General features: G+C 42.8%; 52 protein-coding genes and 1 riboswitch (1 of these 53 running past the window's edge). Of the genes, 25 read left to right on the forward strand and 27 right to left on the reverse strand.

Annotation, left to right across the window (positions count from 1 at the left end):
• Positions 1–582: 582 nt before the first annotated feature.
• Together BVE84_RS06260 and BVE84_RS06265 are read left to right on the forward strand one after the other, a co-directional pair.
• A complete protein-coding gene (locus tag BVE84_RS06260) occupies positions 583–1,278 on the forward strand; it encodes an AzlC family ABC transporter permease (RefSeq protein WP_076996209.1) in 696 nt (231 codons plus the stop codon).
• Complete coding sequence (locus BVE84_RS06265; protein WP_076996210.1) at positions 1,271–1,594, forward strand: AzlD domain-containing protein; 324 nt, start codon at positions 1,271–1,273, stop codon at positions 1,592–1,594. Before BVE84_RS06260 ends, BVE84_RS06265 begins: the two co-directional genes overlap by 8 nt.
• A gap of 899 nt (positions 1,595–2,493) precedes the next feature.
• On the opposite strand, the gene BVE84_RS06270 is transcribed toward BVE84_RS06265, so the two are convergent.
• The 3 genes from BVE84_RS06270 to aao all read right to left on the reverse strand — a co-directional run bounded on the left by BVE84_RS06270 (position 2,494) and on the right by aao (position 6,240).
• Positions 2,494–4,116: a hypothetical protein gene (locus tag BVE84_RS06270; protein ID WP_076996211.1), complete on the reverse strand. Its 1,623-nt coding sequence runs from the start codon at positions 4,114–4,116 to the stop codon at positions 2,494–2,496.
• Complete coding sequence (locus BVE84_RS06275) at positions 4,113–4,823, reverse strand: ABC transporter ATP-binding protein (RefSeq protein WP_076996212.1); 711 nt, start codon at positions 4,821–4,823, stop codon at positions 4,113–4,115. Before BVE84_RS06275 ends, BVE84_RS06270 begins: the two co-directional genes overlap by 4 nt.
• Positions 4,824–5,058: 235 nt before the next feature.
• On the reverse strand, positions 5,059–6,240 hold the full coding sequence (aao, locus tag BVE84_RS06280) for an aminoacetone oxidase (RefSeq protein WP_076996213.1): 1,182 nt from the start codon (positions 6,238–6,240) through the stop codon (positions 5,059–5,061).
• Between the two features lie 167 nt (positions 6,241–6,407).
• Here aao and BVE84_RS06285 point away from each other — a divergent pair, with 167 nt between their 5' ends.
• The 6 genes from BVE84_RS06285 (at position 6,408) to BVE84_RS06310 (ending at position 13,022) form a co-directional block, all read left to right on the forward strand.
• Positions 6,408–6,899 (forward strand): DUF536 domain-containing protein, encoded by a 492-nt coding sequence (locus BVE84_RS06285; protein ID WP_076996275.1) that lies wholly within the window; start codon positions 6,408–6,410, stop codon positions 6,897–6,899.
• A 147-nt stretch (positions 6,900–7,046) separates the two neighbouring features.
• Positions 7,047–9,089: a BglG family transcription antiterminator gene (locus tag BVE84_RS06290; protein ID WP_076996214.1), complete on the forward strand. Its 2,043-nt coding sequence runs from the start codon at positions 7,047–7,049 to the stop codon at positions 9,087–9,089.
• Position 9,090: 1 nt separating this feature from the next.
• On the forward strand, positions 9,091–9,375 hold the full coding sequence (locus BVE84_RS06295; protein ID WP_076996215.1) for a PTS sugar transporter subunit IIB: 285 nt from the start codon (positions 9,091–9,093) through the stop codon (positions 9,373–9,375).
• Positions 9,376–9,903: 528 nt separating this feature from the next.
• The gene (locus BVE84_RS06300; RefSeq protein ID WP_076996216.1) at positions 9,904–11,250 is read left to right on the forward strand and encodes a PTS ascorbate transporter subunit IIC; all 1,347 of its coding nucleotides are present in this window, start codon (positions 9,904–9,906) and stop codon (positions 11,248–11,250) included.
• Positions 11,251–12,102 carry a transketolase gene (locus BVE84_RS06305; protein ID WP_370592832.1) on the forward strand — a complete coding sequence of 284 codons (852 nt, stop codon included), beginning with the start codon at positions 11,251–11,253 and terminating at the stop codon, positions 12,100–12,102. It abuts the gene before it with no gap.
• Positions 12,099–13,022 carry a transketolase family protein gene (locus tag BVE84_RS06310; protein ID WP_076996217.1) on the forward strand — a complete coding sequence of 308 codons (924 nt, stop codon included), beginning with the start codon at positions 12,099–12,101 and terminating at the stop codon, positions 13,020–13,022. Before BVE84_RS06305 ends, BVE84_RS06310 begins: the two co-directional genes overlap by 4 nt.
• Before the next feature lie 413 nt (positions 13,023–13,435).
• Here BVE84_RS06310 and BVE84_RS06315 read toward each other — a convergent pair whose 3' ends face one another.
• The 12 genes from BVE84_RS06315 to BVE84_RS06370 form a co-directional block, all read right to left on the reverse strand.
• Complete coding sequence (locus BVE84_RS06315) at positions 13,436–13,732, reverse strand: hypothetical protein (RefSeq protein ID WP_076996218.1); 297 nt, start codon at positions 13,730–13,732, stop codon at positions 13,436–13,438.
• Positions 13,716–14,117, reverse strand: a complete 402-nt coding sequence (locus BVE84_RS06320; protein WP_076996219.1) for a hypothetical protein — start codon at positions 14,115–14,117, stop codon at positions 13,716–13,718. Before BVE84_RS06320 ends, BVE84_RS06315 begins: the two co-directional genes overlap by 17 nt.
• On the reverse strand, positions 14,096–15,349 hold the full coding sequence (locus BVE84_RS06325; RefSeq protein WP_076996220.1) for a hypothetical protein: 1,254 nt from the start codon (positions 15,347–15,349) through the stop codon (positions 14,096–14,098). Before BVE84_RS06325 ends, BVE84_RS06320 begins: the two co-directional genes overlap by 22 nt.
• On the reverse strand, positions 15,346–15,753 hold the full coding sequence (locus BVE84_RS06330) for a hypothetical protein (protein ID WP_076996221.1): 408 nt from the start codon (positions 15,751–15,753) through the stop codon (positions 15,346–15,348). Before BVE84_RS06330 ends, BVE84_RS06325 begins: the two co-directional genes overlap by 4 nt.
• Positions 15,754–15,960: 207 nt before the next feature.
• A complete protein-coding gene (locus BVE84_RS06335) occupies positions 15,961–16,359 on the reverse strand; it encodes a hypothetical protein (RefSeq protein ID WP_076996222.1) in 399 nt (132 codons plus the stop codon).
• A 207-nt stretch (positions 16,360–16,566) separates the two neighbouring features.
• Positions 16,567–16,968 carry a hypothetical protein gene (locus BVE84_RS06340; RefSeq protein WP_076996223.1) on the reverse strand — a complete coding sequence of 134 codons (402 nt, stop codon included), beginning with the start codon at positions 16,966–16,968 and terminating at the stop codon, positions 16,567–16,569.
• A 207-nt stretch (positions 16,969–17,175) separates the two neighbouring features.
• Positions 17,176–17,574: a hypothetical protein gene (locus tag BVE84_RS06345; protein WP_076996224.1), complete on the reverse strand. Its 399-nt coding sequence runs from the start codon at positions 17,572–17,574 to the stop codon at positions 17,176–17,178.
• Positions 17,575–17,781: 207 nt separating this feature from the next.
• Positions 17,782–18,180: a hypothetical protein gene (locus BVE84_RS06350; protein WP_076996225.1), complete on the reverse strand. Its 399-nt coding sequence runs from the start codon at positions 18,178–18,180 to the stop codon at positions 17,782–17,784.
• A gap of 182 nt (positions 18,181–18,362) precedes the next feature.
• The gene (locus BVE84_RS06355) at positions 18,363–18,761 is read right to left on the reverse strand and encodes a hypothetical protein (RefSeq protein WP_076996226.1); all 399 of its coding nucleotides are present in this window, start codon (positions 18,759–18,761) and stop codon (positions 18,363–18,365) included.
• Positions 18,762–18,968: 207 nt separating this feature from the next.
• Positions 18,969–19,235, reverse strand: a complete 267-nt coding sequence (locus tag BVE84_RS06360; protein ID WP_076996227.1) for a hypothetical protein — start codon at positions 19,233–19,235, stop codon at positions 18,969–18,971.
• A gap of 114 nt (positions 19,236–19,349) precedes the next feature.
• Positions 19,350–19,907 (reverse strand): GNAT family N-acetyltransferase, encoded by a 558-nt coding sequence (locus BVE84_RS06365; RefSeq protein ID WP_076996228.1) that lies wholly within the window; start codon positions 19,905–19,907, stop codon positions 19,350–19,352.
• 1,017 nt (positions 19,908–20,924) lie between these two features.
• Positions 20,925–21,710 carry an L-threonylcarbamoyladenylate synthase gene (locus BVE84_RS06370; RefSeq protein WP_076996229.1) on the reverse strand — a complete coding sequence of 262 codons (786 nt, stop codon included), beginning with the start codon at positions 21,708–21,710 and terminating at the stop codon, positions 20,925–20,927.
• A gap of 764 nt (positions 21,711–22,474) precedes the next feature.
• A riboswitch (glycine riboswitch) is annotated at positions 22,475–22,571 on the forward strand.
• Between the two features lie 164 nt (positions 22,572–22,735).
• Here BVE84_RS06370 and BVE84_RS06375 point away from each other — a divergent pair.
• From BVE84_RS06375 to BVE84_RS06385, 3 genes are all read left to right on the forward strand, one after another.
• Entirely contained in the window at positions 22,736–24,067 is a 1,332-nt protein-coding gene (locus BVE84_RS06375) for an alanine/glycine:cation symporter family protein (RefSeq protein ID WP_076996230.1), read from the forward strand.
• Between the two features lie 903 nt (positions 24,068–24,970).
• Positions 24,971–25,747, forward strand: a complete 777-nt coding sequence (locus BVE84_RS06380) for a mechanosensitive ion channel family protein (protein WP_083708262.1) — start codon at positions 24,971–24,973, stop codon at positions 25,745–25,747.
• A gap of 13 nt (positions 25,748–25,760) precedes the next feature.
• A complete protein-coding gene (locus BVE84_RS06385) occupies positions 25,761–26,360 on the forward strand; it encodes a DUF4352 domain-containing protein (RefSeq protein ID WP_076996232.1) in 600 nt (199 codons plus the stop codon).
• Between the two features lie 1,048 nt (positions 26,361–27,408).
• Here the strand turns inward: BVE84_RS06385 and BVE84_RS06390 are convergent.
• Positions 27,409–28,611 (reverse strand): IS110 family RNA-guided transposase, encoded by a 1,203-nt coding sequence (locus BVE84_RS06390; protein ID WP_076996233.1) that lies wholly within the window; start codon positions 28,609–28,611, stop codon positions 27,409–27,411.
• 537 nt (positions 28,612–29,148) lie between these two features.
• Complete coding sequence (gdhA, locus tag BVE84_RS06395) at positions 29,149–30,495, reverse strand: NADP-specific glutamate dehydrogenase (protein ID WP_076996234.1); 1,347 nt, start codon at positions 30,493–30,495, stop codon at positions 29,149–29,151.
• Between the two features lie 333 nt (positions 30,496–30,828).
• Between gdhA and BVE84_RS06400 the strand changes: the two genes are divergently transcribed.
• The 4 genes from BVE84_RS06400 (at position 30,829) to BVE84_RS06415 (ending at position 34,809) form a co-directional block, all read left to right on the forward strand.
• Positions 30,829–31,761, forward strand: coding sequence for a dihydroorotate oxidase (locus tag BVE84_RS06400; RefSeq protein WP_076996277.1), 933 nt, complete (start codon positions 30,829–30,831; stop codon positions 31,759–31,761).
• A 108-nt stretch (positions 31,762–31,869) separates the two neighbouring features.
• On the forward strand, positions 31,870–33,138 hold the full coding sequence (locus BVE84_RS06405) for a CapA family protein (protein ID WP_076996235.1): 1,269 nt from the start codon (positions 31,870–31,872) through the stop codon (positions 33,136–33,138).
• A gap of 23 nt (positions 33,139–33,161) precedes the next feature.
• Positions 33,162–34,016 (forward strand): Cof-type HAD-IIB family hydrolase, encoded by an 855-nt coding sequence (locus BVE84_RS06410; protein WP_076996236.1) that lies wholly within the window; start codon positions 33,162–33,164, stop codon positions 34,014–34,016.
• Positions 33,997–34,809 carry a Cof-type HAD-IIB family hydrolase gene (locus tag BVE84_RS06415; protein ID WP_076996237.1) on the forward strand — a complete coding sequence of 271 codons (813 nt, stop codon included), beginning with the start codon at positions 33,997–33,999 and terminating at the stop codon, positions 34,807–34,809. The genes BVE84_RS06410 and BVE84_RS06415 overlap by 20 nt, the downstream gene beginning before the upstream one ends.
• 1,027 nt (positions 34,810–35,836) lie before the next feature.
• Here the strand turns inward: BVE84_RS06415 and BVE84_RS06420 are convergent.
• The 4 genes from BVE84_RS06420 to BVE84_RS06435 form a co-directional block, all read right to left on the reverse strand.
• A complete protein-coding gene (locus tag BVE84_RS06420; RefSeq protein WP_076996238.1) occupies positions 35,837–36,619 on the reverse strand; it encodes an ABC transporter permease in 783 nt (260 codons plus the stop codon).
• 6 nt (positions 36,620–36,625) lie between these two features.
• The gene (locus tag BVE84_RS06425; protein ID WP_076996239.1) at positions 36,626–37,405 is read right to left on the reverse strand and encodes an ABC transporter permease; all 780 of its coding nucleotides are present in this window, start codon (positions 37,403–37,405) and stop codon (positions 36,626–36,628) included.
• Positions 37,398–38,381, reverse strand: coding sequence for an ABC transporter ATP-binding protein (locus BVE84_RS06430; RefSeq protein WP_076996240.1), 984 nt, complete (start codon positions 38,379–38,381; stop codon positions 37,398–37,400). Before BVE84_RS06430 ends, BVE84_RS06425 begins: the two co-directional genes overlap by 8 nt.
• Positions 38,382–38,518: 137 nt before the next feature.
• Positions 38,519–39,052 carry a TetR/AcrR family transcriptional regulator gene (locus tag BVE84_RS06435; RefSeq protein ID WP_076996241.1) on the reverse strand — a complete coding sequence of 178 codons (534 nt, stop codon included), beginning with the start codon at positions 39,050–39,052 and terminating at the stop codon, positions 38,519–38,521.
• A 522-nt stretch (positions 39,053–39,574) separates the two neighbouring features.
• Here BVE84_RS06435 and BVE84_RS06440 point away from each other — a divergent pair.
• Complete coding sequence (locus BVE84_RS06440; protein ID WP_076996242.1) at positions 39,575–42,046, forward strand: YhgE/Pip domain-containing protein; 2,472 nt, start codon at positions 39,575–39,577, stop codon at positions 42,044–42,046.
• A 409-nt stretch (positions 42,047–42,455) separates the two neighbouring features.
• Here the strand turns inward: BVE84_RS06440 and BVE84_RS06445 are convergent, their stop codons facing one another.
• The 3 genes from BVE84_RS06445 to BVE84_RS06455 form a co-directional block, all read right to left on the reverse strand.
• Positions 42,456–42,905, reverse strand: a complete 450-nt coding sequence (locus BVE84_RS06445; RefSeq protein WP_228062214.1) for a hypothetical protein — start codon at positions 42,903–42,905, stop codon at positions 42,456–42,458.
• A 285-nt stretch (positions 42,906–43,190) separates the two neighbouring features.
• Complete coding sequence (locus BVE84_RS06450; protein WP_076996243.1) at positions 43,191–43,850, reverse strand: recombinase family protein; 660 nt, start codon at positions 43,848–43,850, stop codon at positions 43,191–43,193.
• Between the two features lie 233 nt (positions 43,851–44,083).
• Positions 44,084–45,046, reverse strand: coding sequence for a S66 family peptidase (locus tag BVE84_RS06455; RefSeq protein WP_076996244.1), 963 nt, complete (start codon positions 45,044–45,046; stop codon positions 44,084–44,086).
• Between the two features lie 180 nt (positions 45,047–45,226).
• Between BVE84_RS06455 and BVE84_RS06460 the strand changes: the two genes are divergently transcribed.
• From BVE84_RS06460 to dltD, 5 genes are read left to right on the forward strand one after another with little or no spacing between them, the layout of a single operon-like run.
• Positions 45,227–45,358, forward strand: coding sequence for a teichoic acid D-Ala incorporation-associated protein DltX (locus BVE84_RS06460; protein WP_076996245.1), 132 nt, complete (start codon positions 45,227–45,229; stop codon positions 45,356–45,358).
• Between the two features lie 12 nt (positions 45,359–45,370).
• Positions 45,371–46,915, forward strand: a complete 1,545-nt coding sequence (gene dltA / locus BVE84_RS06465; RefSeq protein ID WP_076996279.1) for a D-alanine--poly(phosphoribitol) ligase subunit DltA — start codon at positions 45,371–45,373, stop codon at positions 46,913–46,915.
• Positions 46,912–48,156, forward strand: coding sequence for a D-alanyl-lipoteichoic acid biosynthesis protein DltB (gene dltB / locus BVE84_RS06470; protein ID WP_076996246.1), 1,245 nt, complete (start codon positions 46,912–46,914; stop codon positions 48,154–48,156). The genes dltA and dltB overlap by 4 nt, the downstream gene beginning before the upstream one ends.
• Positions 48,157–48,169: 13 nt before the next feature.
• Positions 48,170–48,409 (forward strand): D-alanine--poly(phosphoribitol) ligase subunit DltC, encoded by a 240-nt coding sequence (gene dltC / locus BVE84_RS06475; protein ID WP_076996247.1) that lies wholly within the window; start codon positions 48,170–48,172, stop codon positions 48,407–48,409.
• Complete coding sequence (gene dltD / locus BVE84_RS06480) at positions 48,402–49,679, forward strand: D-alanyl-lipoteichoic acid biosynthesis protein DltD (protein ID WP_076996248.1); 1,278 nt, start codon at positions 48,402–48,404, stop codon at positions 49,677–49,679. The genes dltC and dltD overlap by 8 nt, the downstream gene beginning before the upstream one ends.
• 48 nt (positions 49,680–49,727) lie before the next feature.
• Here dltD and BVE84_RS06485 read toward each other — a convergent pair whose 3' ends face one another.
• The gene (locus BVE84_RS06485) at positions 49,728–50,534 is read right to left on the reverse strand and encodes a formate/nitrite transporter family protein (protein WP_076996249.1); all 807 of its coding nucleotides are present in this window, start codon (positions 50,532–50,534) and stop codon (positions 49,728–49,730) included.
• Between the two features lie 713 nt (positions 50,535–51,247).
• A complete protein-coding gene (locus tag BVE84_RS06490; RefSeq protein WP_076996250.1) occupies positions 51,248–51,820 on the reverse strand; it encodes an LOG family protein in 573 nt (190 codons plus the stop codon).
• Between the two features lie 336 nt (positions 51,821–52,156).
• Between BVE84_RS06490 and BVE84_RS06495 the strand changes: the two genes are divergently transcribed.
• The 3 genes from BVE84_RS06495 to gltX all read left to right on the forward strand — a co-directional run bounded on the left by BVE84_RS06495 (position 52,157) and on the right by gltX (position 54,840).
• Positions 52,157–52,603 carry a LytTR family DNA-binding domain-containing protein gene (locus BVE84_RS06495; RefSeq protein WP_076996251.1) on the forward strand — a complete coding sequence of 149 codons (447 nt, stop codon included), beginning with the start codon at positions 52,157–52,159 and terminating at the stop codon, positions 52,601–52,603.
• 4 nt (positions 52,604–52,607) lie between these two features.
• Entirely contained in the window at positions 52,608–53,294 is a 687-nt protein-coding gene (locus tag BVE84_RS06500) for a LiaF transmembrane domain-containing protein (protein WP_076996252.1), read from the forward strand.
• Positions 53,295–53,382: 88 nt separating this feature from the next.
• Complete coding sequence (gene gltX, locus BVE84_RS06505) at positions 53,383–54,840, forward strand: glutamate--tRNA ligase (RefSeq protein ID WP_076996253.1); 1,458 nt, start codon at positions 53,383–53,385, stop codon at positions 54,838–54,840.
• Positions 54,841–55,835: 995 nt separating this feature from the next.
• Here the strand turns inward: gltX and BVE84_RS06510 are convergent.
• Positions 55,836–57,008, reverse strand: coding sequence for a DUF4352 domain-containing protein (locus BVE84_RS06510; protein WP_076996254.1), 1,173 nt, complete (start codon positions 57,006–57,008; stop codon positions 55,836–55,838).
• A 446-nt stretch (positions 57,009–57,454) separates the two neighbouring features.
• Here BVE84_RS06510 and BVE84_RS06515 point away from each other — a divergent pair, with 446 nt between their 5' ends.
• Positions 57,455–57,671, forward strand: the 5' portion of a protein-coding gene (locus BVE84_RS06515; RefSeq protein ID WP_076996255.1) for a hypothetical protein. It continues 68 nt past the right edge of the window; the window shows 217 of its 285 coding nt (coding positions 1–217); its start codon is at positions 57,455–57,457; its stop codon lies off the right edge, out of view.

The raw sequence follows: 57,671 nt of genomic DNA on the forward strand, positions 1-57,671 counted from the left end.
GTAGGTAACCAATCCACGAATATCAGAGTGGCCAATGCCCGAAGCTAAGAACTAGGCTCTTTCTAGATACTTTTCATTTTTTATCAGTTCGATTGTTTTTACTTGACAAAGGGCTTTACATATCAGTCATTTAGTCTATCTTCTATTCCTTCGACGAGTGAAAAGCTCCAGTGGAGGTTTTCAGCCTACCACCTTTCATCAAAAAAGTGGTCGTTAGAAACTCCGTTTCCCTATTTCCAACCTTGTCCACTTCGCTCTCAAATTTCTAGGCTCAGGCTGAAACAGTTCACCGAACTGTTTCACTCTCCCAGATGATTGGAACTCGCTTTGCCGTACTCTACGATTGTTACTGACTATCGTCAGTATGATTTCCAACCTTCAACAGTCATTGGACTGTTGAAGCAACCTGCAGCTCGTTGCCTAGTACTAAAAGACTATATTGGGGTGGGATACATACTCATGTAGCATCAACGATAGCTATCTGTTCTTTGAATGGGAATATGAACGTGTTTTGAAAAGATGGACGATAGATTTTTTCTGGCTTATACTAGAGAGCGACTAAGAACTAGAAGAGGAGAATGTATGAGAAAAACGATGGTCAGAGAAGGGATGCTCGATGCTGTCCCAACGGTCTTAGGCTATGCAAGTATTGGCTTGGCTTGTGGGATTGTGTCGGTCAATTCAGGCATTTCAGCGCTGGAAATGGGACTGATGAGCTTACTGGTCTATGCTGGAAGTGCCCAGTTTGTCATGTGTGCGCTGATCTCAGCGGGGGCACCCCTGCTATCGATTGGGGTAACGGTATTTTTTGTTAATCTGCGACACCTTCTATTAAGCCTGCATACGGCAGCCCTATTTCAGGGAAATAGTTTAAGGTCGAACCTTTTTATAGGCTCTTTTTTGACAGATGAATCCTACGGTGTCCTGTTGCGCAAGCACATGGAAGCCCCGCAGGTGTCACCTTGTTGGATGTATGGTAATAATATGGTCAGCTATATCTCTTGGGTGGTATTCACTATCTTGGGTAATCTTATTGGGGGTCTTTTTCCAAATCCTGAACAGCTGGGGCTTGATTTTGCTTTAATCGCTATGTTTGTAGGAATCTTTGTCGGTCAGTTAGAAGCCATGTCTAGGCACATTTCTCTGAAGAAGATTGTTTTGATATTGTTGGGAGTCTTTGGGGCGTATATGGGGCTAGTCATGCTAGTCCCAGCCTATATCGGAGTTCTGATTGCGACCTTGATTGGTTGTCTTGTGGGGGTGATGATAGATGAATAATCGCTATATTTTATTGGCCATCCTAGTTGCCTTGGTGGTCACCTGGGTGCCGAGAGTCTTACCCTTTGCTTTAACCAAGGGCAAATCCCTACCACCACTTGCCTTGAAATTTTTGCGCTTTTTGCCACTTTCCATCATTTTTGCCTTGACCTTATCCAGTATTGTTGATGAGAGAGTGGGGAGTATTCCGGGGATACTACCGGTGGAGACTCTGGCTTTGGTTCCGACATTTGCTGTCGTCCTAAAGACGAAGAATATCTTTCTAGCCGTTATCGTCGGTGTCATCGTTACAGCGATTCTACGCCTTCTTTTCTGATTTATATTCTTTCAAAATCAAAAGGCTACTTGGTCAAGTTTCCTATTTTTCCATAGCCGTTGTGAACGATGTTCACTTATGGATATAGAAGAAACTATCCAGTGGATAGTTTCTTCTATATTAAGGTACATTTTGAGCTTTTCACGGGTTTTGTATCTTGTAATTGAGTTCGGACTAAGGTCTGTGTGAAAAAGATAATTCTTTCTAGAGTCTCTAAACTCTGCGTCAGAATTCCTATTTTCACTTAGACCTTTTAACGTCCTCACATCTTGTGTAATTGAGTTCAGCCTAAAACCTCGGAAAAAGATAGGCAGCTGTTTCGGCTTCAGCCGATTACAGATGAGAATCCCTTTAGTGGATAGGCAGCTGTTTCAGCTTTAGCTGATTACAGCTGAGATTGAAACAGTTCGGTGAACTGTTTCAACTGGTCACCTAGAAACACGAAAGTGACCACAGAAGTTTGAGCCAAGAAGCAGGAAAGCTAGGAAATAAGCTGAAAACCTCCACCGGAGGTTTTCACTCGTCAGATTTCCTATTTTCGCTTAGACCTTTTAACGTCCTCATATCTTAACTGAACACGGGCTAAAAGCTCGGAAAAAAGATAGACAGCTGTTTCAGCTTTAGCTGATTACAGCTGAGAATCCCTTTGGGATAAATCTCATTGGTTGCAAGACAACCTGCTTCGATTTCCTATTTTTCAGTCGCTTTTTACACGCCCTTTGTATCTTGTAATTGAACACGCCCTAAACTCTGTGCGAAAAAGACAAATCTTCCTAGCTTCAAAGGTATAGTATACCTTTGAAGGCGGGAAATAGGAGTTTGCTTCAGCAAACTCTCTCAACTTCTTCGTCAGATTTCCTATTTTCGCTTTGAGTTCTTAACGGGCTTTGTATCTTCGTTTACTTCAAACGGAAGGTTTTCGGGGCTTTTTTGAGTAGGATGAGATAGCCGATTCCGACATAGAGACAGATAGCGAACGACAGACCGAAGATATACAGAGGGTTTGCTACCCTGAGTTGGGTATTGAGATAGGCTAACCAATAGAGGGAGCCGCTGAGAATGCGATAGAGAGGACTGATGACTTCCATGTCCTGAGTGAAGGGCTGGAGGATATAATAGATAAAGAGGTCGTGAAAGGAGAAGAGAAAGGTGCTGCTAAGGATAAGGTAGGCTGTCAGTAAGATAAGTTGCCAAGAATACTGAAAGTGTCCCATGGCTAGAATGATGAAAAAGAGAGCAAGGGCGAAAATGCTATTTAATTTTAGTGTTTGAAAAAAGCGATAATTGAAGCCCGCTAGAATTGTTTTAGGTTCTCGATAAAATGGATAGTGGAGCATGGCAATATCACAGTTGACAAAGACCATCTGGGTGATTTGCTTGCCGAGGGAACCAGCATACATCACCATGAGTGTCATGGGGAGAAGCCGGATCAAGCCCTTTTCAGGGAGTTTGAACGGTTCGTGCAAAAATAATGCAATAGTTGTAAAAAGGATAGGAACCAGTAGCAAAAAGGCTAGGCGTTTTTTCAATCTCTTTATGAGGATATGCTGGTAACGCTGGAAAAGAAGGGCATTGAGGTAGGCCATACCCGTCAGGTGGGACAGGTCTTTTTGTTTCCTTAGACGCAATGTTTCCTGCATGAGGAGTCCCTGCCGGGTATATTCATTGCCCTGAGTCATCTGAAGGATCTTCTTGTCTAAGGCAAGCGATTCTTCCATACGGAAGGTGAGAAATTCCGTCACTTTGTCAAATGCTAGGACCGAGCGGAGGCTGATAAAAAGAATTGGGATTTGGATAAGTAGGAGTACAAGTAGAAAGTAGGTATTGAGAGTATTGCGCTGGAGAAAGGCGAGGAAGGCAAGGGTGAGACCAAGTAGGAGAAGAACCCAATTTTGCCAAGACCAGCGTCTCACCCAGATATGGTGTTTGCAGAACCAGAAATGACAAGCATATCCTGCTAGTTGTGCGGTTGGAATAATCAAAAGACCGACGGGTAAAATGAGCCACTGATGTGCCAGCATACTCAAGACAATCCAGGCAGGAATATAGGCTAGGCTGTGCAAGACAGGCTCTACCAGTAATTGACTCTGTAAGAACCGTCTTTGCGAGAGCATAAAATCCCTCAAAAATTCTCGATTTGCCTTTGAAATAACAGATTCAAATCCTTGCGACAAGCGATACATGAGCCCTGTTATACTGAACCATATAGCAAAACCTAGGAGGAAGCTCTCCTGCTGAAGAGGGAGGAGGGCTGGGCTAGTCGTCAGGGTAATAGTGAGAATGGTATTTGCTATCCCCACATAGATTGTCAGCCATATGAATTTAGCCAAAAAACGCGTGAGGATGGAAAGGATGGTGAACAGATAAAAGAGTCCTTTTTTGAACCTGTAGGAGCTATAGATTGTTTCAGGGATTAACGAACCTAGCAGTGGGATTTTTCGGAGGTAGTAGAAGAGGCCGTTAATCTGCTTGCTGAGCTGAAAGGCTGCTTGATACCAGGTATAACAGAGTATATCTTTCATAGCGCCCCCTCGTTATCGGTCAGTAAGGCAACGATTTCTTGTTCAAAGTGAGCGTCGTGCAGGCGTTCGGTTGGTACAGCTTTCAGACTCTGATGATGCAATAGTACAATCTCATCGCAGAGGTCTTGAGCTAGCTGGAGGATATGGGTAGAAAAGATAATGATAGAATCTTTTTTAGCCTCGCGGATGAGGTGTTTGAACTCATGAGCAGCGACAGGGTCAAATGAGGTCAGTGGCTCGTCTAACAACAGAACAGTGGGGCGCACCATCAGGGAAAGTAGTAGTTGTACCTTGTTTTTCATGCCGTGGGAGAAATCCTTGAGCAGGCGATGTTGGTCTGCTGCCTGGATACCAATGAGCTCTAGCCAGCCTTTGGGGCTGTGCTGGTGGCGGAGCCTATCCCTGTGAATATCCATGTAAAAGCGGATAAATTCAAAGGCTGTCATAAAGCCAGGTAGTTGTGGAGAAGTTTGAGTAAAACCAATTTCAACGGAATCGTAGTCTCGCAACTGCCCCTCTTCTTCTAATTGAATACTGCCCTGTTCTAGTACAAGATTATGAGCGATACAGTTAAAGAGGGTGGTTTTTCCGGCTCCATTTCTACCCAGTAGTCCATAAATTTTCCCCTGTTCAAAGACAAAGGAGGTGTCTTGGAGGATAACCGTTTGATCAAAACGTTTGGAAATAGAGTTGAGGGTTAATTTCATAATAAATGCTCCTTTTCTAGGGGAAGAGAGGGGGTGCTATTATATTCAACGAAAATCAATATCAGACTAGCTTTCCTGATGGAGAATGGGATAGAGCTTGCGAGAGCAAGTGGCCACCGTGAAGTAGAGCAAGAGGAGGCTTGAGCTGGTTTGAAGAGTAGTATCTGACAACTGTATCTTTGTCCTATATCTATCATACACTAACACACAAAAAAATTCAAGGAAATCTTGAATTTTATGAAAGCGGTATCGGTTGCGTTCCTGCAACCCAGCCAGTGCAGAGACAATAAGTGATATTAAAACCACCTGTATGGGCATTGATGTCGAGGACCTCTCCTGCAAAATGTAGTCCTGGGACCTTTTTACTTTCTAGGGTTTTGGGATTGATTTCCTTGAGGTCAACGCCACCCTTGGTCACAAATGATTTAGCGAGTGACATCTTTCCTGTAATCGGAATCGGTAACGCTTTAAGGGTTGATACAAGTTGGTTTCGTTCTTTTGGCGAGAGTTGCTTTATTTTGAGTGGATAGGAAGCTGTAAAAAATTCGGCTAAGCGCTCTGGCATCAAGGTTTTCAAGATATTTTTGAGGGATTTTTCTCTTTCTTCCTCTAAGAAGGCAAGTAGCTCTTCTTGGCTCCTCTCTGGTAGGACATCTAGGTAGGTCGTCTCTCCTCCCTTGACAAAGCTAGACAGGCGCAAGGCGGCAGGACCAGAGAGTCCAAAGTGGGTAAACAAGAGGTCGTGAGTGATGACGTGCTTACCACAGCGGAGCCTGACATCATCAAGGGAAATCCCTTGGAGGGCCTTGTGAGGGAAGTCGGTCAGTAGGGGACTTTCAGCCGCCTCAATCTCGGTGACGGCTAGTTTAAAATGGCGAGCAATGTCATGCCCAAATCCAGTGGAACCAGTTGAGGGATAGGCTTTTCCACCTGTTGTGACGATGACCTTGTGACATGTGAAGAGTTGCCCTGCGGTCTTAATATGAAAGAGTTGGTCCATTTTCTTGACAGAGAGGACCTCTGTATTTGTCCGAATGTCGACTCCTAGATGGAGCATTTTCGTCTCCAAGGCCTTGATAATGGTCTGCGAACGGTCTGTCGTTGGAAAGACGCGACCGTGGTCTTCTATTTTTAGTTTGACACCATTATCCTCAAAAAAATGAATAATATCGTGGTTATCAAATTGAGAAAAGACACTGTAAAGGAAGCGTCCATTTCCAGGAATACCCGCGAGTAAATCCTCGAGACTCCCACTGTTGGTTACATTGCAACGTCCACCACCAGTTCCTGCTAATTTTTTGCCGATCCGTCTATTTTTTTCAAGAAGTAGAGTAGATTGACCGTAGAAACTTGCTGCGATAGCAGCCATCATACCGGCGGGGCCTGCCCCGATAATAATCGTATCAAAATGCGTCATAAGCTATTCTTTCCCCAATCGTGATTCATCGTTCGTTTTTACTGTTCATTGTACCATAAAAAGGGCTGGAAACCCACCTGATATGGTAGGAAAATTTGACAGGACTAGGTGGTTGTGGTAATATTTTAATGATACAAACAAGAAAAAATCAAGTCATTGAGGATATTATGAGAATTGAAAAGACAGTCAGCGAATTAGCAGAGATTTTAGGGGTCAGCCGTCAGGCGATGAACAACCGCGTCAAATCTCTTCCAGAGGAGTTCGTTGAAAAAAATGAGAAGGGTGTGACAGTTGTCAATCGGGCAGGTCTTGTCAAGTTAGAAGAAATCTACAAAACCACCATTTTTGAGGACGAACCGATTAGCGAAGAGGTTAAGCAACGTGAGCTGATGGAAATCCTAGTGGATGAAAAAAACGATGAGATCAGCCGCTTGTATAAACAACTGGAAGTCAAAGACCAACAGCTTGCTGAAAAGGATGAACAACTGCGAGTGAAGGATATTCAGATTTCTGAAAAAGACAAGCAGTTGGATCAGCAACAACAACTAACCTTGAAAGCCATGGAAGACAAGGATGTGTTGAAGTTGGAATTGGAAGAAGCAAAGGCGCATGCGCAGGAGACAGCAAAAGGTTTTTGGGCACGGTTATTGGGACGATAAGGAGTTTGGGACGAGAACTGTCTCAGACTTTTTTCTTTTGCAAGAAGAACAGCCCAATGATGAGGGTGAGGGAGGAGCTTGAAATTGGGCTCAAAGAAGCTAGAATTTTAAAATGAAACGGGTTACAATAAAAGCAAGGAGGTTGATATGATTGATAACCGGACCATTGCAATCTTGATGGAATTGTTTGCCAATCAACAGATGAGTCTATATGAACTGAGTATTCAGACCGGGATTGAAAAGGAACAGTTATTGACGAGTTTACAGCAAGTCAATCAGGTGCTGGAAGCGCATGATTTTGCAGTGATTGAAGAGAAGGATGGAAACTATCGGATACCAGAGGCTCTACTGGAGGAAAGTTATCAGATTTTTGACTTGTTTCGGAACAAGCAGATTTACTTGTCACAAGAAGAGCGGCTGGTCCTTATCTATCTCTATACCTTTATTCGGAAAGATTTTATTTCCAATGTGCATTATCAAGACCTCTTGAGTGTCAGTCGCAATACGACGTTGTCGGACATCAAACAGGTAAAAGAGCTTTGCTTAAATTTTGGAGTCTCCTTTGATTATACACGATCGCGTGGCTATCATCTAAACGGTCGAGAAAAAGACAAGCACCGCCTAGCTCTTTATGCCATTAGTGATTGCTTGCAGAGTTCTATTGGACTTTGGGCGCTTGATTATGTACTGCAGTCTTGGCAGGAAAACAATGTTATTGATCTTTTGAAAAAAACGAGTCAGCAGGCCTGTCAATACTATCAAGTGTCAGCTTTGGAAGACCGTCTGGATGAGTATCTTTACTTCTTGCAATTTCTAGCGATTCGTAGGGAGCGAGTTCAGATTGAGATAAACTGGGAGACGGCAACAACCTTTGCCTTTATCCAAGAATTTGTCGAGCAGCTCTGGGGTATTTTAGAACTACAAAAAGGGTTGACCCAATCCTTGTCAGCTCCCTTCAAGGCTTACTTAGCCCAACTTTTACAAGGGTGCTTAGAAGGGAGTCTCGAGCAAAAAGATAGTCTTTTTTATCAGCTGACAGTAGAAATTGTCGAGGAGATGGAGCGCTTATCGCTGATTGAATTTGATAATCGTCCGGAAATGATCGAGGGCTTACAACGCCACCTGATACCAGCTTACTATCGTTTGACTTCGCAGTTGGTCAGTGTCAATTCTTATACGGGTGTGATTAAAGAGGAGCATAGGGACTTGTTCCAGTTGGTACAAAAAGCCTTGGCTCCTTTGGAAGCCCATCTTGGATTTGTCATTCCAGATAGTGAAGTATCCTATTTTGTGATTCATTTTGGTGGCTATATTGAGGCTCAAAAAGAGCGTCCCTTTCGCTACCGTGCCTTGGTCGTCTGTCCAAATGGTGTCAGCTCTTCCTTGATTGTGAAAGAAAGCCTCCGCCAACTGTTTCCAAATATTTCCTTTGCGGATACGCATTCACTGAAAGAATTTGAAGAAAGCCAGGACGAAGCCTACGATATGGTATTTGCGACGATTAAGTTGGATACTAGCTTGCCCTTCTTTTTGGTCCCTCAGTTGATGACCGCTAGTCAAAAGAAAGATTTGTTCCAGTTGGTCAGTGAGCATTTTCCCAATGCAGGTTATTTCCCGATTGAAATTGAACAGTTGTTGTCGGTGATTAGTAAGTATGCGACGATTCATCGAGAACAGTCCTTAAAATATGAGTTGGTTCAATTCATGAATCAAAAATCTTATGAACGAAGGAGACGAAGTCCTATGTTAGGCGAACTTATTACGAAAGAGACCTTCCAACGCTCTAGTGAGAGTCTGGATTGGAAAGAAGCGATTGCCCTAGCAGCGCAACCGCTGGTAGCAAATGGTTCGATAGAAGAGAGTTATATTGCTGCTATGATTGACAAGGTGACAGCCTTTGGTCCTTTTATTGATTTGGGTAAAGGTGTTGCCATTCCTCATGCGCGTCCGGAAGACGGGGTAAATCACATTGGGATGTCGATGTTAGCCTTGGAGAAGCCAGTCTATTTACTAGACGACAAAGCGCATGAAATTCGTCTGTTTATCTGCATTGCTGCCATTGATAACCAGACTCACTTAAAGGCACTTTCTGGTCTAACAGCCATTTTACGAAAGGAAGAAAATATTCAACAACTCATCGAAGCAAATGGCTTTGATGATATAGCAGACTTAATAAAGGAGGTTAACTAATATGTTACGAATTGGTACTGCATGTGGTTCAGGGTTGGGGTCAAGTTTCATGGTACAGATGAACATTGAATCAGTCTTGAGGGATTTAGGCGTTTCAGATGTGAACGTCGAGCATTATGACTTGGGCGGTGCACAACCAAGTGAGGCAGATGTATGGATTGTTGGTCGGGATCTGGCAGATTCTGCCACTCATCTGGGAGATGTTCGTGTCTTAAATAGCATCATTGATATGGAGGAACTAAAAGAACTCGTCACAGCAATTTGTCAGGAGAAAGGACTGGTCTAAGGTCTACGTTACTCACTGTGTGAGTTGGGGGTTCAGAAAAGGGATAGACGGCTAATTTGGTTTAGGTTTGATTGCCTATTTTGTCTAGGAGTTGCTTCAACAGTCTAGGAATAGACTGTTGAAGGTTGGAAATAGAGGAGTGCCACTCGTGTCAACCAGTCTAGGAATAGACTGTTGAAGGTTGGAAATAGAGGAGTGCCACTCGTGTCAACCAGTCTAGGAATAGACTGTTGAAGGTTGGAAATAGAGGAGTGCCACTCGTGTCAACCAGTCTGGGACTAGACTGTTGAAGGTTGGAAATAGAGGAGTGCCACTCGTGTCAACCAATCTGGGAATAGACTGTTGAAGGTTGGAAATAGAGGAGTGCCACTCGTGTCAACCAGTCTGGGACTAGACTGTTGAAGGTTGGAAATAGAGGAGTGCCACTCGTGTCAACCAGTCTGGGACTAGACTGTTGAAGGTTGGAAATAGAACGAGCCTTGCTCGTAACAAACGCCCTTTGTATCTTAGAATAGGAGGAAGAGGATTATGTTGTTAGATTTTTTAATTGATATTGCAAAGACGCCGGCTATTTTAGTCGCTTTGATTGCGATTTTGGGATTGCTTTTGCAAAAGAAGCCACTTTCGGATATTATGAAAGGTGGTATTAAGACCTTTGTTGGATTTCTAGTTGTGTCAGGTGGAGCCGGCATTATTCAAAATTCTTTACAGCCATTTGGACAAATGTTTGAGCATGCCTTTCATTTGACAGGTGTTGTGCCAAATAACGAGGCGGTCGTAGCGGTTGCTTTGACAGAGTATGGGACAGCAACCTCTTTGATTATGCTACTCGGCATGATTTTCAATATTTTGATTGCTCGTTTCACCCGCTTTAAGTATATCTTCTTGACCGGTCACCATACACTTTATATGGCCTGTATGATTGCGGTGATCATGTCTGTGGCAGGTTTTACCTCTGTCGGTCTAATTGTCATGGGTGGCTTGGCTCTTGCCTTGATTATGACCCTGTCACCAGCCTTTGTTCAAAAATACATGGTGCAGTTGACGGGCAACGATAAGGTGGCACTCGGTCACTTTAGTTCGCTGGGGTACTGGCTCAGCGGATTTATCGGTGGTCTTGTCGGAGACAAATCAACATCAACAGAAGATATTCAATTCCCTAAGGGCTTGGCATTCTTGCGTGACAGTACCGTAAGTATTGCGATTTCTATGTCTGTCATCTATATGATTGTTGCCTTCTTTGCAGGTGGCGATTATATTAAGGAGAATTTGAGTAATGGGACCAATAGTATGGTCTATGCCCTTACTCTTGGTGGGACTTTTGCAGCAGGTGTATTTGTCATCCTATCTGGTGTACGGCTGATTCTGGCAGAAATCGTCCCTGCCTTCAAGGGGATTTCTGAAAAGTTAGTGCCAAATTCAAAACCGGCCTTAGATTGTCCAATCGTTTACCCATACGCACCAAATGCTGTGTTGATTGGATTTATCTCTAGTTTTGTTGGTGGTATTGTCAGCATGTTCATCTTGATTGCAACAGGAGGCGTTGTGATTTTACCGGGTGTTGTTCCTCACTTCTTCTGTGGTGCAACGGCAGGTGTTATAGGCAATGCTTCTGGAGGGGTTCGTGGTGCAGTCATTGGCTCTTTCGTGCAGGGAATTTTAATTAGCTTCCTACCAGTTTTCCTACTTCCAGTTATGGGAAGTCTTGGATTTACAGGGTCGACATTCTCTGATGCGGACTTTGGTTTGTCGGGGATTTTCCTTGGTCTCCTAGCAGAAAATGGTGGAGTGATGACCGTTTCGATTGGTATCTTTGCCGTCTTGGCCTTGCTATTTGCTCTATCAGTATTTACGAAGGAAAAGAAAGAGGGATAAATGATGACAAAACGGCTAGAAGAACTAACACGCTTTGCGACAGAAATTCGCTATCATACCCTTAAAACCTTAAATCAACTTGGTTTTGGTCATTATGGTGGCAGTTTGTCAGCTGTGGAAGTGCTGGCCGCTCTATACGGTGAAATTCTGGATGTTACTATCCAGAATTTCGCTTCTAAGGAGCGCGACCACTTCGTCCTTTCAAAAGGCCATGCAGGTCCTGCCTTGTATAGCGCCCTGTACCTGAAAGGTTTCTTTGACCGAGATTTTCTTTGGTCTCTCAATCGTAATGGAACCCACCTGCCGTCTCACCCTGATCGGAATTTGACGCCGGGTATCGATATGACGACAGGTTCACTTGGACAAGGGATGAGTGTCGCCACGGGGATTGCCTACGGGAAGAAAATGGTAGCTTCTCCTTACTATACGTATGCCTTAGTGGGAGACGGAGAGTTGAATGAGGGGCAGTGTTGGGAAGCCGCTCAATTTGCGGCCCACCAGCAATTATCCCGCCTCTTTCTTTTTGTTGACGACAATAAGAAGCAATTAGATGGTCGAACTGCTAAAATCTGCCAAACCTTTGACTTTGTAGAGAAATTTACCTCTTTTGGTTGGGAGGCCGTTCGTGTGGATGGAGCCAGTATCAAAGCGATTCTTGCAGTCGTTCAGACGATGAAAGACAGTGCCTCGTCCCGTCCGAAGTGTATCGTGCTTGATACGGTGAAAGGACAAGGGGTGGAGTTTCTTGAGGAGATGGAAAGCAACCATCACTTGCGTCTGTCAGGGCAACTACTAGCCGACTTGGAAGAGGTGGCTCAGTCATTAGTCGAAGAAGTGGAGGTCATACAATGAGACAAACAAACGAAATGCGTTTGGTGTATAGCAACTTCCTTGCTGAAATGGGAAAAAACAAGCAAGAAATAGTTGCTTTAGAAGCTGATTTGTCTAGCTCCATGGCAACTAATAAGCTATCAGATGTCCTTGGGAAGCGCTATGTCAATGTAGGGATTATGGAGCAGGAGATGGTAGGCGTGGCGGCTGGTTTATCTATTTTAGGTTACAAGCCCTATCTGCATACCTTTGGACCGTTTGCCAGTCGCCGTGTCTTTGATCAGGTCTTTCTCTCTCTAGGCTATGCCCAGTTGAACGCGACGGTGATTGGTTCAGATGCCGGTGTGTCTGCTGAAATGAATGGCGGAACCCACATGCCTTTTGAAGATCTTGGTTTGATGCGCCTGATTCCGAAAGCGCGTGTATATGAAGTGAGCGATGATATTCAATTCCGAGCAGTTTTAGAGGAAACGTTAAGGGACACGGGACTGAACTATATCCGCACGATTCGTAAAGCCCCAGTGGCTATTTATCGGGGGGATGAAGATTTTAGCAAGGGGTATTGTATATTGCGAGAAGGCTCAGATGCGACCATTGTTGCAAGTGGCATCATGGTGGAGCAGGCCTTACTAGCAGCTGATAGCCTGGCAAAGGAAGGACTTGCTGTTCAGGTTATGGACCTCTTTAGGGTGAAGCCGATTCATGCAGATGTGCGCGATTTGCTGGTAGGAAGCCCAGTGATTACCGCGGAAAATCACAACCGTATAGGCGGTCTTGGTAGCGCCATTTGTGAACTGGTAAGTGCCAGTCCAAATACCCCAGTGTATCGTGTGGGAGTGGATGAATCCTTCGGACAAGTGGGACAACAAGCCTACCTCTTGGAAGTCTATGGCCTCACCGCGGAAAAGATTGCGGAGCAGGTTAGGATAGCGCTAGCCTAGAAGGGATGGGTTAGTAGTTCCCTTTATTTCAAGCGTAGATAGTATTAGATACCAAACAAGACCTAGTCATATTTACAGGCTAGGTCTTCTTTGATGGAAGATAGGGAAAAGATCAAACTAGGGCATGACATAATGCGTTTCCTAGTTTGCTTTTGATTTTTAATGAGTATAGAAGTGGTGAAAGTTAGTCTGATTTTGATTTTCGTTGAGAATGAAACGCAGACTTTGTTGATTTGAGTAGAGAAATCCTAAAAAATCACCTCAACAGAAGTGATTTTTTCATCGGATACTCAATGACAATCAAAAGCAGGCTAGGAAGCTAGCCTAAGGTAGTTGAAATAAGAAAGTTCTCGGCTTTTCCCCATCGTTGAAGGGATAAAAGACAAGCAGAATAGCCATAGTATCGGTGTTTTCTATCCAGGGAACACCTTATCATACTGAGGGAGTGTCCTCTCCAGGGTCTCTTTGAGAGCCTGGCCCGCCTTTCCCTTGATAGCTGTATCAATCTGCTCATAGATGTTTTTCATGGCAATTTGAGTCGTCAGAGTACTCTTCTTTCCGTCCGTATCAAACTCCTGCTGAATCTTCTGCTGGCTTTTCTGAAGAAGACCCGCCTGCACCTGAGCAGCTTGCTTTTGCAAGGAGCGGATGATTTCAGCAAGCTCTCCCTCGTAATTTTCTTGTGAATAATAATTAGTCATCAAGGTCATTGTATTTCCTCCGTAGATCCTGTAGTGCTTGCTCTATTTGATCACGCTCCCGATAAAATTGGCGCCTGGTTTCCTCCATTTCTTCCTCTAAGGTATGGTACATCTTCTTACGAACCCATTCGGCTTCATCTTGGATGTTTTGCACCTTCCGATAGAAGCTCTCGGCTTCGCCTTGATGAGCCTCATGGCGGACCAGCAAGTACTTCATCTTTTCCTGTTCTTGTTCTAACATACTAGAGAGACGACGGTAACGGTCATCCAAGTCCCAGCCCCTCTCTTCTAGTCTTTTCTTGCTGCGGTAGTAGGACTCTTCTTGCTCGAGAAGCTCCCGCTCTTTTTGACGAATGGAGGCTAGTAGGTGATCTAAAACTCTTTCTTGTACCATGTTTTAAATTCTCCTGCCAGTTGATTGTCTAGGGTGATCCGCTCTTCCACAGCACTATCCAGTTTGGTTTTCAGGCTATCAAAAGTAGTGGACAAGTCTTTCATCTGTTTCACTTTCTCCTCTGCATAAATCTGAAAATCGCCCACTATTTTCTCATAGGTCACACCACAAGAAGCAAAAATCTCCTCTACTTCCCAAGGAGAAAGATGGGAATAGATGGAAAAATCAAGATTAGCCCAGAGAGCCTCTACCTCTTGAACTGCCTTATCTTTCAAACTTGTCACATCCTCCAGACCGGCTTTAGCAGCTCCTGTCATGGCGGAACCGACAATGGCGCTTTGAGCTACATCCAGAAAGATTGTTTCCTCTGAACTCAAACCTCCGCCTGTTTTCTGCCATTTGGACTTCAAGGAGTTGAACTGTGACATCTGGCGGGCACTTTGAGCAAAAGCAGTTGCAGAGCCACTGATAATCGGTTTTCCAGTCTTTGCATCTACGACCTGCCCAGTCTTTTCGTCAAATTCCCAATCGCCTATGTCATGGCTCGCGCCATCTGCCCAATAAATGGTACCGAGGCTCTCATCATAACCACTCCAAGTCGGGTCATTGCCTGGACCGAATGCCACGACACGATCCTCCCTCTTTCGATAGTCAATAAAGAAGCCGGGATGCGTTCGGATAAAGTCCTTTTCCTCCTCGCTCAAGGAGCCGTAGTGAAACCAGGCATTGAAGGTAGTGGTTGGAATGCCGTGCTTTGCTCCTACTTTTAGCATATAGGCAGACTGGGAGTAGCCTGATAATTGGGTCACTTGTTTCACCCGTTTGTCGTCTAGCACCTCTTGGACAAAAGCATCTGCCGCTCGATACTGAGGGGATAGGTAATGCCCCTTGTTTCTCTTCCGATCTGTATCACCAAAGATAGCAGTTGCCAAATCAATCGTCTGAATATCTGTAGCTGCTGCGATGACTGCCACACTACTATAGTCAGGTTCCCCGTCCACGATTGGCGCGACTGCCATACCGTCAAATCCTGTCCAAGGATCGGAATGGGTTTTGATGACCTTGAATTGTTGATTATCAATTTCTATCGTATTCTTTTCCCAAACTTGAAGTTTTTCTGAGCTAGTAAGAAGGTCAAGATCTTTTCTTTTAGCATAATTTTCATTAACACTGTAAACATTTTCACTTTGATTCAGACTATTTAATTGTCTGTCCGTGTATTGAAAACTCATTGAAAACCTTCCTCTCCGTTTGAATAAATGATTTTTATTGCTGATACTGTCTCCCCTCTGTGAGATTGTAAATATTCCCAATCACCATTCTGTTTTCGCTTTATTCCAGCAGTTGAAAACTTGTTTGTTGATATATTGTAGCTTGTGCCAAATTGTATCTGCTTACCATCGAGAAATGATACTACTAATTGACAATGCCAATTAGTGGGTTTATCCTCAAATTCTACATCTTTAATTATTATTTCACTAATGTTATCATAGTTACTTTTTAATGCCTTGACTAAACTAACTTCATATTGTCGATTCCGTTCATCTTCAGCAGTTTTTTGTCTTTGATTATTGATGCTGAACACCATAAGTAATCCTCCTAAAATGATTAGTAAAATGACTGCTTTCTTTTTCATGCCCTAGCCTCCCTAAGTTGAACTATCGTCCCTCGCCTGTATACCAGCCACAGATGTATCTGCAACTATTAGTATACACTATTTTCTAAGTAAATGCTATAAAAAGATAAGCAAAATTGATTCGATTAACAAAATTTTGATGGACACTGTAAACATTTTTACCAAAATTAAGCTCATTAAGTTGTCTATCTGTATAGTTATACGTCATTAGTTCCTCCCTTCTTCTCCATTTGAATAAATCACCCTCACATCCGAAGTGGTTACACCATCATAATAATTTAATATATCAAGCACCTCTCGTTTTGCTGTAGCAGATTTATTAGTTTTGTCAGAAAGTGTGTGTCCTATTCGATATTCAACTATAGTATGATCTTGAAATGTTAACATAACCGTACAACTCCAATTCCCTGGAGGAACTGAGTAATCTGGACTACTAATTTGTATCTTCTCAATATCCCGATAACTATTCTTCAAAGCCTTAACTAGACTAACTTCGTATTTTCGATTCCGTTCTTCTTCAGCAGTTTTTTGTCTTTGATTATTGATGCTGAACACCATAAGTAATCCACCTAAAATGATTAGTAAAATGACTGCTTTCTTTTTCATGCTCTAGCCTCCCTAAGTTGAGCCATTGTCCCTCGATTGGATACCTACTACAAATTTATATGCAACTATTATTATACACTATTTTCTAAGCAAATGCTATAAAAAGATAAGGAAAATTGATTCGATTAACAAAATTTTGATGGACACTAGAAACACTCTGTCCTCGGTTTAAAATATTTGGTTGCTTATCTGCATACTGGAGTGTCATTACTCAATACTCTCCGTACCATCCGAATAGGTAACTCTAACCTTCCTTTCAGTCTTTCCTAAATATGTTCTTAATTGATTGGACACAGCTTGAGAAGCTATCGCTGACCCATTTGCTTTATAACTAATATTATGCCCAATACCATATTCTATATTTGTCCCATTATCAAAAATAACAAGTATTTGTGCATACCAGCCACCTGGTTTAGATTCTTCAAAACCCGAACGAATAATCGTGATTTCCTCTAAATCTTGATACGTATTTTTTAAGGCTTTGACCAAACTAACTTCGTATTTTCGGTTCCGTTCTGCTTCCTTATTTTTTTGTATGTTATCATTTAGACTAAATGCCATTATTAAACCTCCTAAGATAATAAGTACAATGAGTAATTTCTTTTTCATGCTCTAGCCTCCCTAAGTTGAGCCATTGTCCCTCGACTGTATACTTGCTACAAATTTATATGCAACTATTATTATACACCATTTTCTAAGTAAATGCTATAAAAAGATAAGCAAAATTGATTCGATTAACAAACTCTTGACGGACACTAGAAACATTCTGTCCTCGGTTTACAATACTTAGTTGCTTATCTGTATAGTTAAATGTCATTACTCAATACTCTCCCTCCCATCAGAAAATATCACTCTCACATTCCCCTCTGTACTTCCAAAATGTGAAGACAGTATTTCCGATTCTGCTGTAGTCACAACTCCTGAGCGGTTTATTGTATCAGATAAGCTATGCCCCATGCCATACTGTACAATTTCTCCATCGGAAAATGTTAATGTGACGGAACAACTCCAACTTCCTGGTGGCTTTGCATAATGTGGCTTACTAATCTGTATCTCTTTAATATCCCGATAACTATTCTTCAAAGCCTTGGCTAGGCTAATTTCATATTGTCGATTCCGTTCTTCTTCTGCAGTTTTTTGTCTTTGATTATTGATACTGAACACCATAAGTAATCCACCTAAAATGATTAGTAAAATGAGTGCTTTCTTTTTCATGCTCTAGCCTCCCTAAGTTGAACTATCGTCCCTCGCCTGTATACCAGCCACAGATGTATCTGCAACTATTAGTATACACTATTTTCTAAGTAAATGCTATAAAAAGATAAGCAAAATTGATTCGATTAACAAAATTTTGATGGACACTAGAAACACTCTGTCCTCGGTTTAAAATACTTAGCTGTCCATCAGTATAGTTAAATGTCATTATTGTGCTTCCTCCTCACCAGTTGAATAGATGACGGTTACTACATGTTCTGTAACACCATAATAGGATGAAGCAATGTCTGACTCATCTGTACTTATATCAGCTGATCGATTTATCTTGTCGGATAAACTATGATTTATTCGGTCTTGTATAACCAGTCCATCAGAAAAGGTTAATGTGACAGCACAACTCCAATCGCCTGGAGGAACTGAGTAATCTGGACTACTAATTTCTATCTTCTCAATATCCCGATAACTATTCTTCAAAGCCTTGACTAGGCTAACTTCATATTGTCGATTCCGTTCATCTTCAGCAGTTTTTTGTCTTTGATTATTGATGCTGAACACCGTAAGTAATCCTCCTAAAATAATTAGTAAAATGACTGCTTTCTTTTTCATACTCTAGCTTCCCTAAGTTGAACCATTATCCCTCGACTGTATACCTGCTCCAAATTTATATGCAATTATTATTATACAATGTTTTCTAAGTAAATACTATAAAAAGATAAGCAAAATTGATTTGATTAACAAAATTTTGATGGACGCTGTAAACATTTGTTTATCAGTATAGTTAAATGTCATTATTCAATGCTCTCCTTACCATCAGAATAAATGACCCTTACATTACTCTCTGTACTTCCGTAATGTGAAGACAATATTTCTGATTCTACCATGTTCACAACTGCTGATTGGTTTCTATTTAAGTACAAACTGTGTCCCATTCTATATTTTATAACACTTCTATCCAAAAAAGATAATTGGACTGTACAACTCCAATTTCCTGGTGGCTTTGCATAATGCGGACTACTAATTTGTATCTCCTCAAGTTCCCGATAACTATTCTTCAGAGCCTTGGCTAGGCTAATTTCATATTTTCGGTTCCGTTCTTCTTCTGCGGTTCTTTGTCTCAGATGGTTGATACTGAACACCATAAGTAATCCACCTAAAATGATTAGTAAAATGACTGCTTTCTTTTTCATGCTCTAGCCTCCATACATTGAGTTGCTGTCTCTTGTCTATATACTTGCCACAGATGTATCTACAACTATTATTGTACACTATTTTTTAAGTAAACTCTATAAAAAGATAAGCAAAATGGATTCGATTAACAAAATTTTGATGGACACGATAAACATTCTGTCCTCGGTTTACAATATTTAGCTGTTTATCTGTATACTGAAATACCATTACTCAATCCTCTCCGTACCATCTGAATAGGTAACTATAACCTTCCTTTCAGTCTTTCCTAAATATGTTCTTAATTGATTGGATACAGCTTGAGAAGCTATCGCTGACCCATTTGCTTTATAACTAATATTATGCCCAATACCATATTCTATATTTGTCCCATCATCAAAAATAACAAGTATTTGTGTATACCAGCCACTTGGTTTAGATTCTTCAAAACCCGAATGAGTAATTGCGATTTCCTCGCTCTGTCTCAATGATAGCATGATTTCTGGTTACTAATAAAAAAGGCAATACTCCTAATAAAAAAACTCTTAGAAATAGCAGAAGCTCGGCTTTTCTAAGAGTGTCGTCCACATGAGGGAGTGGTTTCTATTTTGTTAAGTATTAGTGCTTTCAGCTAGGGATGTCCATTCTTCTTTGAGGATTCCATATTTAACCGAATCATAGTAGACACCCTGCCAGTAGCGGACTTTGCGGATTTGAGCTTCCTTGGTCATACCAAGTTTTTCGGCGACCCTCATCATGCCGTGGTTGCCACTCCAAGTAGTGAGGCCGATATGCTCCAGCTCAGGGAATGCTCCAAAAATCTTCGTAATCCAAAGACTTAGTGCCTCGGTACCATGACCACCGCTCCAGTAAGCAGGATCAAAGATGATGATACCAATTTCTAACCATCTGGTAGCTTCGTTTTCCCAATAGTAGGACACCATGCCAATAGGTTTTTCTTCGAGAAAAATACCTTGTACTTGCGGTGATTGGAGGAAACGATAATCAGCAAAACCTTTAAAGGTATCAAAGTTGTCAAAGGATTGGTAATCGTCAAAATAGGGGGCAGAATAGTTCTTCCATTCAGGACATTCTTGCGTATAGCCGATTTTCCAAATCTGCTTGAGGTCATCTTCTGTAAAAGCATTTAAGTGGAGTGTGTTAGACATAATGTCCTCCGTATTATTTTCTAACCCTATTGTATCATAGTTGATAGCTGAAATATAGTATAGTCGTTTAGTTTATACCTAAAGGTAGCTACAGCTGTCATTGACTAAATCTGAAACAGCTGCGTCTCTTTTCTTACTTCGACGAGTGAAAAGCTCCAGTGGAAGTTTTCAGCCTACCACCTTTTATTAAAAAAGTGGTCGTTAGAAACTCCGTTTCCCTATTTCCAACCTTGCCCACTTCGCTCTCCAATTTCTAGGCTCAGGCTGAAACAGTTCACCGAACTGTTTCACTCTCCCAGATGATTGGAACTCGCTTTGCCGTACTCTACGATTGTTACTGACTATCGTCAGTATGATTTCCGACCTTCAACAGCCGAATGACTGTTGAAGCAGCCTGCAGCTCGTTGCCTAGTACTAAAAGCTATATTATCCCTTTTGAACATCACCATTATCCATTGTCAACCTGACTTGATGAGAATGTTTATTGAATACTCAATATTTCCAACTCCCTTTGTATCAAGGTTTCTAAAAATGGAAGGTTCGTGAAAATGGATAAAAGCCCCTAATGTGGATAACATTGACACCGATTAACACCATAGGATAGGCTACTTGTTTGTACCTCGTCATTTTCCAAAAATCAGCCAAGATAGGCTCTATAAAATCATGTATGTTGGGGGGATTTTACTATAATGGGGTATTTTCAATACTAGATGAACAAGAGTCCTACCCTCAAATGGAATCCCTTGTTTCCCTATTCATCTTTGGGTGGTGTATTGAACCAAGAGACGTGATACATTCTTATTGAGTACAAGTCTTTTTCTATTCGATGAGACAACCTATTTCGCCGTCTAGGCCACAACTTAATTTTAATAAAACAGCAATATTATAGCTCTTGACCGCTGTGTGTAAAAGCATCTGGGGCTTATGGAAGCTCGGCTATTTTTACTTTTCGTTGTGTAGGGGCATGTCAATCCCCAACTCAGCGCTAGAGTTGGGGATTCATTCTAATAGAAAAGGCTAGTAGTATTCCCCTTGGCGGTAGTCCCAGGAGTTGAAGTGTTCTGAAAGGTGCATCATGATTTTATCAATGTCAAGGCCTTTACGAATCACGACTGGACAAGGGGAGATGGAACGACTGTCCTTGCCTTGCTCTGGAATCAGTTTGCCCTCAGCGTCAACCATAGAAACCATGACTCCTTGCTCGTAGCGGGTTTCAAGTGTCTTATCAGGTTGGATAGATGCGACATAATCATCTGCTTCGATGATAAGATCTACTTTTGACGCGATGCGTTCACCGATTCCTGCAACCTGTCCTCGGTTTCCTTTTCCAGAAGGATTGGCAGAAGAAGCGTAGACCATACGACCTTCTTTTTCCCACATTTCTTTGGCAATTTGCTCACCTGCAGTACCAAACTTGATGACAAAGCAAGAGGTGCCACGACTGTCGGTCATCAGTTCCTCGCGCCCATCTCCGTAGGCCTTGAGCTTGGCGTAGGCTTCCTTACGCCAAGGGAGGATGCAACCAAGTAAGATATCTTCGTCCCAATGTTGTTGGTAGAAAGCATCAATTTCAGGAGTCATTTGAGCCAATTCACGGAGTTCTTCCAGACTACCACAAAGGACGACCCCGGGTTTCGTACGTTTGCGTTCCTTGGCATCAAACTTTCGCTCCAAGCCAGCTTTATCGGCGGTCATGATGATGTATCCAACCTTAGTAGGACAGACAATGACTCCGCCCTCTTGTTTGATAATATTTAGCCCCTCTTGTGATAGTTCTCCGTCCCAATGGATCTGTTTTGTCATACAGTTCATCTCCTTGTCTAAATTTTCAGATAATTCAATTATATCAGAAATTTCATGAAAATCAAGCCTGTCTTTCACGACCAACAAGTAAGAAAGCGAATGAAAAATAGGAAACATGACGAGTGAAAAGCTCCAGTGGGGGTTTTCAGCCTATTTCCTAGCTTTCCCGCTTCTTGGCTCAAACTTCTGTGGTCACTTTCGTGTTTCTAGGTGACCAGTTACAACAGTTCATCGAACTGTTGTAACTCATCTGTAATCGGCTAAAGCCGAAACAGCTGCCTATCTTTTTTCCGAGGTTTTAGCCCGTGTTCAATTCGTCAAGATACGAGAGCGTAAAACAACTCCTAGACAAAATAGGAAATACGACGAAGAAGTCTCTGCTTCTAGGAGTATTTATTCTCGCTTTCCGATTTCTTGGCTCGGGTAAAACTGATCCACTGGATTAGTTTTATTGTCAGCGAGTTGTAGCTCGAGTTCAATTCCCCGAGACTCTTGACCGAGTATCCTTTTGATTTTCAAAGAGTATAAAGCAGGACAGCAACCTGACTGCTTACACAGAGTGTGGTTTGCCGACCTTTTGCTCCATCAAGTATGAAGGAAGCCTGTGGACGGTGTTCATTTATGAAATTTTTCAAAAAATGTTCTTGCCTTTTTTCATTTTTTCGCTATACTAATAAGTAAGTCATATCAGTTTTTGACTGATGACGATGCAAAACGAATACCGGTTGACATTTCATAGGAGGACGGAAGTCCAACTGTGGGAAAGACGGAACTCTGGAGAGACCGTAATGGCGCCGAAGGGGCAAGGTGAAATGCAAGCAATTCACTCAAACTCTCAGGCAAAAGGACAGAGCATAGGAAATTGGAAAGGTATTTTCCCTAAAGTTGATGGGTAAAATGGCAGTTGCGCTACTATTACTCAGCATTCCTATTCTCATTTATGGTAAACACAGAGTTTGGCGGTCACCGTCAAGCTCTTTCGTTTTGATGGAGCATACACTATACATACGTGGAGGAGATTAGGAATGTTAGAAATCTTGCAGGGAATCAATCGTTTGGTCTGGGGACCGCCGTTACTCATGCTTTTAGTTGGGACAGGCATTTATTTCACAGCCCGTCTGGGACTTTTTCAAGTCAGAAAGCTACCGCGGGCAGCTCGTTTGATTTTAGTAGATGATGCCAGTGGTCAAGGCGATGTCTCTAGCTTTGCGGCCCTTTGTACAGCTCTAGCAGCAACGGTCGGTACGGGAAATATTGTCGGGGTTGCTACTGCTATTAAGACCGGTGGACCAGGAGCTCTTTTTTGGATGTGGGTTGCGGCCTTTTTTGGGATGGCAACCAAGTATGCCGAAGGGTTTTTGGCGATTAAATACCGCACTAAGGATGCCAATGGTCAAGTAGCTGGAGGTCCCATGCACTATATCACGATTGGTATGGGGGAAAAGTGGAAGCCTTTGGCCATCTTCTTTGCCCTTTCAGGGGTCTTGGTAGCTTTTCTAGGGATTGGAACCTTTGCGCAAGTAAACTCGATTACCTCTTCTTTGGAAAATAGCTTTGCCTTCTCACCGCAGTTGGTGAGTGTTATCCTAGCAGTGGTGGTCGCCGTCATTATCTTTGGTGGAATTGAATCAATCTCAAAGGTTTCGACCAAGGTTGTACCGTTTATGGCGACCTTATATATTGTAGCGACACTGGCCCTGTTGATTGTCAATGCCCATCAACTGCTGCCGACTCTTGCCCTTGTGGTGAAAAACGCCTTTACCCCAAGTGCAGCTTTGGGGGGATTTGCAGGAGCGAACGTTCGCGCGGCGATTCAAAATGGAATCGCGCGTGGGGTCTTTTCAAATGAATCTGGTCTTGGTTCAGCTCCGATTGCCGCAGCAGCAGCCAAATCCGACCAGCCTGTTGAACAGGGACTGATTTTCATGATTGGAACCTTCATTGATACGATTATCATCTGTAGTTTGACCGGGCTGTCGATCTTAGTAACAGGTCAGTGGACAGTAGAAGGTTTGCAGGGAGCGCCTCTGACTCAGGCAGCCTTTGCCACCTTGTTGGGAAGTCCTGGGGCGCTTGCCTTGACCTTTAGTCTCGTTCTTTTTGCTTTTACAACCATTCTAGGCTGGAGTTATTACGGGGAACGTTGCTTTGAGTTTCTTTTTGGAACACGGTTCATTTTCGTGTATCGCTTGATTTTCATTGCCATGGTCGCTCTCGGTGGCTTTCTTCAGTTGGATGTCATCTGGGTGATTGCAGATGTCGTCAATGGATTGATGGCTCTACCGAATCTCATTGCCTTATTAGCTTTATCACCGGTTATTATCCGTGAAACCAAACGATACTTTGAAAAACAGTAGGGGAGTCGCCCGTTATATCTTTGCAAAGGATGAGCAGCTAGGAAAGAAGGGAGACCGGTCAATGATTAGACAAGAGTATCCGGGCATCATTGTGAGGACTATCCGCATGTAGTGGTGTTTTGACGCTGAAGCCTTATACTCAATAAAAATCAACAGTAGACTAGCTTTCATAATTGAGAATTGTGAAAGGTGGGATAGGAGATTAGCACCGCTAATTTCCTTATAATCGAAGCCGAAGGTAGTTGAATTAAGATGTGAGGACGTTAAGAAAATGTAAAGAAAAATAGGGAATTGGGGCAGATGACTCCAACAACCGCTAACCTCGCTGTCTAATTTTTAGGCTCAGTAACAAATTCCCTCACTTTTTAATTTCTAGGTTCGGGCTAAAATAATCCACTGGATTATTTTACTCCCCTGACTATTGCTATCTTTTTTCTCACATTTTTAGCCCGTGTTCAATTCGTCAAGATACGAGAGCGTAAAACAACTCCTAGACAAAATAGGAAATACGACGAGTGAAAAGCTCCAGTGGAGGTTTTCAGCCTATTCCCTAGCTTTTCTGCTTCTTGGCTCAAACTTCTGTGGTCACTTTCGTGTTTCAATCTCATCTGTAATTGGCTAAAGCCAAAACAGCTGCCTATCTTTTTTGCACAGCTCGTAGTCTGAGTTCAATTCCCCGAGACTCTTGACCAAGTATCCTTTGGATTTTTAAAGAGTATTAGCCAAGTCAGAGCGAGTGTCTTACCCCTAGTCCAGTTTGTAGATTTCTTGTCTAAATGTGGGAATAGAAACAAACAAGTCGATGCCATCAAAGCGCTAATTATGGTATAATAACAGGAGAAGGAGGGTCCTGTGCATTTTTTTACTAACTATCTAGCTCAATTTGATGTAGAGGCGATACTCATGGCCTTAGTGAGCAAGTTGTTATCGCTTGTTTTGTTAGCTATTGTTTTCTATATTCTCAAAAAAATGGTTCCCCTTTCCATCAGAAAAATGTTTCTTTCTCCCCTTCGGGGATCGACCCAGGATATTGGGAGACAAAAGACGCTGGTTCGCCTTTTGGAAAGTGGCTTGAACTACGTCTTGTATTTTCTTTTGCTGTATTCGGTCTTGACCATTCTGGGGCTTCCGGTCTCTAGCCTTTTGGCAGGAGCTGGAATTGCTGGGGTTGCTATCGGGATGGGGGCGCAGGGTTTCTTATCTGATTTGGTCAATGGTTTTTTCATCCTTCTAGAACGCCAGTTTGATGTAGGAGAGGTCGTTGGCTTGACCAATGGGGTCATTAAGATAAAAGGTACTATTGTTAGCGTAGGGATTCGGACAACCCAGGTGCGTGATGCAGATGGAACCCTTCATTTTATTCCGAATCGGAACATTCTTGTTGTCAGCAATCAATCGCGGGGAGACATACGGGTGCAGATTGATCTGCCACTGAGCCTAACAGCTGATTTGGCCAAGGTTGAAGAAGTGATAGAGGCCATCAACCAGAAAGAAGCGAGTAGTTGGTCTGCCATTAAGGGGGTAAAAATAATTGGTCCACAGACGCTTGAAAATGGACAATTTGTCTATCGGGTGCAATTCTTTGTAGTCAATGGTCAGCAAAGTAGTATCTACCAGCGGTTTTACACCCTTTATCAAGAGGCCTTGCTCTCAGCCGGCATTGACCTAACAAACCAGTAGCAAAGGAGAAATCATGTTTCCAAAAGAATTCATTATTGAAGATGGTCACATCTATTATCGGAAAAAACCATTCTACAAACAGCCCTTATTTTGGACAAGCCTTGCAGGCTTTACGGTGGCTTTTATCTTGGGGCTGTTACTCTTCTTAACAGTCCTAGGATTGGCGGGTTCGTCTTATGCTTCTAGTTATGTGCAGGAGAGCTACGATGGCCTAGTGTCAGATCCATTTATGGAAAAAGAAATCGGTCAAGAGGTCGAATTGTCAAGTGGATTACGGTTGACTGTCCAATCCATGGAGTTAGACTCCAAGATAGAACTGGACGATTCGGATTATCATCAAGCGATGGTTATAACAGTTGAGGTGAAAAATCCAACGGAAGAGCGTTTGTATTTTGATGAGCAAGACAGTCTCTTATTTGGAACGCAAGATAGCGATGAAATTGAATCGGTCTATATTTTGGACAATCGAACCTATGATGGCGCTTTTAAAAAGAAAATCAATCCGGGAGAAACAGTCGAATATACCCTAATTTACGGAGTGGATGGCGCCTCCACCTATCGCTTGATGTATGAGGGAAATGTGTGGGATTTTCAGCGGGGAGAAAAATTGTAAGCAATGACATCATGGTTTTCTTCCCTTCCTTTCTGCCATTCATAGAGAACCGTTCGTTACATATTATAGTCTTTTAGTTTACTTTTAGTATTTAGACGAGTGAAAAGCTCCACAGGAGCTTTTCGCTCAGCAAGTGTATACTCAACGAGTGAGCAAACAAGTTGGGAATCAGGGGTATCTTCTCTGATTCCCTATTTTTGTCGGAGCTATCGTAGACGATAGCTGTCTTGCTGCTATGCCTGTCTTTTGAAGGATTGACACTCCCAATGCTAATTTCATTATAATCGAAGGCGAAGGTAGTTGAAATAAGAAAAAGATACAAAGGACGTGTAAAAAGCGACTGAAAAATAGGAGGCTGCCGCAGTGTTCGATGAACACAAGAAAGCCTATCTTTTTTCCGAGGTTTTAGGCTGAACTCAATTACACAAGATGTGAGGACGTTAAAAGGTCTAAGTGAAAATAGGAATTCTGACGCAGAGTCTAGAGACTCTAGAAAGAATTATCTTTTTCACACAGACCTTAGTCCGAACTCAATTACAAGATACAAAACCTGAGAAAAGCTCAAAATGTACCTTAATATAGAAGAAACTCTCCACTGGATAGTTTCTTCTATATCTATAAGTGAACATCGTTCACAACGGCTACAGCAAAATAGGAACTTTGATTAAGTATCCTTTTGAGTTTTAAAGAGTATTACAATGGAGAATTGGAAATACGGATATAGACAAAAAGATGATGTCATGTGGATGGTTGAAGAGTATAAAGTAGGGTGAGGGGATGTTACTGGGGTTTGAAGAGACTGGCGCAGAATGACTAAAAAAGACCAATCCACTGTATCTACAGGAACTGGTCAGATGTTTTATAGTCATTTTCTACCATTTGTCAAGCCTTTCAAGGTATTTGACAAAAAATATTTTGAGTTCAGTAGTCAAAATAAGGAAATTATTTTATTTTGGATTAAAGTTTAGTATAAAAAGTGTATACAAAACGAACACCTTATTTTGTAATTTTTTTGATAAGGTGTTACAATAATATGGCATAAACAATTTTACTGATTTTGGGTTGAAATATAATCGTAAAGTTTGTTATGCGTTATGAGGTAATACATTGTCCGGATGAGACGATGTATGGAGGCAATCGTGTGTGGCTTAGTTGAAGTCGTTTGCGATTGTCTTTTTCGTTTCTCATAAAAGTCTGCGATATGGCAAGGATTGGTGTGACTGGCTGAAGCGATATTGTGAATACACTTAAACAGAATCTTTCTAGCATAGGGATTCCCACGTTTGGTAATGTGTTCCTTCGCTAGAAAATTCCCAGATTCATAGTGTCTCAGGTCAATGCCGATAAAGGCGTTGATTTGATTGGCAGACTGAAAACGGCGAATATCTCCAAGTTCGCCAATAATACTTGTTGCAGTAGTCTCAGCGATACCAGGAATAGAAAGTAGAATGTCATATTCTGGTAAGGGTTGAGCTAGTTCCACCATTTCGTCTAAGACTGCTTGTCTCTGTTCAAAAAGTCTAAGCAATTCGTTTGCATAGTAACGGACCTCTTCCAGTATTGGAGAGGTTTTCTTGACGGCACAATAAGAGTGATTAGCTAGTGCTGTAAGCTTCTCGGCTAAGTATGCCACACGTTTGTCAGAAATCCGTTTTGAGGTGGACAGACGGATGCTCTCTGAGAGTTCATCCTTGCTTAAATGAAGCACGAAGTCCTTGCAAGGAAAGGCTATGACCAAGTTCCAGTATTGTTCACCAGTTGGCGTTGATAAAAGAGTCTCCAATTCTGGGAAAGTGACCTGCAAGACCTTGTGTAGGCGGTTTTTAGCTCGAACGATGTCCTCAGTTAAGTTCTGATAGAATCGGCTGAAATCTCGCAGATCTTGATAGACTTCTTCTTGGACATATGTCGGTTTACGATTCAGTACAAACTGAGATTGAGCCAGTTTTTCAGCGTCAATTTGATCTGTTTTCCGCACACGCAAGCTATCCAGTTGCTTCTTGGCTTCTAAGGGATTGAGTCGCGTATAAGCGTAGCCGTGTTCATCCAGAAAAGCTTGAAGACGGCGGGAGTAGACGCCTGTTGCTTCAAAGATGATTTCTGGCTTATGGACGGTTCTCAAATCGCCAAGTAGCCGAGAAAAGCCAATGGCATCATTGGACATCGTGTAGCTATGAACCTTCTCACCGTTGACTAGAATGGCCACTTCTGAACTTACCTTACTCACATCAATCCCGAAAACTGCACGCATGATAGTACCTCTTTGTCTTGAATGATTCCTTGTTTTAGTGATGTCATTTTCAATACTCGACGTCTGGCGTCCCACATACTTTGATAACATTCTTCCTAAAACAGGTGTCTTGCCAGTTTAGTTTACGACGTCTAGCGTCAAAGGACTCTACGACTTAACAAGACACTTCTACTTTATCATCTCGAGAATGAAAAAAGTAGTGAGTACTCTCTCCCGTCGGAGATTTCCTCACTACTAATCTTAGTATGTTTAGTTTATACCTAAAAGTAGCCACAGCTGTAATTGACTAAATCTGAAACAGCTGCGTCTCTTTTATTACTTCGATGAGTGAAAAGCTCCAGTGGAGGTTTTCAGCCTACCACCTTTTATCAAAAAAGTGGTCGTTAGAAACTCCGTTTCCCTATTTCCAACCTTGCCCACTTCGCTCTCAAATTTCTAGGCTCAGGCTGAAACAGTTCACCGAACTGTTTCACTCTCCCAGACTAGTGGAGCAAGTACTAAAAGTGAACTAAAAGACTATACTGGGTATACTATATATTACACTAAGCCTTGTGCAATCATGGTATCTGCGATTTGCTCAAAAGCAGCGATGTTGGCACCAGCAAGATAGTCCTTGCCAAGATGATATTTCTCTGCTGTTTCTTTGGCAGTATTAAAGATATTGGCCATAATATCTTTCAAGCGGCTATCTACTTCTTCAGCAGTCCAGGAGAGGCGAAGGCTGTTTTGGCTCATCTCAAGTGCAGATACAGCAACACCTCCAGCATTGGCTGCCTTGGCTAGTCCGTAAAGGACATCATTTTCTTGGTAAGTATGAATAGCCTCCAAATTAGATGGCATATTTGCCCCTTCAGCAACACAGTAGACACCGTTTTTCACTAGGCGTCGAGCCGCCTCGCCGTCAATCTCGTTTTGAGTAGCGCATGGAAGGGCGATATCGGCTTTTCCATCATAGGACCAGACAGAACCTTCGTAGTAAGTAGCCGTTGCTTTTTCGGCCGCATATTCTGTCAGACGAGCGCGGCGGTTGTTTTTGATGTCGCAAAGGAGATCAAAGTCAATTCCTGTTTCATCGATGATATAACCGTTTGAATCAGATACGGAAATGACTCTGGCACCGAGTTCCGTTGCCTTTTGGACAGCAAACTGTGCGACATTTCCAGATCCAGATACGAGGACGGTTTGGTCCTTAAAGGATTTGCCATTTGCTTGAAGCATGTTGTCAGTGAAGTAGACAAGACCGTAACCGGTCGCTTCTGGACGAATCAAGCTCCCTCCGAATCCAAGAGGTTTACCAGTCAAGACTCCAGCATCAAATTGACGGAGACGTTTGTATTGACCGTACATGTAGCCAATTTCCCGTCCTCCTACACCGATGTCACCAGCTGGGACATCAAGAGATGGTCCGATGTGTTTTTGAAGCTCTGTCATGAAACTTTGGCAGAAGCGCATGATTTCAGCATCCGTCTTGCCCTTAGGATCGAAGTCAGAACCTCCCTTACCGCCACCGATCGGTAGGCCAGTCAAGACGTTTTTGAAGATTTGCTCAAAACCAAGGAATTTTAAGATGGACTGGTTGACAGTCGGATGGAAACGAAGTCCACCTTTATAAGGACCGACGGCTGAGTTAAACTGGACGCGGTAACCACGGTTGACCTGAACCTTTCCTTCTTTATCTGTCCAAGGGACACGGAAGCTAATGATGCGCTCAGGCTCAACGATACGGGCCAAGATATTTTCGCTAATGTATTCTGGATGTGCGTCAATAACAGGTTCAAGTGTGTTGAATAGTTCTTCAACAGCCTGTAAAAACTCTGTTTCATGTGGATTGCGTGCTTTCACAGCTTCAAATGATTGTTGGATATATTCTTTTGCAGTTGTCATAAAATTGTATCACCTTTTCTAATGGGAGTGTTGCTCATAGGCTTCGCCCCTTTGGCTGTTCCTATTTCAACAGGGCAGCTGGTCAGAGGTTGCCTTTTACGAGCATAGATTGAATATTAAATTTTCAGACAATTTAATATTTACGCTTGCTATTATAGCACCAAGTGCTGGAAATGTAAAGTGAAAAATAAATGATTTTTACAAATTTTTGTGAGAATTTCGTTGAGCTGAGTCAACAGGGGCAGATGTTGGTGTTTGACGAGTATGAACTACTGTTTTAGGACTTTTTATGATACAATGGACGAAAGAAAGATTTTGGAGGATCGTATGCCTATGCCATCAACTATGACACAGATTGCAGGTGTTCGTTTTGAAAACTGCTTGATGAATGCGGCGGGTGTTGCCTGCATGACCATTGCAGAGCTAGAGGAGGTAAAAACCTCATACGCAGGAACCTTTGTGACCAAGACGGCGACCTTAGAAGCCCGCGCTGGCAACCCAGAGCCACGCTATCAGAATGTAGCGCTTGGTTCTATCAATTCGATGGGCTTGCCAAATCAAGGTCTCGACTACTATCTGGACTATCTCTTGGAGTTGCAGCAGAAAGAACCTAGCCAAACCTTCTTTTTATCACTTGTCGGTCTGTCTCAGAAAGAAACGCATACCATTTTGAAAAAGGTTGAAGCGAGTGATTTCAAAGGCTTCACTGAGTTGAACCTGTCCTGTCCAAATGTTCCAGGGAAACCTCAAATCGCCTATGATTTTGAGACGACAGAAATGATTTTAAAAGAGGTGTTTAGCTACTTTACTAAGTCTTTGGGAATCAAGTTACCACCGTATTTTGACATGGTGCATTTTGATCAGGCAGCAGCGATTTTCAATCAATTTCCGCTTGCCTTTGTCAACTGTGTCAATTCGATTGGAAATGGCCTCTATATTGAGGATGAATCAGTGGTCATCCGTCCTAAAAATGGCTTTGGTGGAATTGGTGGAGCCTATATCAAGCCGACAGCTCTGGCAAATGTTCATGCCTTCTACCAGCGTTTGAAGCCAGAGATTCAAATTATCGGAACAGGAGGTGTCTTGACAGGGCGTGATGTGTTTGAGCATATTCTTTGCGGAGCCAGCATGGTCCAGGTGGGAACCACTCTCCATAAAGAAGGGGTGGGCGCCTTTGAACGTCTCACCAAAGAGCTACAAGCGATTATGGCAGAAAAAGGCTATGACAGTCTGGATGATTTCCGTGGGAAATTGCAGTATCTCTAATAGAAAGAGCAGGTGAAAATCAATGGATTTTCACCTGCTTTTCATAAAACTAGCCTAGCTTTTTTGGGAAGAATAGCGTATACTGGAAGAAAGAAGGAGGATTGTGGAATGAAGAGACGACAGGATCGTATCGGGAAACGCAGGCGTCATCAACGCAAGAAGTGGATGGCTAGTGCTTTTTTATGGCTAGCAGTGATAGCTGGAATAGCAGGGGCTGTCTATGGAGGAAGCATTCTCTGGACTCGCCTTTCATCTGATAAGATGGCAGGGTCTTCTAGTAGCAGCCAAGCAGTAGTGGAAAAATCCATAGCACAGGAGCAAACCGTTCAGACGGCACGAGTGATGGCTCACGGAGATTTGCTCTATCATGATGTCATCTACTGGAGCGCGCAACAACCGGATGGCAGCTACGATTTTACAGAGAATTTCACCTATGTCAAACCCTGGATTGAGCAGGCAGACTTAGCGATAGCCGACTTTGAGGGAACGATTTCAGCGGACTATCCCTTGGCGGGGTATCCTCTGTTTAATGCACCAGCATCGGTTGCGAATGCTATTCAGCAGGCCGGCTATGATGTGGTGGATTTAGCCCATAACCATATTCTGGATTCGCAGCTGGCAGGATTGATCTCAACGGTTGATACCTTTAGACAGGTGGGGATCGATACAGTAGGGGTGTATCGTGATGGCAATCGTGGGACAGCACCTCTTTATATCAAAGAAGTCAACGGGATTAGGATAGCGGTTCTTGCCTATACCTATGGCTTTAATGGAATGGAGGGAAATCTTTCCCAGGAAGAATATGATAACTACCTGTCTGACTTAAATCTGGAACGGATGAAATCAGAAATCGCGCGGGCAGAAGTAGAGGCAGATATTACGGTTGTCATGCCCCGGATGGGGGTTGAGTACCAGCTAGAGCCGACCGAGGAGCAGAGGACCCTCTACCGCCAAATGGTGGAGTGGGGAGCAGACCTCATTTTCGGAGGGCATCCTCATGTGGCAGAACCGACGGAAATCATTGAAAAAGATGGGGAACGCAAGCTCATTGTCTATTCAATGGGAAATTTCCTATCCAATCAGCGTATCGAGACCATGGAAGGAGTCTCCAATGCCCAATGGACTGAGCGTGGGGTTCTGATGGATGTGACGATTGAAAAGAAAGATGGTAAGACGCGGATTCAGACTGCTAAAGCGCATCCGACTTGGGTCAACCGTGTTGCAAAAGAAGGGACAGAGCTGTTTACCTATCAGACCTTTGTGTTAGAGGACTTTATCGAGGGTGGACCCCATCGTGGTCAACTAGACGAGGAGACCAAGAATCGGATAGATACTGCCTATCAAGAGATGAAGGATTTTATGGGCTTGAATTGGTAGTCTAAGGATACAAAGGGTGAAAAATGATGATAAAAGCAGTCGTAACAGATATGGATGGAACCTTTTTAGATGATACTGGCAGATTTAATCGCAAGCGGTTTGAGCAGGTTCTAGTACAGCTAGAAGCAAGGAACATTCCTTTTATCGTAGCGAGTGGCAATCAGTTAGAGCGGTTGTTGGACTTATTCGCAGGTTTTGAGCATCGCATCTTATTTTTGGCAGAAAATGGTGGGCTTTTCTATTACAGGGGAGAGATGCTGTTTCGCAAGGTCTTGGAGTCTAGTGTCATCGAAAAATTAGTTGACCATTATAAGGACCAGGTAGAGGACTATTGTTTGATGGTTTCAAGCGATACGACCATCTACATTGATGAGCGTTCTCCGCAGCCTTTTTCTGAGACAGGTTTAGCCATCACAGAAGTACAATTACAGGCCTTTTGGGATAAGATTGTACGCCTCAAGGACTTGCGGGATGTGCTTGAGGACAAGACGATTATCCATGCGGGTTTTTGGGTGAAAGAAGAGTTGGTCGATAGGCTTGTGGCAGACTGTAATCAGATCTTTGGTGGAGAGGTGCTTGCCGTGACCAGTGGCTATGGTTCGGTGAGTATTTTACCGAAAGGGATACATAAGGCCTGGGGGTTGGAGCAGATTTTGGAACCGTTAGGAATTAAAGCCGGTGACGTTCTTGCTTTTGGTGATAGTGATAATGACCTGGAATTATTATCATATGCAGGGCATTCCTATGCCATGGACAATGCGACCGCTCGGGTAAAGGCAGTAGCCAAACATATTGCTCCATCGCATGTGGACCAAGGAGTTCTTACAGTGATAGAAGAGTATCTAGAAGGAGAAGCAGATGCAACAACCAAGGATTAAACTAATCGCTTTTGATATGGATGGAACTTTTTTAGATTCGCAAAATGACTATGATCGCGAGCGCTTTGCACATGTTTGGCGTCAGTTGCAGGAGCGAGGCATTCGGGTCGTAGCGATTTCGGGCAACCAGTACCAGCAGATTCGCTCGTTTTTCCCAGATATTCATGACCAGATGACTATTGTGTCAGAAGTAGGGTCTGTCATTGTAGAAAATGGCCAACGGATTGCGGAGTACCATTTTGAGTCAGAAACGGTGGAGGATTTGATCGGCTTATTGGCGCGAAAAAATCTTTTACACCGTTGCTCCATTAGTGGCTTAAAAGCCCTCTATTTTGCCCAAAGTGCGCCAGAAGATTTCAAACAGTTGATCACCAAGCACAACTATGAGTGGCAGGAAATTGACGATTTGAGGAGGCTACCAGATGATGCCTTTACCATTTTGACCTTGGATGTGCCAGAGATGGATATACAGGCCCTAGTGGCAGAGCTAAATGAAAGGGGAAAGGGGAAGGCGCGTGCGGTGTCCAGTGGTTTTAACTTTATTGATATTGTACAGCCAACCGTCAATAAAGGTGTTGCCCTTGACTTTCTCGCTAAACGCTGGCAAATAGAGCCTTCTGAGATGATGGCTTTCGGTGACAGCGACAATGATTTGGAGATGTTGCTGTATGCAGACCACTCCTATGCGATGGCCGGTAGTCCTAAGAGTGTTTGTCAGGCAGCAAGATTCCAGGCGCCATCCAATGATGTGTCGGGTGTGTTGCAGGTGATTGAAGAAGTGGTCTTATCTTGATGGGATAAGACCTTTTTTGAGAGCCGACTAATTGGTGTTGGCGTTCTTACCCATGGGTGGAATATATACTGGATGCAAGAGAAAAGCACGATAGGGGACTACCGTGTCTTTATTGTTTCTGAGCCAGAAGCTAGCTAGATAGTTTAATACTCTTTAAAAATCAAAAGGATACGTTGGCAAGAGTCTCGGTGAATTGTAACTGAGTTCAGCCTAAAACTTCGGAAAAAAGATAGGCTTTCTTGTGTTCATCGAACACTGCGGCAGCCTCCTATTTTTCATTCGGTTTTTTGACGGCTTCACATCTTAACTGAACACGCCCTAAACTCTGTGTGAAAAAGATAAATACTCCTAGGAACTCCAGTTTCTTCGTCGTCGTTTCCTAGTCTACTCTTGATTTTTATTGAGTGTTAGTTAGCGAGAGGAGTAAGCTCTAAATTGAGACTGTCTGCCACGATGAAAATGCCTGAAATACTAATGTTTCAGGCATTCAGAAGACTTGAGATATTGAACTCAAATCTCAGATATAGGATTCTCTAGATTTTTTAATACCTTATGGTATGGTATTTTTTTAATAAGCTAAAACGATGCGTTTATAAATAGATATGAATTGCATATATGAGATTTACTTCAAATATTGTTTTCTTCATTTTACTTTATGAAAACAAGGGCTTTTTTTAATGGTTATACTATATGACAATGAACGACGGTAAAGTTTGCATTTACATAGGGGAAAATTAAAATAGTAGGGCATTTAATAGTGATAGAAATTTTTATCATAGTAAAGCCCTTTTTAGCTTTGTCATGTTATTTTTATCAAAAAAGTCCCTACCTAATAAACTGGATATAGGATTTTGAACTTAATAATGTTAATCCAGTGGGAAATTTCAAACGATGCAGTCTAATCCTAGCCTTGTTTGGAACTGGCCTTGGAATCGCTCTTTTATTTCTAGGCTCGGGTTGAAAAAGTCAGTGTTTTACCTCGCTTTTTCATTTTTAGGCTCGGGTTGACAAAGTCTACTAGACTTTGTCAATTACCTACACTGCTGAATTGTTTCATGCCGTGTTTAAAGAGGGAGTAGTTAATCGTAAAGATGATGAGGACTACGAGGGGGAGGAGGAGTCCAATGGTGCTGAGATTGAGGAAGTGTAGGGCTGGGAAGTAGGAGGTGAAGGCATAAGGAAAGACAAAGGTTAGTAAGATTTGAATAGCAATCGGGTAGATTTTAAGGGGATATTGAGCCATTTGGTTGAGGGAAAAGATTCCTACAGTAATAGGAAAGGAATCAACAATCCAAAAGGCAAGGGCAGTTGGTCCTAGCTGGATTGCTGCATAGAGCAGACCGATACAGATACAGCTGAGAGCAAATAACAGTAGTTCTATCAGGTTCCAATGAAGATGTAGCATCTGATAGGCTTTGGACGTCGCTATAATCCCGATTAGGGTCGTGCCAATTCCCTGTAGTTGAATCCGTTCTGAAATTAATTGAAAGAGGGGGTTGACAGGTAAAATCAGCAACCGTTCAAACTCTCCTTCACGGATGTAACGGCTACCAAACATCCATAGATTATCGAAGAAAATCAAATGAATCGACCGCCCGATGGTGGACATCCCGTAGATAAATAGCATTTGCCCGTAAGAAAATCCTGCAATTTCTTTGATATTGCCAAAGAGGACGTTGAGGAAAATGAGATAGACTAGCTGTTCTATGAGAGAGGACAGGAGTCCGATAAAGAAGTCCATGCGGTAGGACATAGCAGCAATCAAAAAGGATTTGATATTGTAATAATAGAGGGTTGCGTATCGTTTCATCTTATCCTATCCTCCAAAAATAACCAGGCGTTTCTTTGCTTCCTGCCAAAGGAAGTACATCAATCCTGCTAGGATAGGTACCCAGATAAGCTGTAGCCAAAAGAGATTGGTATCCACCTCTTTTCCCAAGAGGATATTGATGGGAAAATTGACTGCAAAGCTGTAGGGTAGAAAGCTGAGAACTTTTGCAATAGGAGCAGGATAAAAACTCAAGGGCAAGAGTACACCTGCTGATAGGTTGAAAATTCCCTCCCGCAAGATAAGGAGTCCCCATGTGTTGACGGTGTAAAAGGAGAGTAATCCAAAACCAAGATCCATCAGTTGAACCATAAACATACCAAGGAGACTGGTCAGCAGAAAGAGTCCCCAGGTCTTGGCATCAGGCAGGTAGAAGTTGGGATGAGCTAGAGGAATGATGATTAGGACCAGCAGGAATTTTACGGCTTCAATAATCTTTAGACCAATATCATTAAAGAAGAGAGCGGTAATGGGGGAGTAGGGCAGGAGCAGCTCGCCTGTGATATTTCCCCGTATAATGGAGCTGGCTAAATCACGTCCAATACCAAAACTATTGAGATTATTCAGAAGGTTAGCGAAGATGATATAGGTGGTAAAGGTGGTGAGGTCATAGCCGTTCACCTCGGATTGGGCAGCGAAAATAGTTTGCCAGACAAAGAGAGAAACCAGTATTTTTACCAGCATTGAGACAAGTGTTGCGATAAAAAAGGACTTGTATTGCAACTGCAGAATGATCATCTGCCGGGTAACATGCAAATATTTAGTCATGGAGTCCCTCCTCGTAAATGCGTTTGACAATCTGTTCGATCGTGACTTCTTTTATGGTCACATCCTCAATCGGATATTGGGCAAAAGCAAGCTGGATAATCTGAGCATTATTGAGGTGTTCGGTTTGGTAGTGAATCTCAAAATGATGCGAATCGAGCTGCTTCCATTCGAGGTGGGGAGCTGTCAGAGGAGCTTCGATAGCAGTGTGTGTGGTGAAGGCAATGGTCTTCACCTTGGAAAAATTCTCTTTCAAATGCTCCAAACCTCCATCATAGACCTTTTTCCCCTTATCAATGATAACAATTCGCTCGCAGAGGCTCTCGATGTCTTGCATATCGTGAGAAGTGATGAGGAAGGTGGTCTGATACTCCTGATTCATGGTACGGATAAATTGACGAATCAGCTCCTTAACACTGGCATCTAGTCCAATAGTAGGCTCGTCTAAAAAGACAACGGCAGGTTGGTGGAGAAAAATGGCAGCAAATTCGCATTTGACCCGCTGACCGAGAGAAAGGTTACGAACAGGTTGGTTGAGAATACTGTCCAATTCCAAGAGTGCTGTCAGATGTTTGAGGCGTTCCTGATAAAGAGAATCGGGGACGTCATAAATCTTTGCATGGAGAAAGAAGGATTCGATAACAGGAATGTCCCATCGGAGGTGGGATTTTTGACCAAATAAGACACCGATTTGTCGATTGACAGCAGTTCGAGCTTTTGATGGTTCTAGGCCGTTGATCAAGACCTGGCCCTCATCGGGATAAAGAACCCCTGTCAGCATTTTAATGGTTGTTGATTTGCCACTCCCGTTGGAGCCAATATAACCGATGATTTCTCCTTTTTGAACAGAGAGAGAAATATCTTTGACTGCTGCAATATAGCGTTTTTTGGGGTGGAAAAAAGACTGGATTGACCCGAGCAAGCCAGCTTTCTTATCCACAAGAGCGTAGGTTTTTGATAGGTGATGTGCTTCGATCATAAGGACTCCAAGATAAAAAAATAACAAAGGAAAACGTTTGCAAAAATTATTGTAGCACTTTGCTGTCAGAAAAACAAGCGATATTTGGCTAGTTTTTGATTTTCAAAGCGTTTTTTTCAAAGAGTATCACACTGCTATCAAGGCAATAGCTTCAGGACTAGGGCGGTCATCTCAGTCGGGGATTCGGTTTTTCCCTTGTTAATCCAGGTTTGGACAATGCCAAAGAAGGCATGGGCGAAGTAGACACTGCTGTAGTCTTTTTCTATCTCGGACAAGGAATCATGATTGATGCGGTCTGTCAGGTCATTGTTGATGAAAAGACGGACCTTATTGATGAGGAAGGCCTGGATTTCCTGACTACCATTATGGGTGAGGAGGGCAGATAGGAGTTGTTCGCGCGAGAGAAGGACGAAGATTTCAAGGAGAACCTCTTTTCTGTCCCGCTCATGCTGGGTGAAGATTTCTTCTATCTCGATAAATAGGGCTTCTTGGTAGGCTTCGATCAGCTGGTATTTGTCCCGATAGTGGGTATAGAAGCTGGAGCGACTGATACCGGCTGTCTGGGCGAGGTGGGTGGCAGTAATCTCATTAAACTGTTGGTGCTGTAAGCAGGTCACCATGGCTTCTAAGATAGCTTTTTTGGTTTCTTCGCGTCGTGTGTCAGTTCCCATCAAATCTCCTTTTATACATTTTTGGACAATATGTCTAAAAATAATTTTTAATACTTGATTTTGCTTTCTAGCTTTGTATAATATACTATATCACATTTTGGACAGACTGTCTAATAACTGTGTAGCATCCTAGCTGATAGTTAAAGAAAATGACTATATCACGGTTATTCGTCTTTCTGATTGCATTGGGAGAGTACGCTATAAAATCAACATCTGAATAGGCAGGGCAACCGAACTAAGAAATGAAACAGTGAGGGAGAGCTTGTCACATATGATGGCGATTTCCTATTGTTCATTCGGTTTTTTAACGGCTTCACCTCTTGTGTAATTGAGTTCAGCCTAAAACCTCGGAAAAAAGATAGGCTTTCTTGTGTTCATCAAACACTGCGGCAGCCTCCTATTTTTCATTCGGTTTTTTGACGGCTTCACATCTTGTGTGGCGACAGTGGTGGTTGATTGCTGATGAGTGTAAAGTAGGAAAACTGGATAGGTATTGCGAGATAGAGTATAAAGGAGAATATCATGTTAGAACAAATAAAGTATGTCTTAAAAAAACCAAGCCTATGGGTTGTGATGGTGGGGGTTGCCTGCATTCCAGCCCTCTATAATCTGAGCTTTTTAACCTCTATGTGGGATCCGTATGGAAATGTCAAAAACTTACCTGTTGCAGTCGTTGATGAGGATCGTTCCTCTGAATTTCAGGGGAAGGCTTTGAAGATTGGACAAGATATGGTGCAGTCTATGAAAGAAAGTGATAGCCTTGACTTCCACTTTGTCTCAAGCAAAGAGGCGAAAAAAGGCTTGGAGGCGGGTGACTATTACATGGTGGTCACCTTGCCAACTGACCTATCACAAAAAGCAGCTACCCTTCTGACAGACAAGCCGGAGAAATTGAAGATTGAATATCAGACATCAAAGGGGCATAGTTTTGTCGCTGCCAAAATGGGGGAATCAGCCATGAATAAACTCCAAGCATCCGTGTCTGAGACCCTCACCCAAACCTATACGAGGGCAGTCTTTTCTAGTATGTCACAATTACAAGACGGTCTGGGGCAAGCGGCAGATGGAGCTGGTCAACTCGATCAAGGGAGTCAGGCTCTCGCAACTGGTGGTCAGACTTTGACAGATGGTCTAGGGGTACTGTCAATCTCCACCAAAGCTCTATCAGATGGGGCCTCTCAGCTCCAGTCAGGGCTTGTTCGTTATACGGACGGCGTAGCCCAAGCCACAATGGGAGGAACGGGGCTTGTAAATGGTTTGTTATCCTATACGAATGGCGTAGAGAGTCTGGCTGGAGGAGCTAGTCAACTGGAGGACAAGTCTGCAGACTTGCTTGCAGGAGTCAAGCAACTACAGGCTGGTCAAGACCGGCTTCAAGACTTGGTTGATGGCGCGAATCGAATCAGTGACAGCTTGTCACAATTAGTCGTAGCAACAGAGTCATCAAAAGAGCAGGAGGAACGATTAACTAGTTTGCTCCAAGGTCTGTCTAGTTTACAGACAGGAGTGAACGATTTGAATACGCAGGTGTCAACTATGACCATTCCAAGTCTTGACACAGGTGCTGTTGCCACCAGCATGCAGACAGTCGCGACACAAGCTCAGGCTGTGATTGCCTCTAGTCAAGCGGATAAGGCAGCTAGTATAGCAGCCCTTCAAGCAACATCGGCCTATCAAGGAATGGCTGCTAGCCAACAAGCAGAATTAGTGGCGGCTATTGAGGCAGCTCCATCTACGACGGAGACACAAGCTCAGGCGATATTGCAAGAACTGGCTAACATGCAAACCAACCTTGTAGCTTTGGGAGGGGCAGGTGAGCTGACAAGTCAAGTGGCAGCTGTGAAGGCAGGAGTCCAACAATTAGCAGATGGTGCGAATCAAGCCCTGCCCGGCGCAACACAAGCTATTACAGAGTTGTCAGGTGGCCTCCACCAAGTAAATGGCCATCTCTCTCAATTAGCTTCCGGCAGTCAGAGTCTAGCAGGTGGAGTAGGACAGCTCCAGTCTGCCTTAGTGGGTGGTAGCGACCGTCTTGTTCAAGGTGTGACGCTCTATACAGATGCAGTTGCTCAGTTAAGCAATGGAGCCAACCAACTGGCGGAAAACAATACCAAGGTCATGGCAGGTGCGGACCAACTATCCTTAGGTCTTGCGACCTTAAATAGTAACTCTGCCCCTCTTGTAACAGGTGTAGGGCGCTTAGCGGATGGTTCTAGCCAACTGCAGGCAGGTGCAGACCAGTTGCAAAATGGTAGTCGAGAACTGGTTGGTGGAGTTGATAAGCTCCAGATGGGAACGGAACACTTGGCAACCTCCTTGAGTCAAGCCCATGAGCAATTATCGTTGGTTGCTGTGGAGCGTCAAAATGCAGATGCGGTATCCAACCCCCTTGTGCTATCTCACCAAGATACGGACAAGGTTCCAACCAATGGAGTAGGTATGGCTCCCTATATGGTGTCTGTTGCCTTGATGGTGGCAGCGCTGTCAACCAATGTCATTTTTGCTAAGCGCCTTGATGGAAAAGAATACACCTCACGTTCAGAATGGGCAGTGAATAAGTTGGCAATCAATGGCACGATTGCTACACTGGCTAGTGTGATTTTGTATGGGGTGCTTTGTTTGATTGGTATTGTTCCAAGCCATCCTTTCTCAACCTTTGCTCTCATTCTTCTTGCGGCTTGGACTTTCATGGCCTTGGTCACAGCTCTGATTGGCTGGAATCATCATTTGGGTTCTTTTGGGGCCTTGGTTCTTTTATTGCTACAACTGGGTTCAAGTGCAGGAACCTATCCGATTGAGTTGAGCCCGAACTTTTTCCAACGGGTGCAACCCTATTTGCCGATGACTTATACAGTATCAGGGCTTCGTCAGACCATATCTATGGGAAATCAGATCCATCATCAAGTCATCATATTGCTGCTGTTTCTTGCTGGCTTTATGGTCACAGGTTTCCTTATTTTCCGACCAGTTCGATCATATACGAAGAAAAGATAAGAAAATCCCCAAATGAGAGTATGACACTCAGCAGTCTAAATAATCTGAGTTCATACACCTTATAGGATAAACATAAAAGACAGTCGAAATTAGACTGTCTTTTATGTTTATCAATTTGCTATAGTTTATTGTGGCAATGGGCACAACGCTCTGCATGGTCACTCGTTTTTCGACCACAAATAGGACATTCAATAGTTGCTTTGATTAAAATTTCTTTTGATTTTATCATAACTTACCACCATCCGTTTTTCTTTTGACAAGTTCCGAAAGAGCTACATTTATGGTTTGATAGGTTATAATATATAGCTTCTTTACAATATTCACACTTGTTGCCTACTCCACGGTCTTTTTCGCAAGCGCACACCCATTCATTAGGATTACCCATAATAATAACCTCTATCTTTCTATTTTATTGAGCGGAATACCGCATAATCCGTTCAGCAATCATGTCACGGCGCTTAATGCTTTCTGACATTTTTACCATTTCGACATTTGAGCCATATAGAAATTTAGAAAAGGCTGAATTTCCAAGGGCTACCAACAAAACTTGTCGTTTATCGCCTAAATCATCGACATAAACTTGTACTGCATACACTCTAGATGAGAACATTCCTGCTTTGTTACTTATAACAATTTGTATATCCGCTGAGTCGTCAAATTGAGCTAAAGCTCCGCTGTTACTCGTGAGGTGTTCTGGTGTGGTCTTCCATTCGCTACAAATTTCATGAAGAGTCGCACCAATAGCCTCAACTGATAGGTTAGTTGATAAGGAGGTCGGTTCTTCTTTAAGACCTACGATTTTACCCTTAATCGCAAATAAAACGACAACTCCTATCACAAGAAAAATTACTATTTCCACACATTTCTCCTTTCTGTATAAACCGCCTATCTGATAGATAAGCACCTAAAAGACAACTTAAAACTCCTTCCTGCTTTCTTCAAGATCCCTGCTACAATAGGGTTTGAGCGTGTTTTAGTTAACGGTCGTTAACTAAAACAATGAAAAATCAAAAAATGCCGACTTGGCAAGGCTTCAAAAAACCCGTCAAATCAGCATTTCTAATATTTTTTATTGATAACTTTGATTGTTTTAACAAACGACCGTCTGCTAAAACATTTTTACGAGTTTACTTTACTATTTTTTCTAGATTTTGTCAACAATTTTTGGGTTAATTTTTCTGTTTGTTTGGATATTGTTACGCTTCAGGACACTATAAATGGTAGCGGTGGAAATCTGGAGCTGGTTGGCGATGTCTCGAACGGTCAGTTCTTCTTCCAGATAACTTATAATAACTTGCTTTTCTTTCGATTTTGATATGCCTTTATTTCCCAACTGAACACCGCGTTCTCTGGCTTTACGCAGTCCGTCTTTGGTGCGTGCCGAAATAGCTTGAAGCTCCCACTCTGCCACATAGCCCAACATGAGGCAGAAGAACTTGCCTGTTAGCGAATCCGTTTCGATTTGTTCGTGAATGGATTGAAGGCGAATGTTGTAGCTGGTTAGCTCCGATATAATAGCAGACAGGTGGAGCATTTTTCTGGTTAGGCGGTCTAGCTTATACACCACAAAACTGGTTTCTATGCCACCTTCCGCACACTCTTTAGCGAGTTTGAGAGCTTTTTGAAGTTGCGGTCGCTCTTGCTTGCCGCCCGATTCTTTTTCGATATAGAGTTTGTCGCAGAAGTTCAGGGCTTCTTTTTGGACTTCCAAGCCCAATTCTTGGCGGTTGTCTGTTGAACTAACACGGGTGTAGCCGATGGTGATGCTTCCTTGGTTTTGCTGTTGCTTGATGGTTTTCTTCACATTTTCCTCCTTGCTTTACTATTGTAGCAGGGGTATTTTATTGGGAAATTCTAATTATTGTACTGCGCACTGCGCCATGTTTATTATTTTAATAAAGAATATCTGGCACCGGTAAAGCTAGAAATAAAAGAACAGCATATCATTACTATCCTTTTATTTCTAGCCGTAAGGTTTTATACTTTCCTAATAATTATTTTAATAGGTTTGTATATATCGTCCTTGTGGGGATTTTCTTATGCTGTTTTTTCTTCAACCCGCACGGTCATGGTCTGGGTGTCTACACGTACTCTTGCTCCGATGGTCATAGTAAAGAGGGGCTGTGTGTGTGCAAAATCCATGTCGTAAATGACGGGAATAGTCTTTAGTACAGGATATTTGTCTAGGATATAGAGTAGGAGTTCTTCATTCATCCCACATTCTTTGGGAAAGCGACCAATGAGAACGGCTTTTGGTTCAGGATAGGCTTGGAGAAGGGCGGCCAGCGTCCGGTCAAAGTCATAGTAATCCTCTTCTTCAGCTTCCTCTAAAAAGAAAAGGTAGTCTGTTTCTTGTGGTGCATAGGGGGTACCACGCAGGAGCGAGAAGGTCGATAAATTACCACCCAGAGCGACTGCTTCGGCTTGTCCGTGGTTATAGACCTTCCATTCGGTCTTGTGAAAGGTCATCTCTGCATCAGGTAGATACCAGGCATTACTCCCCCATTTCTGGCTCGGGATCAAATCATAGGATGTCTGGGTCAAGGCCCTTAGCCAACTTTGGGTTTGGTAGTCTTGGAGACTTGTCATTTTAAAGCTAGAATAGGCAGGTCCCATATAGGTTTTTAGCCCTGTCTTAGCATAGATGGCATTGAGGAGAGCGGTGGTGTCTGAATAGCCACAAATGAGTTTGGGATGTGTTTTTATCAGGTCGTAATCCAGATAAGGGAGGAGTTCATTACAGTTAAAGCCACCGATAGTCGTTAGAATCAGGTCTACGCGTTCATCTAAAAAGGCTTCGTGTAGGTCTGCTACGCGGCTTTCGATGGACGCAGAGCCGAGCAAATCATGTTCATTGTAGTGTCTTGAAAATGAGAGGTGAAAACCGAGATGTTCCAAACGCTCTTTGGCAGCAAGATTGGCATCGAAACCACCGATGTGTTCAATCGATGATGATGGACTGAGGATACGGATGTGGGCATTTGGGTTAAGTTTTTTCATAGATGAACCTCCGATTGGTATCGTTTTATTATACGCTTTTATAGATTGGAATGCAAAGTTGTAAAGAGAGAATCTGTGGAATAGCTATGAATAGCTATGAAGAGTAGTTTTAGATTGAATATTTCCTATAGAACATGATAAAATAGAGTAACTATTTTTGATATAGAAGAGTGATTTGAGATGAAAAAGCATCAAACGGTATACCAGTTTGTGGGGCAGACCCTACTGTACTTTGTAATTTTTCTAGCCCTACTGTACTTTTTTTCCTACCTTGGACAAGGACAAGGTGGCTTTATTTATAATGAATTTTAGAGATGGATGGTGATGCAAGTGATGATGAAAGACATGATAGAAGTAATTGAGCAACATGCAGCGACTCAGCCAGACTTCCCTGTTTACAATATACTGGGGGAGGTACATACTTATCGTGATTTGAAGGAAGATTCAGATAGTCTGGCAGCAAAGATCGACAGCCTAGGCTTGCCTGTAAACTCTCCAGTTCTCGTCTTTGGTGGGCAGGAGTATGAAATGCTTGCTACCTTTGTGGCCTTGACCAAGTCGGGTCATGCCTATATACCGGTTGATAGCCACTCAGCTTTGGAGCGGGTGTCTGCTATTTTAGAAGTGGCAGAGCCTAGCTTGATTATCGGGATTGCAGATTTTCCTTTGGACGTCCCCTCTCCTAAGCTAGGACTTGCTGATGTTCAGGAGATTTTTGCCCGAAAGACGGGCTATGTTCGGACTCATTCAGTTAAGGGAGAGGAGAACTATTACATCATCTTTACCTCTGGTACGACAGGTAAACCAAAGGGAGTGCAAATTTCCCATGATAATTTACTTAGCTTTACCAACTGGATGATTCAGGATGAAGAATTTGCCATTCCCCGCCGTCCCCAGATGTTGGCCCAGCCTCCCTATTCTTTTGACTTATCCGTCATGTACTGGGCGCCAACCCTAGCCTTAGGCGGAACCCTGTTTGCTCTACCAAGTAGTCTGGCGCAGGACTTTAAGAAATTATTTGCAACCATTTTGAACTTGCCGATAGCTATTTGGACTTCGACGCCGTCTTTTGCTGACTTGGCCATGTTGTCCGAGGAGTTTAATGCTAAGAATATGCCGCATATCACACACTTCTACTTTGATGGAGAGGAGTTGACTGTCAAAACGGCTCAAAAGCTCCGTGAGCGCTTTCCGCAGGCACGAATAATCAATGCATACGGACCGACAGAAGCAACGGTTGCTCTTTCAGCGGTAGCAGTGACAGATGAGATGCTACAGACGCTCAAACGTCTGCCGATAGGCTATCCCAAAGATGATTCACCGACCTTTATTCTGGATGAAAATGGGAATAAACTGCCAGTTGGTCAGCAGGGGGAAATTATCGTATCGGGTCCTGCTGTATCAAAGGGCTACCTCAATAATCCAGAAAAAACAGCTGAATCTTTCTTTGAATTTGAGGGATTACCAGCCTATCATACAGGTGATGTGGGAACAATGACCGAGGACGGGCTGCTGTTATACGGAGGTCGCTTGGACTTCCAGATCAAGTTTAATGGCTACCGCATTGAACTAGAAGATGTTTCTCAAAATCTGAATAAGTCGCAATATATCAAGTCAGCAGTTGCTGTCCCGCGCTACAACAAGGACCACAAGGTGCAAAATCTCTTAGCCTACATCGTCTTAAAAGAGGGAGTGCGTGAGCAGTTTGAGCGTGACATTGACCTAACCAAGGCCATCAAGGAAGAGTTGAGGGACATCATGATGTCCTACATGATGCCATCTAAATTCCTCTACTGTGAGAGTTTACCCTTGACACCAAATGGCAAGATTGATATCAAGGGGTTAATCAATGAGGTAAACAATCGATGATAGATTTTCTCAAGCAAGTTCCACATTTGGAGCCCTACGGGGAACCCCTGTATTTTGTCTATCTTATCATAGCGGTTCTCCCCATCTTTGTCGGTCTCTTTTTTAAAAAGCGTTTTGCCTGGTATGAAGGAATAGTGAGCCTATCTTTTATTATCTTTATGCTGACAGGTGATAGTCCCGCCCAACTGGTGGCTCTCTTCTTTTATGTCACCTGGCAGACTAGCTGGGTCTTTAGTTACAAGTGGTATCGGGCGAAAAAGGACAACAAATGGATGTTCTATCTTCATATTTTGCTCGCTATCTGGCCCCTAGCGATGGTGAAGGTCATGCCAGCAATCTCGGGGCATCAATCGCTCTTTGGTTTTCTAGGAATCTCTTATCTGACCTTTCGTTCAGTCGGAATGATGATTGAGATGCGAGACGGGGTTTTAAAAGAGTTCAACCTTTGGCAATTTTGGCGTTTTCTACTCTTTATGCCGACCTTCTCAGGAGGCCCAATCGACCGTTTCCGTCGGTTTGAGGAGAATTATAGTAAGATTCCAGAGCCTGATGAGCTGCTGGATATGCTAGAAGTGGCTGTGCGTTACATTATGCTAGGATTCTTGTATAAATTCATCCTAGCCCACATTTTTGGCTCAATGATTCTACCCCCGCTCAAGCAATACGCTCTATCACAAGGTGGTTGGTTCAATCTACCAACCTTAGGGGTTATGTATGCTTTTGGTCTCGACCTATTCTTTGACTTTGCTGGCTACTCTATGTTTGCTCTTGCCATTTCTCAGCTTATGGGGATTGAGAGTCCACGAAATTTTGACAAACCTTTTTTGTCGCGTGACCTCAAAGAGTTCTGGAATCGCTGGCATATCAGCCTATCATTCTGGTTCCGTGATTTTGTCTTTATGCGTTTGGTGATGGTACTGATGCGCAATAAGGTTTTTAAAAGTCGTAATACAACGTCAAGTGTGGCCTACTTGCTCAATATGCTTCTCATGGGCTTGTGGCATGGCGTCACTTGGTATTATATTGCTTACGGTCTCTTTCACGGGCTTGGCTTGGTAATCAATGATGCTTGGATTCGCAAGAAAAAAACACTCAATAAGGAACGAAAAAAAGCAGGGCTTGCCCCCTTGCCTGACAATGGTTTTATGCGAGCTCTCGGAATGGTCGTGACCTTTCATGTTGTGATGCTGTCATTTTTGATCTTTTCCGGATTTTTAAATGACCTGTGGTTCAAGAAATAAAAAGGAGTTTTTAATGGATATTAAGACAGAGGTAATTGAAATAATTGATGAATTGTTCATGGAAGATGTGTCAGATATGATGGACGAAGACCTATTTGATGCAGGTGTTTTGGACAGTATGGGAACGGTGGAGTTAATTGTTGAAATCGAATCACGTTTTGACATCCGTGTACCTGTATCTGAGTTTGGGCGCGATGATTGGAATACAGCCAATAAAATTATCGAAGGGATTACGGAGTTGAGAAATGCTTAAACGTCTGTGGCTGATTTTAGGGCCAGTCTTTTGTGCAGGTGTATTGGTTCTCCTCTTACTCGTGTTTTATCCCACCACCCTTCATCATGATGTTGAGATGGAAAAACGCTCTGCGGTGACATTGACAGCCAGTAGTTTTAAGGGACGGATGCCAAAAGTCCAAGCGCTGACAGATCCCAACCATCGTTTTGTTCCTTTCTTTGGTTCGAGCGAGTGGCTACGCTTTGATAGTATGCATCCATCTGTTCTGGCAGAGAAATATGACCGCTCTTACCGTCCCTATTTGCTAGGGCAACGTGGAGCAGCCTCTCTCAACCAGTATTTTGGCATGCAGCAGATGTTGCCTGAATTGGAAAATAACACAGCTGTCTATGTCGTCTCTCCCCAGTGGTTTACCAAGAAGGGCTATGATTCGAGTGCCTTTCAGCAATATTTTAATAGTGATCAGTTAACGAGCTTTTTGACCCAACAGGTAGGAGATGAGGCTGCTTGTCATGCGGCAGAGCGACTCTTGCAACTCTATCCCAATGTTAGTCTGGCAGATAGTGTCAAGAAAGTAGCGGCTGGCACAGAGTTATCCGCTTCGGAAGTGCAGCTATTGGAGTTGATGGCGAGGATTAACAAGCGGCAGGATATTTTCTTTAGTAGCCTGATTCCGAGTTATAACGCTCATTATGACCGCCGTGTCCTACCAAAGTTGGAGCAGCTGCCAGAGGAATTTTCCTATGAAGCTCTGGAAAAAATTGCTGTCCAAGAAGCCAAAGAACACACCAAAACCAATGATTTAGGGATAGATGATCGCTTTTATAAGAAACGCTTGAAATCAAAGATAGGGGAATTAAAGGGAGTTCAGAAAAATCTATCCTATATCAAGTCCCCTGAATACAATGATTTGCAGCTGGTTCTTACTCAATTTGCCAAATCAAAGACCAATGTCCTCTTTGTCATTCCTCCGGTGAATGAGAAGTGGATGGCCTATACGGGGCTGCGCGAGGACATGTACCAGCAGACTGTTGAAAAGATTACCTATCAACTGAAAAGCCAAGGTTTTACCAATATTGCCGATTTTTCAAAAGATGGAGGCAAACCCTATTTCATGCAGGATACCATTCATATGGGCTGGCTCGGCTGGCTCGCATTTGACAAGGTGGTGGATCCCTTTGTCGCAAATCCCAAGCCTGCTCCAGAATACCAGCTAAACCCCGCCTTTTTCAGTAAAGAGTGGGCCGATTATGAGGGGGATGTGAAGAATTTTTCATTGGATAAATAATAAGGAACGAACATCTTGTTTTCGTTCCTTATTAGTTATTTATGTGCCTTAGTCCACATAGGTCGTTGACTGTGCATTCAACCAGCTATAGAGTAATCCCATTATCAAGCCTCCGCCGACATAATTTCCTAGGCCTGAGAAGAGGAAGTTTGATAGGACGGATAAGACAGTCATTCCTTCAACGGGACCACCTGTTGCAAAGATGGATAGGGAGAAGGATGAGAAGTTAGCAATAACGTGTTCAAAGCCAAGGAAGGCAAAGATGAAGATGATAAAGATAACACTGATTGCTTTTCCAGCATCGTCCTTCATTTTCAAAAAGGCAAAGACCGCGATATTGACGACCATGTTAGCGAAGATACCTTCGATAAATTGTGTCAGAGGCGTCTTAGCGATTTTGGCAATGGTGCTTTGTACTAGGTAGCTATCGGGAGCGATGTGTCCGATGGAAAAAGGAACTGTTTGGGCTAGCAAGAAGCAGATTGCCACGGCACCGATAAAGTTAAAGAAGATGCAGGTGGCTAAAATCTTTAGAGCGGTTCTGGTCGGAATGACCTTGCGGTAGATAGCCACCGTCATATACATCATATTGGAGGTCCCAAGTTCTGCATTCATATAGAGAATCATGAGGAGCCCCCAGCCGAATAGGAAGCCATAGCTAAACTTTCCAAGTCCTGGGACTACATGCTCTATCTTATCTGCTGTATAGAGTGAAATAGTAATCCCAAGCGCCAAATAGACACTTGCAAAAATAGAACGTAGAGCATAAGCCCAGTAGTTACTTTCAATCAAAGCTGCTTTTTTCTTGATACTTTTATCAAGCGTATACAGTAAGGTTTGTTCTTGTGCTGCCAAAATAGCTCCCCCACTTCATGTTTTGTTTGATAAGTTTATCACAATCTACTATACTATACCAAAAAAAGCAGGAAAATGTAAGGGGTTTTACAAAGAATTTTTAACTTTTTACATGTCTAGCAACGAATAAAAAAATAAATGCAGTTGCTTCTAGGCAGTAGCTAGCGGTGGTCTGTTCATCGATAGGCTTTTAGTACTTGCTCCACTAGTCTGGGAGAGTGAAACAGTTCGGTGAACTGTTTCAGCCTGAGCCTAGAAATTTGAGAGGAAGTGGGCAAGGTTGGAAATAGGGAAACGGAGTTTCTAACGACCACTTTTTTAATGAAAGGTGGTAGGCTGAAAACCTTCACTGGAGCTTTTCACTCATCGAAGTAATAAAAGAGACGCAGCTGTTTCAGATTTAGTCAATTACAGCTGTGGCTACCTTTAAGTATAAACTAAACAACTATAGTGCGACAACCACTAGCTAATTACCTTGATAAAGGTCCTTATGACAAAGGGTTTTAAACAGCTTTTAGGGACGGGTTTTTGATGGGGAAGGGATCTTGCGAACACTTGAAAAGAAAATCAAAAGGCTTTGTGGTCTTCGTTTCCTAGTATCCTTTTGATTTTCATTGAGTATTAGGAGGTAACTCTTTGTTTGGGACCTTTTGTCAACTATCTATGATTGGCAAAGAGTGACCGCCTTGTCTTGATGATTGTTGAAAATAGGACTAGATATTCTGACGATATTCCCGTGCAATGGGTGGTTGATAGCTTGCAATGAAGGCTTCTATCTCTTCTATCTCGTCTGAGAAAAGTGTTTTTTCCCGATCTTCAAGGGTCAGAAATCCTGCTGTCACCATGGTATCAAAGAACTGCTCTAAGGCTTGGTAGTAGCCTGCAATGGTAAAGAGAATACAAGGCTTATCATTCTTCCCAATTCTAGCCCAGGAGATTACCTCGCTGATCTCTTCCAAGGTACCAGGTCCACCAGGTAGGGCGATAAAGACATCTGCCTCTTGAATCAAAGCGAGCTTGCGTTCTGACATCGTTGTCACCGTACGGAGCTCGGATAGGCGGGGATGAGCGAGTTCTCGCTCTTTGAGAAACTCTGGGATAACACCGATTACCTGCCCACCGTGTGCTAGAACTGTATCTGCAATCAAGCCCATCAGACCGGTATTTCCCCCACCGTAGACAAGCGTATGTCCATTTTTAGCAATCCATTTCCCAAGCGCAATCGTCCCTTCTTGATAGAGAGGATTTTCTCCGAGACTCGCTCCACAATAGACGGTCACCTTCATTGACTTTCCAACCTTTCTCTTACTTTTTACGACTAACTTACGGGGTTCTTTAAAGAAAACGACTTTTCTGCTGGTTTGCTCCTGTCATCTCCATTCTTACACAGCAATGTCGCTATTTCTTATCTACCACCCCAAGTGATGCTAGTTTCATTGTAGCATGTTCAAGTTTTGTTTACCAGAATTGACTGTAGTTGCCGTTATATTTCGCAGAGTATTCTCAAATATTAGAATGAGAAGTCCTACCACTTACCTGTGAAAATGAACCAGTCACTGAAATAGGATTGTTTTCAAGAGAAAAACTGGTATAATACTGAGTATAAAAATAGGGGGGAAGGCATGAAAATACGGATTGAACTAGATGACAGCTTGGACGATGTAGAAGTGGTCATCAAGGCAGCTGCTTTGACAGATCAAGTTGAGCAGTTGCAACAGATACTGTCTCAAATGAAGCAGCCCTCCTTGATGTTCTATAAGGATGCTAGCGAGTATTTTGTTAAATTAGAGGAGATTTTATTTTTTGAAACGAACGGTACGAAGATTTATGCTCATTCAAGAACGGAAGCCTATGAGGTGAAGCTAAAGCTATATGAACTGGAAGAGGTTTTGCCGATGACCTTTTGTAGAATTTCCAAGTCTGGTATTGCCAATGTTCGGGAGGTGTATTCGCTGGATAAATCCTTTTCTGGGACCAGTCGGATTCGCTTTGCGGGCACACACAAGGTCATCCATGTTTCGCGTCATTACTATCAGTTATTAAAGGAAAGATTGCAGGAGGTGAGGTAGTCCTATGAAAAAGTATGTATTGGGAATTGGTTTATTGGTCTTGTCAGGCTTGGTCTTGTTTCAAAACTATTTACCACGCTTTGATTTATCTATCTGGAAAATGGTCTGGCTTATCGGATTGGGGGCTGGTTTGCTAATCAGTCTCCTCAAGAAAAGATTGTATGCGAGCTTCTTTTTTGGGACAGGACTGTTTATCCTGCTGAATCAGCAGTACCATTTCTTAGCGATAGATAAGAAGACGGTTATTGTGGGTGCTGTTTTAGCCTGTCTGGGTTGCAGCATTCTCTTTAAGCCAAAGCGGGGGAGGATTCTCTTTTTGACAGATTTTGATGGCTGGTCAGCAGACGATAAAAAGGCTATGCTAGAGGAAGAAAATAGTGTCGCTTTTGGCAGTTCTACCCGCTACATCCACGATAGGAACTTTGTGGGTGGCAATGTCGATGTGGCTTTTGGGAGTGCTACAATTTATTTTGACAATGCTGTTATGGCTGGTGAGGAGGCAGTATTTGAAGTGGATGCAGCCTTTTCAACGGTATATCTCTATGTACCAGCGACCTGGCTAGTACAGATTAAGGCTGATAAAGCATTTAGTACCCTTCAGCAAGCCCCCCAGCCTACAGTAGTGGATAAGCGCCTCTTGGTCAAGGCAGATTTAGCATTTTCCAACCTTACTATTGTCAGATTGGACTAACTCAGTTCCTTTGGCTGATTTTTTGGTTCAAAACAAGGGAGATGTGCTATAATAGATAGTATTGAATGTTACAAGGAGAGTATTATAAATGACAAAACCAATTCGCGTGCGTTACGCACCAAGTCCAACGGGATTTCTACATATTGGAAATACTCGTACAGCCCTATTTAACTATCTTTTTGCACGTCATCATGGCGGAGCTTTCATCATTCGGATTGAAGATACTGACCGCAAGCGGCATATTGAAGACGGTGAACGTTCACAGCTTGAAAACTTGCGCTGGCTAGGAATTGATTGGGATGAGAGTCCAGAAACCCATGAGCAATATCGTCAATCAGAACGTTTAGAGATTTATCAAAAATATGTCGATGAGCTGTTAGAAAAAGGCTTGGCTTATAAGTCCTATGTGACGGAAGAAGAATTGGCGGCTGAGCGTGAGCGTCAAGAGGCAGCCGGTGAGACACCGCGGTATATCAATGAGTATTTGGGGATGTCGGATGAAGAAAAGCAAGCCTATGTTGCTGAACGCGAGGCAGCCGGTATTATTCCGACCGTTCGTCTTGCAGTCAACGAAGCTGGCATCTATAAATGGACAGATATGGTAAAGGGCGAGATTGAGTTTGAAGGTGGAAATATCGGTGGTGACTGGGTTATCCAGAAAAAAGATGGCTACCCAACCTATAACTTTGCGGTAGTTGTAGATGATCATTTGATGGAGATTTCCCATGTTATCCGTGGAGATGACCATATTGCCAATACCCCTAAGCAGCTCATGGTCTATGAAGCTCTTGGATGGGAAGCGCCAGAGTTTGGTCACATGACATTGATTATCAATGCTGATACGGGGAAAAAGCTATCTAAGCGCGATCCCAATACCATGTCGATTGAGGCATATCGCAAAAAAGGCTACCTACCAGAAGCTATTTTTAATTTTGTCACTCTTCTTGGTTGGACTCCTGGAGGTGAGGAAGAGATTTTCTCTAAGGAGGAAATCATCCGCTTATTTGATGAAGGCCGTTTGAGTAAATCTCCGGCTTCCTTTGATTCTAAGAAGCTAGACTGGATGAGCAATGATTATATCAAGAATGCGGATTTGACAACCATTTTTGAAATGGCGACACCATTCTTAAAAGAGGCGGGGCGTTTGACAGATAAGGCTGAAAAAATGGTGCAGCTCTATCAACCACAAATGAAATCAGTTGATGAAATTGTACCCTTGACCGATTTGTTCTTTGGTGATTTCCCAGTCTTGACAGAGGCTGAGCAAGAGGTCATGGCAGGGGAAACGGTGCCGACTGTTTTAGCAGCTTTCAAGGAAAAGTTAGAAGCTCTGTCAGAGGAAGACTTTCAGCCTGAAACTATCTTCCCGCAAATTAAGGCGGTTCAGAAAGAGACAGGAATCAAGGGGAAACATCTCTTCATGCCAATCCGAATCGCTGTTTCAGGTGAAATGCACGGACCAGAATTGCCAGATACCATCTATCTACTCGGGCGTGAAAAATCTATTCAACATTTAGAGAACATGTTGAAAGAAATTGGGAAATAAGATACGAGGGCATTAAAAAAGCGACTGAAAATTAGGAATCTTGACGCAGAATCCTTGATTCTAGGATAGATTCTCTATTTTCCGAGCTTTTAGCCTGAGTTCAATTAGTAAGATACGAAGGGCGTGAAAAACTCAAAGTGAAAATAGGAAATTTGACGAAGAGTCTAACGGAGAGTTTGCTTTAGCAAACTCCTATTTCCCGCCTTCAAAGGTATACCATACCTTTGAAGCTAGGAAAATTTATCCCAAAGGGATTCTCAGCTGTAATTGGCTAAAGCCAAAACAGCTGCCTATCTTTTTCACACAGAGTTTAGCCCGTGTTCAATTAAGATGTGAAGCCATCAAAAAACCGACTGAAAAATAGGAGGCTGCCGCAGTGTTCGATGAACACAAGAAAGCCTATCTTTTTTCCGAGGTTTTAGGCTGAACTCAATTACAAGATACGAGGGCGTTAAAAAGCGACTGAAAATTAGGAATCTTGACGCAGAATCCTTGATTCTAGGACAGATTCTCTATTTTCCGAGCTTTTAGCCTGAGTTCAGTTACATAAGATACAAAGGGCGTTAAAAAAGCGACTGAAAATTAGGAATCTTGACGCAGAATCCTTGATTCTAGGACAGATTCTCTATTTTCCGAGCTTTTAGCCTGAGTTCAATTAGTAAGATACAAAGGGCGTGAAAAACTCCAGTGGAGGTTTTCACTCATCGAGATAAGTTGACAAAGTATCCTTTTGCTTTTTATTGAGTAGAATGACAATCAATCAGACAAAGCCCTCACTAAGGTTCAATTCCTAGTGAGGGCTTTGTCTATTTTTTTCAATTTGTGGGAGAGGTAGAGGCACTTTTCCTTGTGTCTCTGATCTCAGCGGTTTACTCCACGACAGAGCGGCTAGAGCGGCTAGAGCGGCTAGCGATTTGCGAAAATCAAATAGCATGCCTACTGCGAAAGAGAGCTGTGAAAGCTAGGCTATTTTCGTTGAGTATTCGTAGCTGTGGTTAGTATAATCCACCTCGGAAAGCTTTTGAGAGGCTTTCATACTCATAGTCCGAAGTATCTACAGTCCATTTCCCTTTTTTATTGGTCAATTTTAAGCGGAAACCATTGCGATCGCTGAGATCATCTGTTACCAATGGCGTTGAATCTAGTTGCCCGGGCATTTGCTCTAGTATGTATTTCTCAGCTGCTTTAAGGGCATCACCATAGTTAGTGTATTCGTTTGCGTGTTCCTGTGCGAATTTAGAAATCAAATCGTAGGTTTTCACATTTTCCAATCCGATTGTCTCAGGACGGACGTAGATAGTTGCGCTATCTGGGAAAAACTCTTTTACTGTATAGGTGATTTTAGCGCGTTTTGCATTTGCCTTGATATAGGCTTCTACAAAGGTACGAAGTTCTGCTTCGGACGGTTGGTAATTCATAAATTCACGCCCAAACTTATCGATAAAGTTTTTTGTAAACTCGCTTCGTTCCTTTTCTAGGTCGTTGGCTAACGTCCAGTCCGACTCAGATTGCTTTTTGGTATCCTCCTTCTCTTCTTTTTCTTCTTTATTGGAAGAACCTAGGGAGACAATCTCTGGCTTGTCTGGCTTAGTGCTAACGTTGGTAGAACCACCTGTCGCTTCTCCATTCAAAAAGACGCTTGTAATATAGTCCTTGGCGAGTTCAGCAACCTTTTCTTTATCATCAGGATATTTAGAAGGATCGATTTTAATCACCATATCCTTAGTATCTTTCTTGTCTAAGTTGTAGACAAATGGAGAGTAGTGCAACTCATAGCTTTCATCCTTTGAGTCTACCTCAAAAACGACATATCCTGTTGTTGTTTTCCCTTCGGACAGACTTTCAAAACCTAGGGATTTAAATTTATCATTGGAATCATAAACATCCAACGATTCTGTCTTTTCATCATCAGAGTTATAGAGAGTTACATCTGTCTTTGAAATTTCTAATTTCTTACTACCTGTATTTTTTATCTCAAGGTTTAGGGCCAAATAGTTTCCTTCGGTAGATTCATCCGGTGGAAGGATATACATCCCATTTTTCACACGGACTTCAAGGTCACCATTGCCCGCGGCTTCACCATCTGCAGACTGTTTGGCAGCTGAGTTACAGGCTACTAGCACAGATGCAGTTAAGACTAACGAGAGAGAGGCAAAAATCTTTTTCATTTGTAATCTCCTTTAATTTTTCTATATTATTATATTATGTTTTTCATCATTCGTCAACCGCTGCCCTCTGCTGAACGGTGCCTTATGCATGCAGAAAAGACGGCAATCATTTTTAGGATGTTTTCATTCTGTTCCATTTTAATAACAGGAATGTTTCGCTTTTCCTGAAAAGAAGAGGAACGATAGATGCACCCCAGCCGGGGTAGGTGTTCTAGTATGTGATGATACTCTTTAAAAATCAACAGGCTATTTGGTCAGCTCGTCAAAATTCTTATTTCCTAGTTCAAGTTTCTGTGGTCACTTTCTTCTTTTTGGGTGACCAGCTGAAACAGTTCCCCGAACTTCTAGGCTCACTTTCTTATTTCTAGGTGACCGTTGAAACAGTTCCCCGAACTGTTTCAATCCCATTTTTACTTTGATTGCTTCACCAGTCTAGGAATAGACTGGTGAAGGTTGGAAATAAAACGCGTGCATCTCGTGTCAACCAGTCTAGGAATAGACTGTTGAAGGTTGGAAATAAAACGCGTGCATCTCGTGTCAACCAGTCTAGGAATAGACTGTTGAAGGTTGGAAATAAAACGCGTGCATCTCGTGTCAACCAGTCTAGGGATAGACTGTTGAAGGTTGGAAAAAGAGCGAGCATTGCTCGTGTCAAACGCCCTT

It is taken from the genome of Streptococcus azizii, from assembly GCF_001984715.1.
Lineage (GTDB): Bacteria > Bacillota > Bacilli > Lactobacillales > Streptococcaceae > Streptococcus > Streptococcus azizii.

Bases quoted from the DNA above. Each gene is read 5' to 3' on its own strand.
- BVE84_RS06330 (WP_076996221.1), bottom strand. From the start codon at position 15,753: ATGAAAAAGAAAGCAGTCATTTTACTAATCATTTTAGGAGGATTACTT.
- BVE84_RS06500 (WP_076996252.1), top strand. From the start codon at position 52,608: ATGAAAAAGTATGTATTGGGAATTGGTTTATTGGTCTTGTCAGGCTTG.
- BVE84_RS06440 (WP_076996242.1), top strand. From the start codon at position 39,575: ATGTTAGAACAAATAAAGTATGTCTTAAAAAAACCAAGCCTATGGGTT.
- BVE84_RS06490 (WP_076996250.1), bottom strand. From the start codon at position 51,820: ATGAAGGTGACCGTCTATTGTGGAGCGAGTCTCGGAGAAAATCCTCTC.
- gltX (WP_076996253.1), top strand. From the start codon at position 53,383: ATGACAAAACCAATTCGCGTGCGTTACGCACCAAGTCCAACGGGATTT.
- dltC (WP_076996247.1), top strand. From the start codon at position 48,170: ATGGATATTAAGACAGAGGTAATTGAAATAATTGATGAATTGTTCATG.
- BVE84_RS06435 (WP_076996241.1), bottom strand. From the start codon at position 39,052: ATGGGAACTGACACACGACGCGAAGAAACCAAAAAAGCTATCTTAGAA.
- BVE84_RS06460 (WP_076996245.1), top strand. From the start codon at position 45,227: ATGAAAAAGCATCAAACGGTATACCAGTTTGTGGGGCAGACCCTACTG.
- BVE84_RS06335 (WP_076996222.1), bottom strand. From the start codon at position 16,359: ATGAAAAAGAAAGCAGTCATTTTACTAATCATTTTAGGTGGATTACTT.
- BVE84_RS06385 (WP_076996232.1), top strand. From the start codon at position 25,761: ATGTTTCCAAAAGAATTCATTATTGAAGATGGTCACATCTATTATCGG.
- dltB (WP_076996246.1), top strand. From the start codon at position 46,912: ATGATAGATTTTCTCAAGCAAGTTCCACATTTGGAGCCCTACGGGGAA.
- gdhA (WP_076996234.1), bottom strand. From the start codon at position 30,495: ATGACAACTGCAAAAGAATATATCCAACAATCATTTGAAGCTGTGAAA.
- BVE84_RS06270 (WP_076996211.1), bottom strand. From the start codon at position 4,116: ATGAAAGATATACTCTGTTATACCTGGTATCAAGCAGCCTTTCAGCTC.
- BVE84_RS06320 (WP_076996219.1), bottom strand. From the start codon at position 14,117: ATGGTACAAGAAAGAGTTTTAGATCACCTACTAGCCTCCATTCGTCAA.
- BVE84_RS06265 (WP_076996210.1), top strand. From the start codon at position 1,271: ATGAATAATCGCTATATTTTATTGGCCATCCTAGTTGCCTTGGTGGTC.
- BVE84_RS06285 (WP_076996275.1), top strand. From the start codon at position 6,408: ATGAGAATTGAAAAGACAGTCAGCGAATTAGCAGAGATTTTAGGGGTC.
- BVE84_RS06415 (WP_076996237.1), top strand. From the start codon at position 33,997: ATGCAACAACCAAGGATTAAACTAATCGCTTTTGATATGGATGGAACT.
- BVE84_RS06495 (WP_076996251.1), top strand. From the start codon at position 52,157: ATGAAAATACGGATTGAACTAGATGACAGCTTGGACGATGTAGAAGTG.
- BVE84_RS06425 (WP_076996239.1), bottom strand. From the start codon at position 37,405: ATGACTAAATATTTGCATGTTACCCGGCAGATGATCATTCTGCAGTTG.
- BVE84_RS06365 (WP_076996228.1), bottom strand. From the start codon at position 19,907: ATGTCTAACACACTCCACTTAAATGCTTTTACAGAAGATGACCTCAAG.
- BVE84_RS06345 (WP_076996224.1), bottom strand. From the start codon at position 17,574: ATGAAAAAGAAAGCACTCATTTTACTAATCATTTTAGGTGGATTACTT.
- BVE84_RS06260 (WP_076996209.1), top strand. From the start codon at position 583: ATGAGAAAAACGATGGTCAGAGAAGGGATGCTCGATGCTGTCCCAACG.
- BVE84_RS06510 (WP_076996254.1), bottom strand. From the start codon at position 57,008: ATGAAAAAGATTTTTGCCTCTCTCTCGTTAGTCTTAACTGCATCTGTG.
- BVE84_RS06310 (WP_076996217.1), top strand. From the start codon at position 12,099: ATGAGACAAACAAACGAAATGCGTTTGGTGTATAGCAACTTCCTTGCT.
- BVE84_RS06355 (WP_076996226.1), bottom strand. From the start codon at position 18,761: ATGAAAAAGAAAGCAGTCATTTTACTAATCATTTTAGGTGGATTACTT.
- dltD (WP_076996248.1), top strand. From the start codon at position 48,402: ATGCTTAAACGTCTGTGGCTGATTTTAGGGCCAGTCTTTTGTGCAGGT.
- BVE84_RS06290 (WP_076996214.1), top strand. From the start codon at position 7,047: ATGATTGATAACCGGACCATTGCAATCTTGATGGAATTGTTTGCCAAT.
- BVE84_RS06295 (WP_076996215.1), top strand. From the start codon at position 9,091: ATGTTACGAATTGGTACTGCATGTGGTTCAGGGTTGGGGTCAAGTTTC.
- BVE84_RS06275 (WP_076996212.1), bottom strand. From the start codon at position 4,823: ATGAAATTAACCCTCAACTCTATTTCCAAACGTTTTGATCAAACGGTT.
- BVE84_RS06390 (WP_076996233.1), bottom strand. From the start codon at position 28,611: ATGCGTGCAGTTTTCGGGATTGATGTGAGTAAGGTAAGTTCAGAAGTG.
- BVE84_RS06360 (WP_076996227.1), bottom strand. From the start codon at position 19,235: ATGCTATCATTGAGACAGAGCGAGGAAATCGCAATTACTCATTCGGGT.
- BVE84_RS06300 (WP_076996216.1), top strand. From the start codon at position 9,904: ATGTTGTTAGATTTTTTAATTGATATTGCAAAGACGCCGGCTATTTTA.
- aao (WP_076996213.1), bottom strand. From the start codon at position 6,240: ATGACGCATTTTGATACGATTATTATCGGGGCAGGCCCCGCCGGTATG.
- BVE84_RS06315 (WP_076996218.1), bottom strand. From the start codon at position 13,732: ATGACCTTGATGACTAATTATTATTCACAAGAAAATTACGAGGGAGAG.
- BVE84_RS06405 (WP_076996235.1), top strand. From the start codon at position 31,870: ATGAAGAGACGACAGGATCGTATCGGGAAACGCAGGCGTCATCAACGC.
- BVE84_RS06420 (WP_076996238.1), bottom strand. From the start codon at position 36,619: ATGAAACGATACGCAACCCTCTATTATTACAATATCAAATCCTTTTTG.
- dltA (WP_076996279.1), top strand. From the start codon at position 45,371: ATGCAAGTGATGATGAAAGACATGATAGAAGTAATTGAGCAACATGCA.
- BVE84_RS06370 (WP_076996229.1), bottom strand. From the start codon at position 21,710: ATGACAAAACAGATCCATTGGGACGGAGAACTATCACAAGAGGGGCTA.
- BVE84_RS06410 (WP_076996236.1), top strand. From the start codon at position 33,162: ATGATGATAAAAGCAGTCGTAACAGATATGGATGGAACCTTTTTAGAT.
- BVE84_RS06325 (WP_076996220.1), bottom strand. From the start codon at position 15,349: ATGAGTTTTCAATACACGGACAGACAATTAAATAGTCTGAATCAAAGT.
- BVE84_RS06380 (WP_083708262.1), top strand. From the start codon at position 24,971: ATGGCCTTAGTGAGCAAGTTGTTATCGCTTGTTTTGTTAGCTATTGTT.
- BVE84_RS06350 (WP_076996225.1), bottom strand. From the start codon at position 18,180: ATGAAAAAGAAAGCAGTCATTTTACTAATTATTTTAGGAGGATTACTT.
- BVE84_RS06340 (WP_076996223.1), bottom strand. From the start codon at position 16,968: ATGAAAAAGAAATTACTCATTGTACTTATTATCTTAGGAGGTTTAATA.
- BVE84_RS06375 (WP_076996230.1), top strand. From the start codon at position 22,736: ATGTTAGAAATCTTGCAGGGAATCAATCGTTTGGTCTGGGGACCGCCG.
- BVE84_RS06400 (WP_076996277.1), top strand. From the start codon at position 30,829: ATGCCATCAACTATGACACAGATTGCAGGTGTTCGTTTTGAAAACTGC.
- BVE84_RS06305 (WP_370592832.1), top strand. From the start codon at position 11,251: ATGATGACAAAACGGCTAGAAGAACTAACACGCTTTGCGACAGAAATT.
- BVE84_RS06455 (WP_076996244.1), bottom strand. From the start codon at position 45,046: ATGAAAAAACTTAACCCAAATGCCCACATCCGTATCCTCAGTCCATCA.
- BVE84_RS06430 (WP_076996240.1), bottom strand. From the start codon at position 38,381: ATGATCGAAGCACATCACCTATCAAAAACCTACGCTCTTGTGGATAAG.